The following is a 56,010-nucleotide window of genomic DNA, read 5'->3' as shown; positions in this document are numbered from 1 at the left end:
GGTGGCATTTTCGGCGCGCTGGCGCTCTTGTGGCTGGCGGCGCGCATTGTGCAGGGCCTCGCGCGCCTCGCACGGCCAATGGCGCGCGGGCGTCCCGCCCTTGGCTGGGCGCTGGCGGCGATCGCCGGACCGGGAAGCACGGCGACGCCCGCAATGCTGGCGCTGGGCCTTGGCCTGACGGTCCTTGCTGCTGTCGGTCAGATCGACGGCACTCTGCGCGGCGCAATCACCAACGATCTGCCAGACCGCGCGCCGTCGTTCTTTTTCATCGACTTGCAGGCGGATCAGATGGACGGCTTTGACGCGATGACCGACGGCGATCCGGGCGTGAGCAGGGTTCAAACTGCGCCGATGTTGCGCGGTATCATTACGGCGATCAACGGGCACGATGCCGCCGAGGTTGCAGGGGATCACTGGGTGCTGGAAGGCGACCGGGGCATCAGCTACGCCGCGCTCGCCGATGGCACCCTGACCGCCGGAGATTGGTGGCCCGAGGGGTATGACGGGCCACCACAGGTCAGCTTTGCCGCCGAGGAGGCAGCCGAGATGGGGCTGAAACTGGGCGACACGATCACGGTCAATATCCTCGGCCGTGACATTACCGCGACGCTCACCAGCCTGCGCGAAGTCGATTTTTCGACCGCCGGTATCGGCTTTATCATGGTGATGAACCCCACCGCGCTGGAGGGTGCGCCGCACAGCGTCATCGCCACTGTCTACGCCGACAAAGCCGCCGAGGCGCGTATCCTGCGCGAGGTTTCGACAGCCTATCCCAATGTCACCGGCATCGCCGTAAAGGACGCTATCGACCGCGTGGCCGCACTGCTCAAGGGCCTTGCGGCGGCGGTGTCATGGGGTGCATCGGCGACCCTGCTGACCGGGTTCCTCGTGCTGATCGGCGCGGCGGCTGCGGATCAGAACGCGCGGATCTACGAGGCGGCAGTGCTGAAAACGCTGGGCGCCTCGCGCGCGCAGATACTGCTTAGCCTTGCCTTGCGCGCGATCCTGCTGGGCGGCGCGGCGGGTGCTGTCGCCATCGGCACGGGTGCGCTGGGTGGCTGGGCCGTCAGTCATTTCGTTCTGGATGTCGAGTATCGCGTGCTTTGGCCCTCAGCGCTGATAATTGTGGCCGCAGGAATCCTGGTCACGCTTGCCACTGCGTTGATCTTCGCTCTGCGCCCCTTGGCGGCGCGCCCAGCTCAGATCCTGCGCGCAAGGGAGTGAGCGGGGCCGAGCAGATAGCGCACCGCCCCGGAAAACAGAAAAGCGGGCCATCAGCCCGCTTTCCCGTTCACTTAATCCAGCGTCAATCCTACTCTGCCGCCTCGGCATAATCCTCCATCGGCGGGCAGGTGCAGACCAGATGGCGGTCGCCATAGGCGTTGTCGACGCGGTTCACCGACGGCCAATACTTGTCCACCCGGAACGCACCGGGAGGGAAGCATCCTTGTTCGCGCGTGTAGGGACGATCCCAGTCCTTGACCAGATCTTCCATCGTGTGCGGCGCGTTCTTGAGCGGGTTGTTCTTGCCGTCGATCTTGCCGTCTTCGATGTCGCGAATTTCCTGCCGGATCGCCAGCATCGCATCGCAGAACCGGTCCAGCTCGGCCTTGGTCTCGCTCTCGGTCGGCTCGACCATCAACGTACCGGCAACCGGCCAGCTCATCGTTGGGGCGTGGAAACCGCAATCGACCAGACGCTTGGCGATGTCGTCGACCGTGACATGCGCGGATTCGTCAAAGGGGCGGGTATCAAGGATGCACTCATGCGCCACACGTCCGTTTTGCCCCTTATAGAGAACGTCATACGCGCCCTCCAGCCGCTTGGCGATATAGTTGGCATTCAGGATCGCAACACGTGTCGCCTGCGTCAGTCCCTCGCCGCCCATCATCAGGATATAGGCCCACGAGATCGGCAATAGCGACGGTGAACCAAAGGGAGCCGCCGAAACCGGCCCCTGAGTCCCGCCAGTATGCGGATGGCCCGGCAGAAACGGGATCAGGTGCGATTTGACGCCGATCGGCCCCATGCCCGGCCCGCCCCCGCCATGCGGGATGCAGAACGTCTTGTGCAGGTTCAAATGGCTCACGTCGCCGCCCAGATCGCCGGGGCGGCTTAGCCCCACCATCGCGTTCATGTTGGCGCCGTCGATATAGACCTGGCCGCCATGCTCATGCGTGATCGAGCATACGTCGATGACCGTCTCTTCGAACACACCATGCGTGCTGGGATAGGTAATCATGCAGGCAGCCAGCGTTTCGGAGTATTTTTCGGCCTTGGCGCGGAAATCATCAAGGTCGATATCGCCGCGCGCGTTGCATTTCACCGGCACCACCTTCCAGCCGACCATCTGCGCGCTGGCGGGGTTGGTGCCATGCGCGTTGGTCGGAATAAGGCAGACATTGCGCCCCTCCTGCCCCTGCTCGCGGTGATAGGCGGCGATCGACAGCAGTCCCGCATATTCGCCCTGCGCGCCTGAATTGGGCTGCATCGAGATGGCGTCATACCCGGTGATCGAACACAGTTGCTTGCTCAGATCCCCGATCAGCTCGTGATACCCCTCGGCCTGATCCTCCGGTACAAAAGGATGCATTCGCGAAAACTCGCGCCAGCTGACCGGCATCATTTCTGCAGCCGAATTCAGCTTCATTGTGCAACTTCCCAGTGGGATCATCGCACGGTCCAGCGCCAGATCGCGGTCGGCAAGGCGGCGCATATAGCGCATCATTTCCGTCTCGGCGCGGTTCATGTGGAACACGGGGTGTGTCAGGTAGTCGGACGTGCGGTGCATGTCCTTGGGCACCCGGTACTCGTGTGTGAAATCGTCATCTTCATGCACGATGCCGAAGGCACGCCAGACGCTTTCGATATTTTTGGTCCGCGTGCATTCGTCCAGAGCGATGCCGACACGCGTCTCGCCGACGCGACGCAGGTTGATGCCTTCGTCCAGTGCCGATTTCATCACGGCGGCCTGCAACGGCCCGACATCGACGGTGATCGTGTCGAAAAACGCTTGCGGGTCGACCTGGAATCCGGCCGCCTCCAGCCCCTTGGCCAGACGAACCGTCTTGCGGTGGATACGCTGGGCAATCGCCTTTAGCCCCTTGGGTCCGTGGAAAACCGCGTACATCGACGCCATGACAGCCAACAAAGCCTGCGCGGTACACACATTGCTGGTAGCCTTTTCGCGTCGGATATGCTGCTCGCGCGTCTGAAGCGCGAGGCGGTACGCACGGTTGCCATGGCTGTCGATGGAAACACCCACCAGCCGCCCCGGCATCGCGCGCTTGTACTCATCCCGGCAGGCCATGTAGGCCGCGTGCGGACCGCCATAGCCCAGAGGCACGCCAAACCGCTGCGTGCTGCCAACGGCGATATCGGCGTCCATTGCGCCCGGTTCCTTGAGCAGGGTCAGGGCCAGTGGATCGGCGCTGACGATGCCAATCGCACCCTCTGCATGCAGCTGCGCGATATGGTCGGTGAAATCACGCACATGCCCGTACGTGCCCGGATACTGAAACAGCGCGCCAAACACCTTGCTGGCGTCCATCTTGTCCGGATTCCCGACGATCACCTCGATGCCCAGAGGCGCCGCGCGTGTCTGCACCAGCGCGATGTTCTGCGGATGGCAGTCACGGTCGACGAAAAACGCCTTGGCCTTCGATTTGGCCACGCGCAGCGCCGTCGTCATCGCCTCGGCGCAGGCCGTCGACTCGTCCAGCAGCGACGCGTTGGCGATCTCGAGTCCTGTCAGGTCACTGATCATGGTCTGGAAGTTCAGCAGTGCCTCCAGCCGCCCCTGAGAAATCTCGGGCTGATAAGGCGTGTAGGCTGTGTACCATGCCGGATTCTCAAAGATATTCCGCTGGATCGCAGGTGGCGTGACCGTACCATGATACCCCTGCCCGATGAGCGAGACGAGAACCTTGTTCTTGCCCGCCACCCGGCGCATGTGATGCAGCAATTCCCGCTCGGACTTCGCTTTGCCGAAATCCAGCGGCTCCTTCTGGCGGATCGCTTTTGGCACCGTCTCGTCGATCAGCGCCGCAAGGCTATCGACCCCCAGAACCTTGAGCATTTCGTCCATTTCGTCTGGCGAAGGGCCGATATGGCGCCGGTTGGCGAAATCATAAGGCAGATAGTCGGTGGGCTCGAATGCCATGTCACACTCCATCAGGTTCGGGATGCAAGGCAGGCCGCACGCGGCGCCCTGCCCGGCTTTCACGGTTCCAAAAATACTCCCGCCGGAGGCCGTCCCCCGGCAGGCCAAAGGCGCCTAGCCGATGAATTTCTTGTAGGCGGCCTCGTCCATCATGTCGTCAAGCTGGCTCATATCGTCGGCCTTCATCTTGAACATCCAGCCTTTGCCGATTGCGTCCTCGTTGACGGCGCTGGGCGCGTCTGTCAGCGCCTCGTTCACCTCGACGATTTCGCCGTCGATAGGGGCCAAAATATCGCTGGCGGCCTTGACGCTTTCGATGACGACAATATCGTCATCCTTGACCACCTCTTTGCCAACATCGGGCAGTTCGATGAAAACGATGTCGCCCAGTTGCTCGGCGGCGTGCTCGGTGATGCCGACGACGATCACGTCATCCTCGACGCGCAGCCACTCGTGCTCTTCTGTGTATTTCATGCCTCGGATCTCCCTCTGTGTTCAGCGTTTGAAGTTTGCAGGTTTGAACGGCAGCGCCACGACCGTGGCGGGCAGACGCTTGCCGCGAACCTCAGCGTAGACTGTCGTGCCGGGCGCCGCCAGATCGCTGGGAACATAGCCCATCGACATAGGCGCCTCGATGCTCGGACCGAACGCGCCAGAGGTGATCACGCCGATGGCGGTTTCACCAGTCTCGTCGGCGAACAGCGGCGTACCTTCGCGCATCGGCGCGCGGCCACTGGGGCTAAGGCCGACGCGGCGGCGATCCGCCCCCTCCACCAGCTGCGGCAGGATCACGTCGGCGCCGGGAAATCCGCCCGCGCGTTTACCGCCCGAGCGGCGCACCTTTTGAATGGCCCAGCCCAGATTGGCCTCAACCGGGGTCGTGCCTGCGTCAATGTCGTGCCCATAAAGGCACAGCCCCGATTCCAGCCGCAAGCTGTCGCGCGCGCCAAGGCCGATGGGCTGCACAGCCTCATGCGCCAACAGAGCGCGCGCCATTTCTTCGGCCCGACCATCCTCGACGGAAATCTCGTAACCATCCTCGCCGGTGTAGCCCGAGCGCGACAGCCAGACCTCGCCATACTCCGAGGGCAGCACCGCCACGTCCATGAACCGCATGGCCGCTGCACCGGGCACCAATGCCTCCAGCACACCCTCAGCGGCCGGACCTTGCAGCGCCAGCAGGGCGCGATCGGTAATCTCGATCACCTCGCAGCCGGGCATTTTCTCGACCATGCGGGGAATATCGGTATCCTTGCAGGCGGCATTGACCACGACGAACATCTCTTCGCCGCGCCGCGCGATCATCAGATCGTCCTCGATCCCGCCAAGGTCGTTAGTAAACATCGCATAGCGTTGACGCCCATCAGCGAGGCCTATCGCATCGACTGGCACCAGTGCCTCCATCGCCGCAGCGACCTCGGCGTAGCCACCGGGCGCCCGGATGATGACCTGTCCCATATGGCTGACGTCGAAAAGGCCCGCCTCGGCGCGGCAGTGCAGATGCTCTTTCATCACGCCCATCGGGTATTGGACGGGCATGTCGTAGCCCGCAAATGGGACCATCTTGGCCCCCAACTCGCGATGCAGCGCGTTCAGCACCGTCACCTTCAGATCGCTCATTCCGGCCTCCTGCCATGGCTGCCGCGCTGATGAAAATCAACGTCGACATCGCAAAGACGCAAATACCCGCAAACAGGCCACGTCACGATGCCCCCTCTGTCCTTTTGCCTGAGATCGCTATCCCTTCGGCGCCCCAAACGGGGTCTCTCCAGAGTTCTGATGATTGAAAAGGTCCTGTCGCCTGAGAGTTTCCGGGGCGGTTGCTCCTTCGGCACCGGCTGTCGCCAGTTCTCCCGATCCAATCATGGTCGACGGTAGTATACCGCCTTTGCATCGGCAAGAGGAATTGCATGCGCCCGACGCCTTCAGCTTGATTTGTGGCGCTTTTTGCGCGAAGCCTTCTGAGGAACCAATATGAAAGCGACGCCCCCATGACTGCCCCCTCGCACGCCTATTTTTTTGGCTACGGCAGCCTTGTGAACCGCGATACGCACAGCTTCAAGGACGCGCATCCCGCGCGCCTGAACGGCTGGCGGCGCACATGGCTTCCGACGAACCTGCGCGAGGTAGCGTTTCTATCCGTGGTCGAGGATCAAGACAGCTGGATCGACGGGCTGATCGCCCCGGTGCCGGATGCGGATTGGCATGCGCTGGACATCCGAGAAGGCGCGTATGATCGCATCCCGGCGCAGCATATGGTCAGGCATCCCCTGCCTCACAGCCCGCAGATTGCCGTCTATTCCGTCCCGCGGAACTACGACGGCGCGGCGAAGGGCGGCCATCACCTGCTGCTGAGTTACATCGACGTGGTCGTGCAGGGATATCTGCGCGAATTCGGGTCGGGCGGCGCGCAACATTTCTTTGACACGACAGATGGATGGGACGCGCCGGTGCTGGACGACCGGGCCGATCCGCACTACCCGCGCGCCTGTCGCCTTTCGCGCGGCGAAAGGGATGTGGTCGACGACGGCCTCGCAAACCTGCCTGTTGAGATGCGCCGCGCCTAACCGCGCGCGCGGATCACCTGCAACAGCGGTAGCACTTGCGCCATTTCAGGCCCATGCGCCTGCCCGGTCAATGCCTTGCGCAGCGGCATGAACAGCGCCTTGCCCTTGCGCCCGGTCTCTTCCTTTACGGCGGTGGTCCAGATGCCCCAGCTATCCTGGTCCAACGGGCCTTCGGGCAGCAGCGTCATCGCGGCGGCGATGAATTCGGCATCCTCATCATCGATCACCGGCTCGGCGCCGTCGCGGAACATCGCCCACCATGCGTCCAGATCGGCCAGCACCGTGATGTTGCCGCGCGTAACCTCCCAGAATTGAGGGGCCAGATCGTCCGGCACGCCAAGGGCCGCGATGCGCGCCTTGACCTCACCGTAGTCCAGCCCTTGCAGGTAATGCGCCGTCAGCGGAAACAGATCCTGAACATCAAATTTCGTCGGTGCCGAGCCAAAGCGCGAGATGTCAAAGCCCTCAATCAGCGCGTCCAGATCAGTTCGCAACTCAACCGGATCAGCAGAGCCAAGGCGTGCCATCAGGCTCAGCAAAGCAGCGGGCTGAATACCTTGCGCGCGCAGATCGCGCAAACTGAGCGTACCGAGGCGTTTGGACAGCGATTCGCCCTGCGGGCCGGTCAGCAACGAGTGATGTGCAAAGTTCGGCACATGCCCGCCCAGCGCCTCGATGATCTGAATCTGGGTGGCGGTATTGGTCACATGATCCGACCCGCGCACGATATCGGTCACGCCCATTTCGGTATCGTCCACAACAGACGCGAGCGTATAAAGCACCTGACCATCGCCACGGATCAGAACCGGATCGCTGACCGAGGCCGCGTCGATGCTGATATCGCCCAGCACGCCGTCATTCCACTCGATCCGCTGCTGATCCAGCTTGAAGCGCCACACACCTGGCCCACGCTCGGCGCGCAGACGGTCCTTTTCAGCATCGTCCAGCGCCAGAGCGGCGCGATCATAGACCGGCGGGCGGCCCATGTTCAGCTGCTTCTTGCGCTTGAGGTCCAGTTCGGTCGGGGTCTCGAACGCCTCGTAGAAACGGCCCATTTCGCGCAGTTTATCGGCGGCATCGTGATAGCGATCCAGCCGCTCGGACTGACGCTCGACCCGGTCCCAATGTAGGCCCAGCCAGTCGAGATCCTCTTTCAGTCCGTCGACATACTCTTCCTTGCTGCGCACCGGATCGGTGTCGTCGATGCGCAAGATAAAGGTGCCACCCGCCTTGCGCGCGATGAGCCAGTTCATCAGCGCGGTGCGCAGGTTGCCGACATGGATGTAGCCGGTGGGCGATGGGGCGAAACGGGTGATGGTCATGGCACGCAGATCCTTGAGCCTCGGGGGGTCGCGCAGGATGTGTCACAGGGCGCGCTTGTTGTCCAGATTCACGCCGTCAGTCCATCCGCCTCACCATCAGCTGATTGCCCTCGCGGCGCGTTTCCAGCACCTTCATCGCAGCGATCAGATCGCTCAGCTTTTTGTGGCCGTAACTGCGGGTGTCAAAATCGGGATTGGCGGCGGTCATCTGCTGGCCAAGGCGGCCCAGCGCATACCAGTCGCTGTCCTGATCGATGCTGTCCATCGCCTTGAACAGCAGATCGCGCGCCTCGTTTATGTTCTGCCCGCTCGGCTTGGCCGGGGCATCCTCGGGCGCGCCGCCGAGGTTTTCGAGATAAATGAACCGCTTGCAGGCCTGTCGAAACGCTTCGGGCGTCTTTTTCGCGCCGATGCCGAAAACGTCCAGCCCCTGCTCGCGGATGCGGCTGGCCAGCCGCGTGAAATCGCTGTCCGAGGACACCAGAACGAACCCGTCAAAGCGACCGGAATGCATCAGATCCATAGCGTCGATCACCAGAGCGATGTCGCTAGCGTTCTTGCCTACGGTATTGGCAGGCTGGTGATGCGGCACAAGGCCGAATTCGGCCTGCACCTTGTTCCAGCCGCTCATCTGCTGGGACGAGAAATCGCCGTAACAGCGACGCACCGACGCCTCGCCAATACCGGCGATCTCGTCAAAGATGGCCTTGGTCCATCGGGGCGAAGTATTGTCGGCGTCGATGAGGACGGCCAGAAGGGGAGTGCTGTCACGCATGGGATTGCTCCTTTTGCCGCCCTTCATGCCCTATCTGCGCACGAGGGGAAAGACGCCTCCGGCGGGAGTATTTGAAGAACGATGAACGCGCGGTGGCGCCTTAGCCATCAAAGCAGCGACAAGGCGTCGTTTGTTAGCCCCCCAGCGCCTTCAGCAAGTCTTGGGTTGGAAAACCATCCGCGCTCAGCCCGGCGGATTTTTGAAAGGCACGGATCGCATCGATGGTATTGGGGCCGATGATGCCGTCAATCTTTTCCACGGCGAAACCCTTGCGCTGAAGCCGGCGCTGGATTTCCTTGCGTTGGGACGAACTGATCGCGCGGTGCTGGCGGGGCCAGACGGCCTGAATCGCCGGGCCACCCTTTAGCCGGTCGGACAGGTGCCCAACGCCGATGACATAGGCGTCAGCCTTGTTGTAACGCTCGATCACGGCGAAATTGTCAAAGATCATGAAGGCCGCGCCAGACGCGCCGGCAGGCAACAGGATCGCAGCCTTGCCGTAGTTCGGCACTGCGCGGCCCTGCACATCGCGGATCCCCTCAGCGGCCCAAGCGGCTGGGCTGCGCGTCAATGAGCGGCGAGCGCGGACAAGATCGAACCCCTTCGGCAGGCGCACTTCGACGCCCCAGGGCTGGCCCTTTTTCCAGCCGAAATGCTTGAGATAGGCGGCTGTCGAGGCCAGCGCATCCGTGGGATCGTCCGACCACAGATCACGCCGCCCGTCGCCTGTGAAATCGACCGCGTGGGTCAGGTATGAGGTCGGCATGAACTGCGTATGACCCATCGCGCCCGCCCAGCTACCGGTCATGGCGCGCGGGACCACGTCGCCGGATTGCACGATTTTCAACGCTGCAATCAGCTGCTCTTCAAAGAACGGGCCGCGCCGCCCGTCATAGGCCAGTGTCGCCAGCGATGCGATCAGGGGGTTGTTACCTCGCGCCGCGCCAAAGGCACTCTCGAGCCCCCAGATCGCGGTGACAACCGCCTTGTCGACGCCGTACCGCGTCTCGATCCGGTCCAACGTGGCGCTGTGGCGCGCCATCGCCTTGCGCCCGTTGGCGACGCGCGCGGACGAGACGGCAGTGTCAAGGTAGTCCCAAATCTGTTTGTTGAATTCCGACTGATTGCGATCCAGTTTGATCACACTGTGGTCGTATTGCACCTCTGCAAAAGCTGCATCCAGCGTATTTCTGCGAATGCCGGCTGCGACGGCGCGGCTGCGGAACCCCTTGATCCAGTTGCGAAAGCCGGGATCGGACGTTGCAACTTGCTGCACGCGCGCTTTTTGCAGCCCCTCGGGACGCAGGACAGGGCGCTGCACGGCGGGTCCGGTTGCAGCCACCCTCAAGTCATCGGGCCGCGTATCTGATTCTGGCGCATTGCCCAACTCAGCCAGCGTGACACCCGGCACCGCCAGCAGAAGCAGCGTGGCCCCTTTGCGAATCCAATGCATCATATCCTGCCCTCTTTGCCTGTTTTTTTGTTGCACAATACGCAACAATCGGCATTTGCGAAAGCGTTTGCTTGAACGCATCTGCAAGGTTTCGCCGATGGTTCGCCGATGGGCAGGCCCGCAGTCAGCCGATCAGTCGTTCGGCCGCCACGCCGGTGAGGTGACTGATGCGCCCACCTGCGACCGTGGCCACGATGCGGCGCGTGGCGCTGTCGATCACTACCAGATCGGCGCGCTGTCCGGGCGTCAGATCGCCCCGATCCGCAAGCCCCAAAACCTCCGCCGGCCCCTTTGATACCAGATGCCAAGCGCCCGCCAGATCTAGCACGCCCGCATCTGCCAGCAAGAAGGACGCGCGCCTGAGCGATGGGTAGTGGTAGTCCGATGCCAGCGCATCGACGAGGCCCATCGCCACCATGTCGGGCGCGCTGGCATTGCCATTATGCGAGCCGCCGCGCACGACGTTGGGCGCGCCCATGATGATTGCGTCGCCCCCTGTGCGTGCGGCTTCGGCGGCCTCGATCGTTTCCGGAAACTCGGTAATCGGTACGCTCAATGCACGCCATCCTGCACGCCCATCGGCGCTGCGATCATCGTGGCTGCCCATTACCACGCCAGCCGCTGCCAGATCCGCGCAAAGCCGCGCCAGCGCCTGCGGCACGCGGTGCATTCCGGCATGAAGGGCCTGCATCGCCGCCAGGTGCTTTTCGGGGTTACGCCCGATACGAAGCGCCTGCCCGGTCAGGCGCGGTGGACGCTTGCCCGCCGCTAGCGCGTCGTGGGGCAGGTGATCATTAAAGACGACATAGCCAATATCATGCGCCGCGATGAAATCGGCGACAGCTGTGTAATCGTCGACCATCGACGTCTCGAACCGAAGTTGCGCGCGAAGATCGGTCGCCACCTCACCGCGTATCCGCCCCAGCCCCTCCATCACGGCTTGGGCAAAGTCGGGCCCGCGCATGCCGCCTTCCCAGCTATAGAACTGGGCGAGAACGGCAGTGGTCACGCCATTCGCCGCCAGCTCGGCCTCGGCGGCGATCAGGCCTTCGCCGATATCCTTCATCGCACCGCGTCTGGGGGCCAGATGACGCTCGAACCCGTCACCATGGACGTCGACGATGCCGGGCAGAATGGTAAATCCGCTTAGATCAACCGCGCGTCCGCCGCCTCGGGCGATGCGCCCGCCTGCGATGCTGATCGGTGCACGCTCCAGCCCACCCGGGCGCAGTACATCAGCACCTTCAAAACATAGCTCCAGCGTCACGGACCGCTCCACCAGAACAGGTCTTTCAGGCTCATGTCATGATCGAAGGCCCCGGTTTTCAGAAACGTCTCGACCTGCGCGATGACCATGGGATTGTTCATCATAAAGGTGTGGGTCACCGGCAATTCGATATGATCCGCCATTCCGTCGACCCGCGTCGAAGCAACCGAGACTTTGCCATCGTCCGGCCCCTCCAGCAGCAGCGAGAAATAGGGGTTGAGTGAGCGTGTTCCGGCAATGACGCCCAGCTCAAAATCGACGGCTGGCAGGTTTTCGGTGAAGGTATCAGGGCCGGTGTCCAGCTGCATCCCAGCCGGGCCGTTAAACCACTCGAACAGCTCAAGCCCGTCCAGTTCGTCGACCACCTGACTGCCATGATTGGGCGGGGCCATCATCACGACGCGCCCCAGATTTTCGGGCCTGTGTGCCGGCAGCCACGCGCGCAGCAGGATGCCGCCCATGGAATGGGTGACGAAATGTACCGTATCGTCGCCGCAGGCGGCAACGGCACCCGGCAGCACCTCGTCCGCCAGCACGGAAATGCGCGCCTCGGTCGAGGGGTAGGACGGGCGTACAACCTGCATCCCTTGGGCCTTCAGCGCCTCCTCCATCACCAGAAACGACGCATCGCTGCGCGCAAGGCCATGAACCAATATTGCGCAATCGGCCAACGCCGGTGCAGGCAGCGCAAGCGCCGCTATGAAGCCCAATGTTTTCATCCTTGACGAGATATGCGCAAACTGGTCGCACGAAAAGACCCCCTTGGACCGTTATTGGTGAAAGTCCGCCCATGCCCATTCGCCTCGCCGCCCGCGCGGTCCTGATTCACGACGGCAAGCTCTTGCTGGTCAACGCCTATCCCGGTGATGCCAGTAATCTGTGGTGCGCGCCCGGCGGTGGCGCAGAAATGCATGTGGGGCTACCAGAGAACCTCGCGCGGGAGGTGTATGAAGAGACGGGGTTAAACATAACGGTCGGCGCACCCTGCCTCGTGAACGAATTTCATGCGCCGGATCGCGGCTTTCATCAGGTCGAGATATTCTTTCGCTGCACGCTGACCAGTGGCACGCTAAGCCACGATTGGCGTGACCCTGAAGGCATCGTGACCCGCAGGCGCTGGTTTCACGAGAATGAGCTAGCAAGCGTCCGACTAAAACCGGACCGCCTGCCGGATGTCGCTTTTTCAACAGGCATCGCCTATGATCCGCTGGAAAACATTGTAAGTTGAGACTGATATGAACAAGGCCTTCACCAAGGAAGACGACGGCAGCACCACGCCACAGCGGCTGGACGATCTGCCGATCTCGCCACATCCCAATCACGTCACGCCCGCGGGGCTGGCGCAGCTTCAGGCGCGCGCCGAGGTGCTGGAGGCAGATGTCGCCCGACTGCGATCTGCGCCAGACGATCCCGAGGCATCCTACCCCCTTGCCGTGGCCGAACGCGATCTGCGCTATGTCGAGGCGCGCATCAGCTCGGCCATGCTGGTAGCGCCGCCCGATGGCGACTATCCCCGCGTGCAATTCGGTGCGGTGGTCGACGTTCTGGACGAGGACGGTCGCTCTGCCACGTATACCATTGTTGGCGAAGACGAAGCAGACCCCGACGCGGGTCTGATCGGCGCCCCCTCGCCCTTGGCACGCGCGCTGCTTGAGGCGCAGATCGGCGATGTGGTCGAGTGGCCCCGCCCCAGCGGCATGATCGAGCTTGAGGTCACGGCCATCCGCAAGGCGCAATGATGCAGCGTAAATGCGCAGTCGTCCGGCACGATACACCCGGCCAGCGCGAGCGCCGAAACAACAACCGTATCAGCGGCTTCCAAACGCAGCCGGATAAATCAGGGACGTATTGTCTGTGGCCCCACCCGGCCCGGCCAGCATCACCTCGGCACCGTCTATAGATGCGGTGACGAACCCGGCACGCTCGAAAAACCCGGCAGGCCCCGTCGTCACCACATGCCGCCCGCTCAGACGCGCCCATTCGCCCAAAACGCCAATAAGCCGACGGCCATGCCCGCTGCCCTGCCAGTCAGGGTCGATAGCGACCACGGCGACGCACAGCCAATCTTCTGGCGCGCGCATCCGCGACAGCGCGTAATAACCAACGACGCCTCCCTGAAACGGCAGTACCACTTCGCCCGCGATATCACCCGCACGGCGCAGTGCCGCCACCAGCTGTGCCTCGCGCACGCCATCAAAGGCGCGGTGCAACAGCGCATCGATCGCGCCCTCTTCGCCGCGCCGCATGTCACGACTGAACTCCGGAAATCGCAATATCATGATCACGTTCTACCACGTCGAGGCGCGGGAGGCATCTGCGAAACTCGACCGCTCCCGCCGCTTCCTGCCACTTTTATCAATGGCCCCATGGAGCCAAGGCACAATTCAAAAGCCGAATTGGAAAAACGCTGGGCCGCCACCAGGCGCGGCCGCTTATCTGGACTGCGCAACTGATAGCGGCGCTGTGGTATTCTCAGATTGGCGGACAGAAGGTTGGTCAATTAGCACCGAGGGATACGATCACTCTCACAATTTGGGCTTCGAGCGACAACGTGCGCTTTTCGTAGATCCTGCGGCGGATGCCAGCACCAGTAAGAGGCATTGGCCGATGGCAGCCTCAGAATAGGGCAAACGCATCACATGCTCCCAAACAGGCATGCGACACACCTTTGCACACATCAGAGAGAGACCATAAGTTCAGCTCAGATTAAATGTCACAGGCCTTGCTCACCTCGGACTATTGCCGTCGGGGGCCAATTTCTCTTTTTGCGAGGCCGGTGGCACAATGAAAAAGGGGCCGCCCGGTAAGGCGACCCCTTCATTATTCGGCGTTTGGTTTGATGCGGTCAGTTGAATTCGCGAAGCGAAATCAACGTATCTTACATCATTCCGCCCATGCCGCCCATGTCGGGCATGCCGCCACCGCCTGCACCCTCTTTGGAGGGCTTGTCGGCAACCATGGCTTCGGTCGTGATCAGCAGACCAGCGATCGAGCCTGCGTCCTGAAGTGCGTGACGCACAACTTTGGCAGGGTCGATAACGCCGAACTTGAACATGTCGCCATATTCTTCGGTCTGAGCGTTGAAGCCGAACTTGGGATCATTGCTCTCGCGGATCTTGCCTGCAACAACCGAACCGTCGACGCCCGCGTTCTCGGCGATCTGGCGCAGTGGTGCCTCGAGGGCTTTGCGCACGATCGAGATACCGACCGTCTGGTCGTTGTTCTCGCCGGTCAGACCTTCCAGAACCTTGCCAGCCTGGATCAGAGCAACACCGCCGCCAACGACGATACCTTCCTGAACAGCAGCACGGGTCGCGTTCAGCGCGTCATCGACACGGTCCTTGCGCTCTTTGACTTCGGTTTCGGTCATGCCACCGACGCGGATAACAGCAACACCGCCAGCCAGTTTGGCCACGCGCTCTTGCAGCTTCTCTTTGTCGTAGTCGCTGGTGGTCTCTTCGATCTGGTTACGGATCTGAGCGACGCGCGCTTCGATCTCGGCCTTTTCGCCAGCGCCATCAACGATGGTGGTGGTGTCTTTGGTGATCGAAATCTTCTTGGCCGAACCCAGCATGTCCATCGTGACGGACTCCAGCTTCATGCCCAGATCTTCGGAGATGACCTGACCGCCTGTAAGGATCGCGATATCCTGCAGCATCGCCTTGCGACGATCGCCGAAACCGGGGGCCTTGACGGCTGCGATCTTGAGACCGCCGCGCAGCTTGTTGACGACCAGCGTGGCAAGTGCCTCGCCTTCGACGTCCTCAGCGATGATCAGCAGCGGCTTTTGCGACTGAATGACCTGCTCGAGCAGCGGAACCATCGGCTGAAGGCTCGACAGTTTCTTTTCGTGCAGCAGGATGATGCAGTCCTCAAGGTCGGCAATCATCTTGTCGCTGTTGGTCACGAAATAGGGGCTCAGGTAGCCGCGGTCGAACTGCATACCTTCGACAACATCGGTCTCGGTCTCGAGGCCTTTGTTCTCTTCGACGGTGATGACACCCTCGTTGCCGACCTTTTGCATCGCGTCTGCGATCTGCTGGCCGATTGCTGCTTCGCCGTTGGCGGAAATGGTGCCGACCTGCGCGACTTCTGCGCTGTCGGACACGTCACGAGCGGCTTTGCGGATCTCTTCGACGACTTTGGCGGTCGCGAGGTCGATGCCGCGCTTCAGGTCCATCGGGTTCATGCCCGCTGCAACCGATTTCATGCCTTCCTTGACGATGGCCTGTGCCAGAACCGTCGCGGTGGTGGTGCCGTCACCGGCCTCGTCATTGGTACGCTGGGCAACTTCCTTGACCATCTGCGCGCCCATGTTCTCGAACTTGTCTTCCAGTTCGATCTCTTTGGCGACAGAGACACCGTCCTTCGTGATGCGCGGTGCGCCGAACGACTTGTCGAGAACCACGTTGCGGCCCTTGGGACCCAGCGTGACCTTGACGGCATCGGCCAGGATGTTGACGCCCTTGAGCATCTTGTTGCGGGCGTCGGTGCTGAATTTGACGTCTTTAGCAGCCATATCTCAATTCCTTCGAATTAGTGTTTCAGGTCAATGCACGCCTGCCCTATGGGGCGGCGCGGCATCGCGCGATATCAGGCCATTTTGCCCAGAATATCGCTCTCCTTCATGATCAGCAGCTCTTCGCCGTCGATCGTGATTTCTGTGCCCGACCATTTGCCGAACAGGATGCGATCGCCGGCCTTCACGGCCATTTCGATCAGCTCGCCGCTATCCTTGCGGGCGCCTTCGCCGACCGAGACAATTTCGCCTTCGCTGGGCTTTTCTTTGGCGCTATCGGGAATGATCAGACCGCCCTTGGTCTTGTCTTCACCTTCGATACGGCGAACGAGGACGCGGTCGTGCAGCGGTGTAAATGCCATCTCTGAGGCTCCTTAACTCAAAATTACGTTTATACGGCCCTATGTTGGGCCGCTAGCACTCACTCTGGGCGAGTGCCAACAACCGGTAGGTAAGCAAGCCTCACGACGAAGTCAACTGGCTCATGTTGGAAATGAGCGCCGTAGATATGAACGCTCAGAGGCGCCGGATCACACGGAACGCTTAGCGCCCGATTCACCTCAGTATTGACCTTTGTTGACGAAATAACCGCCGCTGATGCGCGCTTCTCCCAAGATTGCCGCGCCCGCCTCGCTTAGCGCATAAACGCCGCGCTCCACACGAAAGAACCAGCCGTGATGATTATCGGCCATGATTCGCGTGGCGCGACCCACGCCCGTCGCGCGCGCCACCTCGGCCCCCTTTGCCATACCCGCATCCACCAGATGCGCAGCGCAGGCCAGCGCGTCCTGCCGATAGGACGTCATCACCTGCCCATTCGTGCCGCCATGCGTCGGATCGCCCACGCGCGCCTCGAATTCGCGCATCAGCCGACCGCGCTTCTTTGGCGATTTGCGCGGCTGAAACGGGCCGGGTGCGGCGTGCTGCTGAACTTCGCCTCCGGCGATCTGCACCGACAGAACGCCCAGACCCAGTCGCCGGCACAGCCCCACATTGCCCTTGAACGCGCGCCAGCCCGCCTTACCCCGCCAGCGCGGAACAGCGACATAAACCAGATCGCAGACCGCCTGCCGCGCCACAGCCTGTTGCAGCAACACCAGCGAAAATCCCAGCTTCAGCTCGACGATGGTCAACTCGCCGCCCTTTTGCGCCACGACGTCGGCCGCACCCACCTCGCCCTTGACGGTGTATCCCTGCGCGCCCAGCCACGCCTTGACGGGCGGATAGAGATCGGTTTCGGCAATTTTTTCCACAATTTTATCCATATGGGCCCAGATTGACCGCCCCCCGCCCCCGTGACAAGCCCGCATCGCGCGCATATAAGGCGCGCAAAATGCAACGCTCAGCCAAGGATCGCGCCTCATGACAACTCTCGTTTTCGGCCACACCTCCCCCGACACGGACAGCACCGGATCGCCCATCATTTGGGCCTGGTATCTGAATGAGATCAAGGGCGAGAGCGCCAAGCCGGTCCTTCTGGGCAAGCCAAATACCGAGGCGGCGTTCGTTCTGAAACGCTGGAACCTCGAGACGCCCAAGATCATCGAGGACGTCGAGTCCGATCAGTCGGTCGTCATCGTCGACACCAACAACCCGTCCGAGCTGCCCGCAAACATCAACAACGCCAATATCCTCAGCATCATCGACCATCACCGCCTCGTCGGCGGGCTGGAGACGCGCGGCCCACTGGAAATCCGGATCGAACCGCTGGCCTGCACCGCCACCCTCATGCACAAGATGATCGGCAAGGATATGGCCCGGATGCCCGAAGGTATCAAAGGCGCGATGCTGTCCTGCATCCTCAGCGACACGCTGGAATTCCGCAGCCCGACCACAACGGACGAGGATAAGGCAATCGCGCATGATCTGGCCAAGGATCTAAGCATTGATATCGGCGATTACGCCGCCCAGATGTTCGCCGCGAAATCCGACGTTTCGGCATTCTCGGACGCTGAACTGCTGCGCATGGACAGCAAGGAATTCGAGCTGCCGGGCACCAAATTCCGCGTCTCGGTTCTGGAAACGACCGCGCCCAAGGTCGTGCTGGACCGCAAGGACAGCCTGATGAAGTCGATGGAGACGGTCGCAGCCGAAGACGGCGTCGATCAGGTGTTGCTCTTTGTTGTGGATATCCTCAACGAAGAAGCGACGCTGCTGATCCCCAACGATCTGGTCAAAGGCCTGGCCGAAAAATCCTTCGGCGCCGCGCCCACAGGCGACACTGTCGTCCTGCCCGGAGTGATGAGCCGCAAAAAGCAGATCATCCCCAACCTCAAGGTCTAAACCAAGACCGGACTACCCCACCCGGTGGCGCTGGGTGGGGTAGGCTTGATCGTGAATGCGATAACCTATGCAGCCCTTTCTGCGCGACAGGCGGCAGTCGGTCGCGCGAGAGTGGCGCACCCGTGAAAAGATGCTGCTGACGCTCGCAATCTCGTCGGTGGGTGGCCGGCGGCCAAGCTGGCGCAGCAAATTCTGCGGCACAAGAAGCCCAAGCAACCCGTCGCATTTATGCTGAACCTGATCGGAATGGCATAGGGCTGGGCATCGCTACTGCTTTTGCGGCGGTGGCACTTTACACAGCGCGCTGAACGGCACCAATACTTCGCGAAAAACCTCTGCGCTCACATATCCAGCTCGATAGTCGCATGGCCGATGCCGTGCCGCGTTTCCAGTCGCTCGCGGATTGCGGCCTTGGCCGCAGCCGGATCAACACCATCCTTCAGCGCGATGGTCATTGTCACCATTGGCCGCTCTTGCGTAACCGACCACGCGTGGACATGGCTGACGTCGCGCAATCCCGGCACTTCGGCGCACAGATCCTCGACCACCTTGCGCCGATCGAATCCGTCAGGTGCGCCTTCCAGCAATATATGCCCACTTTGCGCCACCACGGCCCACGCCGAGCGTAGAATGATCAGCGCAACCAGCACCGACAGGATCGGGTCGATCGGCGTCCAGCCGGTCCAGATAATCACCAGCGCCGCGACCAGTGCCGCGACCGAGCCCAGCAGATCACCCATCACATGCAGAGCGGCGGCGCGCACATTCAGGTTTTCACCCTCACCGCCGCGTGTAAGCACGACGAAGGCAATGATATTCACCAGCAGGCCGCCCAGCGCGACCCACAGCATGACCCCGCCCAACACCTCTTGCGGCGCACTCAGTCGGTGGACCGCCTCCCACATGATCCATGCGGCAATGGCGAATAGCGACATGCCGTTGACAAAGGCTGCCAGCACCGAAAAACGATCAAAGCCATATGTACGCTTCCAATCCGCAGGACGGCGGGCCAGCCGGAACCCCAGCCAAGCCAGCATCAGCGACGCGAAATCGGTCAGCATATGCCCCGCATCCGCAATCAGCGCGAGCGAGCCCGAGATGACACCCCCAACCACCTCCGCCACCATAAAGGTGCCGGTCAGCGCGGCGGCAATGGCGATCTTGGTCTCGTTCTTGGGGATGTGGGAATGTCCCCCACCAGAATGATCGTGGCCGCTGTGGCCGTCGTGTGAATGGTCTTGCATGCTGTCCAGCCTTTTTCGTCACCCTGCCTCGCTCTGCGACGGGCTGCAACCGCACACGCCTCTGGTCTTGGCCCCATGCGCCTGCCATATCTGGCGTAATCGCCAAGCAGGAGACCGCCATGACGCAGATCATCAATTCGCTCGCCGAAATTTCCAGCCGCTACGACGCGCTGTTCGTCGATCTCTGGGGGTGCCTGCACAATGGCGTGACAGCCTATCCAGACGCAGTTCAGGCGATGCAAACCTATCGCGCGGGCGGCGGCACGGTCGTTCTGGTCACCAATTCGCCGAAACCCCGCGTGGGCGTCGCGGCACAACTGGGCCAGTTTGGTGTGCCCAAGGACGCCTATGATTCCATCGCCACCTCTGGCGATTCGGCGCGCGCGGCAATGTTTCGAGGCGCTGTGGGCGAAAAAGTCTATTTCATGGGCGAATGGGAACGTGACGAGGGGTTTTTTGCCCCGATGAACGTGATCGAAAACCCGGTCGACATCACCCGTGTCCCACTGGATGAGGCGACCGGCATCGTCTGCTGCGGCCCGTTCGATCCGATGGCCGACCCGTCGGTGAACCGCGCCGACTTCCTCTATGCCAAGCAAAAGGGAATGAAGCTGCTCTGCGCCAACCCTGATATCGTCGTCGACCGGGGCGACACGCGCGAATGGTGCGCGGGCGCGCTGGCGCGGCTTTATACCGAAATGGGCGGCGAGAGCCTTTATTTCGGCAAACCGCACCCACCGATCTACGATCTGGCACGCCGCCGCCTTGCCGCCCTTGGCAAGGATGTGGGCGAGGCCGGCATACTGGCCATCGGCGATGGCATCGGCACCGATATTGCCGGGGCGATGGGCGAGAACCTCGATTCGCTCTTTATCACCGGCGGACTTGCCGCGTCCGAGACGACCAATGGCGATCAGCCCGATCCCAAGCTGCTTGAAGCCTATTTCGAGCGGGAAATGACCAGCCCGACCTATACAATCGGCCATTTGCGCTGACCTGAGGCGCGCGGCGTTCCGGCCAAAGCCCCTCCGCTGGCAATGAAAGCCACTTTAGGGGGTTGATTTTCTGCGCCTGCAAAGTAATAAAGTTCCAATATCGGGCGCCATGGCGTCTTAATATTACCTACAGGACCACTCGGAGGGCCTTATGTTGGACAATATGCCACGCGGAACGATCTGCATCGAAGACATTGAAATGGGCATGACGCGCCATCTGCGCAAAGTCATCACCGATCGCGATATCGAACTCTTTGCCGAGGTTTCGACCGATCGCAACCCGGTGCATCTGGATGACGACTATGCGCGTGACACCATTTTCGAGGGACGTATTGCGCATGGAATGCTGACCGCCGGTCTGATTTCCGCCGTCATCGGCGAGCAGTTGCCCGGCCACGGCACCGTCTACATGGGCCAGTCGCTTAAATTTCTCGCGCCCGTGCGCCCCGGCGACATGGTCCATGCCGAGGTCGAGGTGATCGCGATCGACCATGCCAAGCGGCGCGTTCAACTGGACTGTCGCTGCATGATCAATGGCAAAAAGGTGCTGATCGGTGAGGCGACCGTCCTCGCGCCCTCGCGCAAGTTCGACTGATCGCGAAACACCTGCGTCCTTTGCGCGCATCGTCGCTTGCGAAGGGCGATGCGCCGCGCTAGGCCTCACCCATGCGTATTTTCCGCGATTACAAGGCCGTTCCGGCCTCAGCCAAAGGCGCTAGCGCCGCCATCGGTAATTTCGATGGCGTGCATCTGGGCCATCGTGCGGTGATCGATCTGGCCCGCAATAGCAGTGCTGCGCCGTTGGGCATCCTGACGTTTGAGCCGCATCCGCGTGAGTTTTTCGCGCCCGATGCCCCGCCCTTTCGCCTGATGAGTCCTGCCGCCCGTACCAGCCGCCTGGCCAAGCTGGAGGTCGATATCCTCTACGAGCTGCCCTTTAACGCTGCGATGGCCGCGCTTCCCCCCCACGAATTCGCGCAAGGTGTGATCAAGGACGGTCTCGGCCTGTCAAATGTCGTCGTCGGCAAGGATTTTCACTTTGGCGCGAAGCGAGCGGGTGACGCAGAAATGCTGGCCGAATTTGGCTCTGAAATGGGCTTTGATGTCGTCATCGCTGACCTTCTGGAAGGGCAGCGCGGTGAGGTGTCCTCGACCGCGATCCGCACAGCACTCAGCGAGGGGCGCGCACAGGACGCCGCAGCAATGCTGGGCCATTGGCACAGAATCGAAGGCACTGTCATGGGCGGCGACCAGCGCGGGCGCGACCTAGGATATCCCACGGCCAACATGTCGATCGAGGGCCTGCACCCGCCGCGTTTTGGCGTCTATGCGGTGCTGGTCGACGTGCTGAACGGGGCGCATCAGGGACACTATACCGGCGCGGCATCTTTGGGTGTGCGTCCTATGTTCAACGGTGAAATGCCCAACCTCGAAACGTTTATCTTTGATTTCTCAGGCGATCTCTACGGCGCGGACCTGTCGGTCGCCTTGGTCGAATATCTGCGCCCGGAGGCTAAATTTGACAGCCTCGAAGCGTTTATCGCCCAAATGGATGCGGATTGCGCCGAGGCGCGCCGCATACTGGAGGCGTTGTGACCACCCCGTTGCGCCCCCGCTTTTGGGAGGATACGTCCCCGTCCCGCATGACCCGCCCCGAATGGGAGGCGCTCTGCGATGGCTGCGGCAAATGCTGCATGAACAAGCTGGAGGACGAGGATACCGGCGAGGTCGTGATGACCCGCGTGGCCTGCCGCCTGTTTGACGATACCACCTGCCGCTGCGCGCAATACCCGATCCGCCACCAGTTCGTGCCGGAATGTATCGTGTTAAAGCCGACGAACATGGACGCGAACCTCTACTGGATGCCCGAAACCTGCGCCTACAAGCTGCTGTGGCAGGGCAAGAAGCTATACGACTGGCACCCGCTGATTTCCGGCGATCCGCAGAGCGTGCATGACGCGGGCGTATCAATGCAAAGCCGCACGGTCCCCGAGTTCGAGATTGACGAGGACGACTGGGAAGATCACGTGATAGAGGAGCCGACCTGATGTATTTTGCCTCCGACAATTCCGGCCCGATGCATCCTGCCGTCGCGCAGGCGATGATGGCTTCCGATACCGGGTTTCACCCCAGCTACGGCACCGATCCCATCATGGACAGCGTGCGCGCGCAGATCCACGAGATATTCGAGGCGCCCGAGGCGGCCGTTTACCTCGTCGCGACCGGCACGGCGGCCAATGCGCTGGCGCTGGCGACGTTGGCGCAACCGTGGGAGACTGTGTTTTGCACGCCGCTCGCGCATATCAACGTCGATGAATGCCATGCGCCCGAATTCTACACTGGCGGGGCCAAGCTGAGCCTTGTGGGTGACGGCGACAAGATGAGCGCCGACCAGCTACGCGCGCGAATCGAGTCGTGGACCAAAGGCGATGTGCATACGTCCCAGCGCGGCCCAGTACAGTTGACGCAGGTCACCGAAATGGGACGCATCTATTCGCTGGATGAACTGCACGCGTTGACGGGCATCGCGCGCGAATACGGCCTGCCGACCTTCATGGATGGCGCGCGCTTTGCCAATGCGCTGGTCGCGCTGGATTGCACCCCGGCCGAGATAACATGGAAGGCCGGCATCGACGCGCTTAGCCTTGGTGGCACCAAAAATGGCTGTGCGGGGGTCGAGGCGGTGATCTTCTTTGATCCGAAGCATGCGTGGGAATTCGAGTTGCGGCGCAAACGCGGCGCGCATCTGTTTTCCAAACATCGCTATCTATCGGCCCAGATGCAGGGCTATCTGGACGGCGGCATCTGGCTGGAGGCGGCGCGCGCGGCCAACGCCAACGCCGCGCGATTGGCCAGTGGCCTGCACGACGTTCCAGCGTTGGAGTTCGTGCAAGAGCCGCAGGCGAACATGATCTTTGCCACCCTGCCCCGCCACCAGCACCAGCGCCTGCGCGACGCGGGTGCGATCTATGGCCTATGGGGTGAAATCGAGGGCGACCCAGATGAGCGCCTAATGATGCGCCTCGTCTGCGACTGGTCGATTACGCACGAGATGATCGACGAATTTCTGGCTCTGGCCAAGGGTTGATACGGGCGCGAGCCGGGGCGCTTAGACGCCTTGTCTCAAACCTCTTGCAAGAACCTCAGCACCTCCGCGCTGACTTGTTCGGGGTGCGTCGCGACCGACATATGCCCCGCCCCGCCGATCACGCCGCGCTGTGCATTGGGCAGTCGCGTGGCCAGACCTTTGTTGATGGCCGGTATGATGGTCGGTGCCTCGCTGCCCTCAAGCAGCAAGGCGGGCTTATCTACGGCCTCCAACACGCCCGGCTCTAGCATCCCGCCGACATCATCGTATAGCGCCGGACCGGCCGCTGCGATCAGCGGCATCTGTTGCGCCATCCGCGCCTGAGCCTCGGGCCTGAAACTGTCCCACGGACGCCCGCCGCCCCATGCACCGATGAAGCCTCGCGCAGCCGCCTCCAGATCACCGGCCTCCAACGCAGCCCTGAAAGCGCACTGTTCCTGACGATGCTCGTCGCAGGCCTCGGGATACGCGCGCAGCGCGACGGCAAAGAAAACCGGCTCGATGATGACGATCGAACGCACCAGATCGGGCCGCTCAATCGCCAGTTTCAACGCGACGACCCCGCCAAAGCTGTGGCCGATAATGTCCATCGGGGCCGAAGCAGAAGCAAAATCCGCCGCGATACCGGTGCAGACCGCGCTCATCTCGCCGCGCGAATCCCAGTCGCCGCTGCGCCCATGACCGGGCAGGTCAAAGGCGATCATAGAGAGCGCGTCGGACAAAAACTGCGCCATGCCGCCCCAGATCCCCGCCTCGGCGAGGCTGCAATGGATCATCAGCGCCGCGCGCGGACCTTGGCCGAAAGTCGTCCAGTAGGTCGGAAATCCACCCTTGTTCCCCCGCGGCATGTCAGGCGGCGCCCGCCAAGTGCCGATCCAGATCCTCCAGCCGGTCCTGCCCCCAGAAGGCCGCGCCATCGTCGGTGATGTAGAACGGGACGCCGATCACGCCGCGCTCCGCCGCCTCTTCGTTGTTGGCGCTGTAGGTTTCTGCCCCGATCAATAGGCTGGAATCGGCCAAATCCGGATCAAAGCCAGCAGTGGTGAGGCACGCGCGGATCACATCCCCGTCGGCCATGTCGCGATCCTCGGCCCAGCAGGCACGCATGAGCGCGCGCACCAATGCGCCGGTGTCGCCGCCCGCCGCCTGCGCGCCGATGATCGCATAGGCGGCAGGTGCGGGATTGGTTGGCCAATGTGCCGGTCGCGGCGTTAGCGACACGCCCTGCCGCGCCGCAAGTCGGGCCAGATCCTGCGCCATGTAGGCAGCGCGCGCAGGATGTGCCTCGTGCATGACCGCGCCGCCCATGCGCGCCATGAGCGCTCTGAAATCAACGGGTTTGTAGGCCACACTGGCACCCCGCGCCTCGGCGATCCGTTCCAGCCCGTCGCCTGCCAGATAGGCATATGGCGACAGGACTGAGAAATAATAATCAACATGTGCCATATTTTAGGGGTCTCCGGGGCCGGGGCAGCTTTGCCAGACCCTACGCGCATGTTAAGCGGTGTCAACGCCGCGAATCTGCCTAATCAGCCACGTATGGGGACCCATCACATGTCAGTCACATCAGAACCGAAACTGATCTCGGGCAACGCCAACATGCCGCTCGCCACTGCGATCGCCCGGCGTATGTCGATGCACCGGGGCGTGACGGTCGGCCTCGTCGATGCGCGGGTCGAACGGTTCAACGACGGCGAGATATTCGTCGAGGTGTTCGAAAATGTGCGCGGCGAGGATATGTTTATCATCCAGCCCACGTCGAACCCGGCCAACGACAACCTGATGGAGTTGCTGATCATGTCCGACGCGCTGCGCCGGTCCTCGGCAGCGCGCATCACAGCCGTGATCCCCTATTTCGGCTATGCGCGGCAGGACCGCCGGTCCAAGGCGCGCACCCCCATTTCCGCCAAGCTGGTGGCGAACATGCTGGTCGAGGCAGGCATTGAGCGGGTTTTGACGATGGATCTGCACGCGGCGCAGATTCAGGGCTTTTTCGACATCCCGGTCGACAACCTCTATGCCTCGCCGGTCTTTGCGCTCGATATCATGAAGCAGTTCAAGGGCAGTCTTGACGACGTCATGATCGTCTCGCCCGACGTGGGCGGCGTGGCGCGCGCGCGCGAGTTGGCCAAGCGGATCAACGCGCCCCTCAGCATCGTGGACAAGCGCCGCGAGAAGGCGGGCGAAGTAGCCGAAATGACGATCATCGGCGATGTCGCGGGCAAGAAATGCATCATCGTGGACGATATGTGTGACACCGCCGGAACGCTCTGCAAGGCCGCCGAAGTGCTGATGGAAAACGGCGCGTCTGAGGTTCACGCATATACGACACACGGCGTCATGTCCGGCCCCGCGGTCGAGAGGATCACCAATTCGGTGCTGAAGTCCATGGTCATCACCGACACAATCGCCCCGACCGAGGCGGTCAGGGGCACGCCAAATATCCGCATCATCCCGACGGCGCCGGTTTTTGCGCAGGCGATCCTGAACATCTGGAACGGCACCAGCGTATCATCGCTGTTCGAGACGCCGACGCTGGAGCCGGTCTATGAGGGTCAGTTCGGGAATTGATCTGGGCGCCTTGCCGAACCTCCAACGGTCCGGCAAGGCGCTTTCCGGTCAATCGCGGTCTATCGCTTGGCGACCATTTCCTCGACCGCGTTTGCGGTGCGGAGCGTGTTCTGGTAAATTCCCACGCCCAGATACATGAAACCGCCCATCAGGACGACATAGATCGTGCCGACGACGAGGAAGATCAAACCGGCGAGGAACCCCCCGGATTGACCGTATGGTCCGTAGCTTCCGCCGAATGCGATTCCGAGAAATCCGACGAGGACGCCGATGATCATGAGGACGATGATGACGCCGATCAGTTTCTCAAGGGAACGAATAAAAAAGTCTCGCATATATACTCCTGCACGCCGTCGTTTCGGCAATCGTTGATGGGGTTGATTTCCCGTATTCTCGATGCCAAACCCGGTATCTCAAATCAAGATGTTGTACGATTGATCATCAGAATGCTGCAGATATGGCGCAGGTTGGTTGGCAGCATCGTCCGGACAATGGCCCGGCCCTGCGCTGTCAGTATAGTTGCCAGTCATCCTCGTTTTCCACCTCACCAATCGCCATCCAACGGACGCGGGCGCGGGCAATGCGGGTGTCGTCCCACGTGCGGAACACCACCTGAAAGCCGCCCTCGGTGATTTCCTCTGCGCTGACTTCGACACGCCCGTTGGTGGCGCTGTCGATGTCCCACATCGAAAGCGAGCAATGCACGGCGGGCGGGCTGCTAAACCGCTCGGTAAAGCGGACGAGCTGGCGGCGCATGCGATCGCCCCTGCCAGTCCACATGTCACCGCCCTGTTCATATTCCGAGAAGAGGACGGCCTCGCCCTGATCGATTCCCATGAGTTTTGTGTCGATACGTTTCATACCAGCTCAATCGTTGTCCGTGGGTTAATGCTCGCAATCCGATGCACAGCCTTACACATCAACTTTACCAAAAATACGATCTTCGACAAAAAAGGGCCTGCAAGATAGCAGGCCCCTTGTTCGTCCGTTGCGGCGCTATTCGCAATCAATAGGCGCTGAGGCCCATATGATCGCCCATGGCGACCATGTCGGCCAGCAGCTTGGCCGCATCGTCGACCGGGCCGGGCTCGTTCTTGAAGGTTTCCCTCGCCTTTTCCAAACGCTCGTTGGCATCAGCGATAAGTGTCTTGAAATGCTCTTGTGTCATGTCGGTGCGATGAATGGCCTGCTCGGCCAGAACCGAGATGCTGTCGCCGTTAATCTCGGCAAAGCCGCCGGTGACGGCGTATTCTTCCTCGCCCTTGTCCGATACGACGCGCACGATTCCGGGACGTAGCGTGGTGATCAGCGGCGAGTGGTTGGCCATCGCCGTCAGGTCGCCCTCGGCACCGGGAATCTGCACTTCGCGCGCCTGAACCGATGTCAGAAGGCGCTCGGGCGATACCAGATCGAATTGCACTGTGTCAGCCATGGATGGCCTCCTTCATTGAGCGGGCGTTTGTGTTCCGAATGCCGGACCGCGCGGGGCGGTCCGGCAGGATCATTATGCGGCGTCGGCTGCCATACGCTCGGCCTTGGCCTTCACGTCCTCAATGCCGCCAACCATGTAAAAGGCGCCCTCGGGGAGGTGATCGTATTCGCCAGCGACAACGGCCTTGAAGGACGAGATCGTTTCCTCCAGCGGCACCTGAACACCGTCCGAGCCGGTAAAGACCTTGGCAACGTCAAACGGCTGCGACAGGAAGCGCTGGATTTTCCGGGCGCGGGCCACGGTCAGCTTGTCCTCCTCGGACAGTTCGTCCATCCCGAGGATCGCAATGATATCCTGAAGCGACTTGTAGCGCTGCAAGATACCCTGCACGTCACGCGCCACCTGATAATGCTCTTCGCCGACAACGGACGGGTCCATCAGGCGCGAGGTCGAGTCGAGCGGGTCAACGGCGGGGTAGATGCCCAGCTCGGAGATGGCGCGCGACAGAACGGTCGTGGCATCAAGGTGGGCGAAGGTCGCGGCAGGCGCCGGGTCGGTAAGGTCGTCCGCAGGAACGTAGACGGCCTGCACGGACGTGATCGAGCCTTTGTTGGTCGATGTAATCCGCTCCTGCATCTGGCCCATGTCGGTGGCCAGCGTCGGCTGGTAGCCCACAGCAGACGGGATACGGCCCAAGAGGGCGGACACTTCGGAGCCGGCCTGCGTGAAGCGGAAGATGTTGTCGACAAAGAACAGAACGTCCGTGCCCGATTGGTCGCGGAACTGCTCGGCCAGTGTCAGGCCGGTCAGTGCCACGCGCATACGCGCACCCGGAGGCTCGTTCATCTGGCCATAAACCAGCGCCACTTTGGATTCGGTCAGGTTATCGGGGACGATAACACCGGATTCGATCATCTCGTGGTAAAGGTCGTTACCTTCGCGCGTCCGCTCGCCAACACCGGCAAAAACCGAGAAGCCCGAGTGCACTTTGGCGATGTTGTTGATCAGTTCCATGATCAAAACCGTCTTGCCCACGCCGGCACCGCCAAAGAGGCCAATCTTGCCGCCTTTGGCATAAGGCGCCAGCAGGTCGACGACCTTGATGCCGGTGACCAGAACAATCGACTCGGTCGACTGATCGGCAAAGGGGGGCGCATCGGCATGGATCGAGCGCTCTTCCTCGCGCGACACGGGGCCGCCTTCGTCGACAGGCTCGCCCACGACGTTCAGGATGCGGCCCAGCGTGGGTGTGCCCACTGGAACGGTGATCGGCCCGTCTGTGTCGACCACTTCCTGACCGCGAACCAGACCTTCGGTCGCGTCCATCGCGATGGTGCGCACGGTGTTCTCACCAAGGTGCTGCGCAACCTCTAGGACTAGCTTCTTGCCGTTATTTTCAGTGTTCAGCGCGTTCAGAATTTCGGGCAGGTGGTCGCCGAATTGAACGTCAACCACGGCGCCGATCACCTGAGTGATTTTGCCTTTTGCGTTTGCCATGTATCGTCTCCGGTTCGTGTTCTAGAGCGCTTCCGCGCCCGAAATAATTTCAATCAGCTCGTTGGTGATCACAGCCTGACGCGAGCGGTTGTACTGGATGGTCAGTTTGTCGATCATCTCGCCAGCGTTGCGGGTGGCATTGTCCATCGCGGACATCCGCGCGCCCTGTTCGGACGCCCCGTTTTCCAGCAGAGCGGCAAAGATTGCCGTGGCCACGCCGCGCGGCAGAAGGTCGGCCAGAATGGCGGCCTCGTCCGGCTCGTAGTCGTAGAAGGCATCGACACCGTCATCCTCAGGCGCGTCGAAATCGGCCGGGATGATCTGCTGTGCTGTCGGAATCTGCGTAACCACGTTCTCGAACTCCGAGAAGTAGATCTTGGCCACGTCGAACTCACCCGCATCAAAGCGGTTCAGCACTTCGGTCGCCACGCCCTGCGCATCACCGTAACCGATGCGCTTGACGTCGGAAAAGTCGACGTGATGCACGAAATACTTGCCGTATTCACGGCGCAGTGAATCGCGACCCTTCTTGCCGACGGTCATGATTTTGACCGTCTTGCCCTCTGCGATCAGCTTGGACGCGTCCTGTTTCGCCAGCTTGGCGATGTTCGCGTTAAAGCCGCCACAAAGACCGCGCTCGGAGGTCATCACAATCAGCAGATAGGTCTGGTCCTGACCCGTGCCGCTTAGCAGGCGGGGTGCACCTTCGGACTTGCCGACCGATGCCGCAAGACGCCCCATAACGGCATTGAAACGCTCGGTATAGGGCCGCGCGGCCTCGGCAGCCTCTTGCGCACGGCGCAGCTTTGCTGCGGCGACCATTTGCATGGCCTTGGTGATCTTGCGCGTCGATTTGACCGACGCGATCCGTGTCTTAAGGTCCTTAAGGTTTGGCATATGCCTGCATCCTTTCCCTTAAAGCGTTTCGAATTAGAGTTGAGGCACAACTTGGGTTCGAAACGCGCGCAACATCAAAACGTGATGGGCGTTTCAACATATTGCCGTGACCGAGCAATGTGTTGAAACGCTTTGATCAAGCGAAATCAGTGGCGAATTCGTCGATCGCTGCCTTGAGCTTGTCCTCGGCGTCCCCTTTGATCTTGGGGTCCTCCTTGGTGATCCAGTCCAGCACGTCCTTCTTGTTGGTCCGCAAATGCTTGAGCAAACCCGCCTCGAAACGACCGACGTCCTTGACGGCGATCTTGTCGAGGTAACCTTTGGTGCCCGCATAGATGACGCAGACGATCTCGGCGTTGGTCAACGGCGAATACTGCGGCTGTTTCATCAGCTCGGTCAGGCGCGCACCACGGTTCAGCAACTGCTGAGTGGCGGCATCCAGATCGGAACCGAACTGGGCGAAGGCCGCCATTTCGCGGTACTGCGCCAGTTCCAGCTTGACCGGGCCGGCGACGGATTTCATCGCATTGGTCTGGGCCGAGGAGCCCACGCGGCTGACCGACAGACCAGTATTCACGGCGGGGCGGATACCCTGATAGAACAGTTCCGTTTCCAGAAATATCTGGCCGTCGGTGATCGAAATCACGTTGGTCGGAATAAACGCCGACACGTCGCCACCTTGGGTTTCGATAATCGGCAAGGCCGTCAAGGAGCCGGAACCGTTATCCTCGTTCAGCTTTGCAGACCGCTCCAGCAAACGAGAGTGAAGATAGAACACGTCACCGGGATAGGCCTCACGACCGGGCGGGCGACGCAGAAGCAAGGACATTTGGCGATAGGCCACGGCCTGCTTGGAAAGGTCATCGTAAACGATCAGCGCATGACGGCCATTGTCGCGGAAATGCTCGGCCATCGCGGTGGCGGAATAGGGTGCGAGGAACTGCATCGGCGCGGGGTCGGATGCGGTCGCGGCCACGACGATGGAATATTCCATCGCGCCAGTCTCTTCGAGCTTTTTCACCAGCTGCGCGACGGTCGACCGCTTTTGGCCGATTGCGACATAGACGCAATACAGCTTCTTGCCTTCATCGTCGCCGGCGGCATCGTTGATGGACTTCTGGTTCAGGATCGTATCCAGCGCGATTGCGGTCTTGCCAGTCTGACGGTCACCGATGATCAGCTCGCGCTGGCCACGGCCAACGGGGATCATGCTGTCGATGGCCTTCATGCCAGTCGCCATCGGCTCGTGAACCGATTTACGCGGGATGATGCCCGGCGCCTTGACGTCGGCAATGCCGCGCTTGGTCGTGTTGAGCGGGCCTTTGCCGTCCAGCGGGTTGCCAAGACCGTCAACGACGCGGCCCAGAAGTTCGTCACCGATTGGCACGTCCACGATGGACTTGGTGCGCTTGACGGTGTCGCCTTCCTTGATGTCGCGGTCGGAGCCGAAGATCACGATACCGACGTTGTCGGCTTCGAGGTTCAGAGCCATGCCCATGATGCCGCCGGGGAATTCCACCAGTTCGCCGGCCTGCACGTTGTCCAGACCATGGACGCGCGCAATACCGTCACCGACGGACAGAACGCGGCCAACCTCGGCCACTTCGGCCTCTTGGCCAAAGTTCTTGATCTGATCCTTCAGGATTGCAGAAATTTCTGCAGCTTGGATACCCATTTATCCGACCTCTTTCATTGAATTCTGGAGGGAGGCAAGCTTGGAGCGGATCGACGTGTCGATCATCTTCGAGCCTACTTTGACGATAAGACCGCCGATGATGCTTTCATCAACGGTCGCATTGATCTTGACGTCCTTGCCGATATTGGCCTTGAGCGTCTTGATGAGTTTGTCCGACTGCGTCTTGGTCAGTGCCTTGGCGCTGGTGACGTCGGCCCGAACCTCGCCCTTATTGTCGGCAATCAGCGCGCGCAGCTGCGCGATCAACTGAGGCACGGCAAAGAGGCGGCGTTTCTGTGCCATCAGGCCAAGGCCGCGCGACAGTTCCGGAGTCAGCTTTAGATGATCCGAGATGGCCGACATGGCGCTAGCCTGTTCGGCGCGGCTGATAATGGGGCTGGCGATCATGGCGCGCAGGTCGTCGCTGACATCCAGCGCCTCGGCCAGTGAATCTACGCCGGCCTCCAGCTTGGGCAGGCGTTTGCTTTCTTGGGCAATCTCAAAGATCGCGGTCGCATAGCGTTCGGCGATACCCGAGGAGATCGAAGCTGGTTCGGACACGTCCACCCTTTCGACAATTAGGCCCCTGCGACAGACGCGGCTGCATCTGAGGGGCGTTGGCGAGCATTCAGTTACTCTTATCACTGTAATCCGGCGTGGGTCTAGCAGAGCAATCGGTATCCGGCAAGTTGCTATGCGCCGCGCGAATGGCTGAGAAATGGCTTTGTTTTCAAACCTGTAATCAGGGTGAGGCGCATTGTGCAGCATTTTGAGGCGAAAAAATATGCGCGCCGTGGGTCGGTTGGCGATTCTGGCACCGGGGCACTCTGGCGATGTTTGCGCTAAACCTAGGCCTCGCACGTCCCGCTCTGCACCTGCCATGCACCCCAGCCCCTTACGGCAAATGTTGAAATAATTGGTTCTGTTGGCCGCACTGTGGCCAACATTCCTTTCCAGACAAGACACTTGACGCATTCTCAGAGGGAGAGATCAGGTGAGTTTTGTCTCGAAAATATCTTCGACAGAAAATCCGCCTCTGGAGCGGAGGTGTCCCGAAGCCTTCGGGGGGCTCGACCTAAACTTTTGCCGCAACCCCGCGTGCGGCAGCTTCGGTGTGCATCCGGACCCGTTCAAAAGGCCAGGTGGAGAACCACCGGCACCGCCGGACGTCCTGCGAGGCGAGGTCAAAGGCACGAAGCACGAAGCACGAAGCACGAAGCACGAAGCACGAAGCACGAAGCACGAAGAGTTCTTTCAATGCCCAACCTGCAACAAGTCCTCGCGGATCAAGAATAACTGCGCGATTACCGAAGAAAACCAACGCCTCAAGCATTTGCAAGAGCACGATCCAACCGTGCCTTCCTGCAAGACGCCGGGATGCTTCGCGCAGGGGATGGCGCCCGAGGCGCATCCCGAGTTCTACCGGCGGTTCAGCAAGACGGCGAATGGCGATCCGCGCTTCCAGTGCCGTCTGTGCTCGAAGACCTTCTTGATCGGCCAGCCGGCGCGCCGGCATCTGCGAAGCGACAAGAACCGGGTGATCTTCCAGATGCTGTGCAACGAGGTGTCGTTGTCGAAGATCTGCAAAATTACCGACACCTCCTACCGCGATCTCTACGGCAAGATCGACTTCTTCCACGACCAGATCCAGGGATTCATCGCCCAGCGTGAGGATTTCTCTCGGGTTGATTTCCGGGAGGTCGGCTCACGGTTCGCCACGGACAGCCAGACGCTGATGCTGAACTGGCCGACAAAGCGCAAGCGGACACCGGTGGCGGTCCAACATCTCTGCACGGCACATCACCGCTCCGGGTTCATCATGGAGGCAGCGTTCCAGTTCGACCCCACGATGACGATGGATCAAGCCGAGGAGCAGGCCCTCGCGGCCAACGAGGAGAGCCTCTCGGTCGCGTTCCGCCAACATGCGCGCATCTGGACGAAGACCGAGTTCCAAGACTACCTCGTGCGCCTCAAGAAACGGCAGAAGGTGCAGGAGATCGAACTCTACCAGCTGCCCCACCAGGGCGTCCTGGTGCGCTATGACATCCTCCAGTATGCCCACGCTCTTCGGGTCCAGCAGATGCTTTCCGGGGCCGATGTGCCGCTCCTGATGGTGATGGATGACGACCGCGGCTTGCAGCAGGCGTTTCAGGCGGCATTTGTCGAAGAGATATGTCAGCGCAAAGCCGAGATCGCGGTTGTCAGCTTCGATAAGGAGATGACCAACGATATGCGCAACTACACCGTCGCGGCAGGGCAGGCACTGCTATCGGGGGTCTCCGGGATGCTCATAAACCAGATCCGGCAGCTATCCGACAAAGACTATGCCCGGCTGTCGATTTCGCGCTGTCAATCCAGGTGATGGGATGGCCGCTGAATCTCGGCGCCCGTTTTCCGTTCTCGAGGAAATCCGAGCCGAACAAGGTGGTGAAGGTGCCGACCTGGCGGCCTGGACGCGATGCGATGTCGGCAGCACGCCTGATCCGTCGCGCGACCCTGCGGAGCGTGGGTTCCTACTTCCACAAGTTCCGTTCCAATGTCCGCTTCGCCTCTCGACCGTCCATTTCCAGCGGGAATGTCGGCCGCACTTGGGACAAGCAGTATCTCTATAAGCCGGAGGTGATGGCCAAGATGGTGCAGATATACCGATTCTACCACAACTGGTGCGATCCGGGCGATGACAAGAAAACGCCCGCGATGCGGATCGGGCTCGCACGCGGGCGGGTTTATGAGCGGGATTTCATGTAGATTTGGGCACTTGGGCCTAAAGCTTGATGTAGTGCTTTTGCAGAACCTTCAGCGCCGATTTATCGGTCTCGTGGAATGCCACATGCTTTCTGTCGCGCAGCCGGATCAGGTAGATCGCATGATGCCGCCTGCGCCCCCGATGGCTGCTCCGGCGAGTAATCCAAGACCACCGGTCAAGACGCCGCCAGCAATCGCCCAGCCGGCCGCACCGCCGGCAGAGCGATAGGTTTCTTCATCCATCTGCCGCATCGTCTCGATGTCATCCGGGAAATACTTGGTGGAACGGAAGCCTTTCCCACACACGATGACGAAGCCCTTTCTCCACGAAGGGTCGATGCGAACTCGCGAGATGCCATCCGATGCGCCAAGGAGCTTTGCCATCCGTTTCTTCTCCTATCGACTGGGATGCTTGGCAGATAGGGAAATGGAAGAGCGAAAAGAAAAGCTCGCAGCGTAAAGGCTGCGAGCTTCAACATTTGCCGTAAGGCGCTGGGCCATGCACCCGGCTTTTCTATGCTTGACCCGCCACAGGTTTGGGCGTGGGGCTAAGCGCCTCCAGCGGCTTGCGCACCGCGTTGCGCAGGCCCGGTCCGCGCGGCGCCTGAATGCGCTTGGTTGCCTCGACAATCAGCACGCCGCCCGAGGCGATCATCGACAGGTTGCCTCCCAAACGCTCCCACATGCCGGCGGTCTGGCGCCAGAAACGCCGTGTGCTGGGCGGCTGATAGAGCGTGGTCATATGGCGCTCGGGCAGGAAGCTGTGCGATTTCAGCAGCGCCTCAAGCTGGGTCTGCGAATAGGGCCGCCCCGACCCGAAAGGCGTGCGATCGCTGCGCGACCACAGCCCCGCGCGGTTCGGCACGACGAACAGCGCCGATCCCCCCGGCCCCAGCACTCGCCAGCATTCATTCAGCAGCGCGGCGGGCCGTTCGCTTGCCTCCAGACCGTGCATGACCAGCAATTTGTCGACATAGCCGGTTTCCAGCGGCCATTTGGTTTCCTCGCACAGAACCGAGATGTTCGGCATTTTCTGCGGCCACGCGATGACCCCCTGAGGCCCCGGCATCAGGGCGATGACGCGCCGCGCGTCCGCCAGATAGGGACGCAGGAATGGCACGGCAAAGCCGAAGCCGACCACCGTCTGCCCCTTGGCTTCTGGCCAAGCCTCAGCGATCTCATTGCGCACGGTTTTTTGCACAGCCCGGCCCAGCGTGCTGCGATAGTAGAAATTCCGTAACTCCTGCACATCGAGATGCATTGCAGTGGCGCCCTTGATCCGTCAGGCTGGACTCTAGCTTATGAGGCGGGCTGGGAAAACACCCAAGCGCCTGATCCAGCACTATAGGAGGCCCGCAGATGTCATTCGAGATCGTAACCATACCCTGTTTGACCGACAATTACGCGTTTCTCGCGCATGACGCGGCCAGCGGCGCGACCCTTTGCGTCGATGTGCCCGAGACAGAACCGATCATCGACGCGCTGGCACAAAAGGGTTGGACGCTCACTCATGTGTTGCTGACGCACCACCATGCAGACCACTCGCAAGGGCTGGCCGACCTGCTGGCCGTTCACCCCGCAAAGGTCATCGGCGCGAAAGCAGACGCACACCGCCTGCCATCGCTGGATGCCACCGTAGAAGAGGGCGACAGCATCATCATTGGCGACCAGATCGGTGAGGTGATCGACGTCAGCGGACATACAATCGGCCACATCGCCGTGCATTTCCCGGCCAGTCACGCAGTCTTTACGGCCGACAGCCTGATGGCGCTGGGGTGTGGGCGCCTGTTCGAGGGCACGCCAGCGCAGATGTGGACATCACTTAGCAAACTCATGGGCTTGCCGCCCGAAACAATCGTCTATTCCGGCCACGAATACGCCAGCGCCAATGCGAAATTCGCGCTAACCGTTGACCCCGGCAATTCCGCGCTTATATCCCGTTCAGACGCAATCAACGCGGCCCGCAATCAGGGCCGCGCCACCGTTCCCTCAACGTTGGCCGATGAATTGGCCACCAATCCGTTCCTGCGCGCCGCAGATCCCGCCATCAGGGCACATCTGGGTATGCAGGACGCATCCGACGCCGCAGTCTTTGCCGAAATCCGTGCGCGCAAGGACCGCTTTTGAGGCGTTATTTTGCAGTGGCTGCCGGTCCCACTTACAAGAAAGTGTAGGGCTGGCACGAAAAAAGCCTTGAAGCCGCGCCGTTATCGACCAAACTTTAAGGTTATCAGGCCAAGGTAACCGGCATACCGCCGCACCAGACAGGAAGGAGCACCAGCCGTGCCCTCATTCTCGACCACACTGGAACAGGCAATTCACGCCGCTTTGGCGCTGGCAAACGCACGCCAGCACGAATTCGCCACACTCGAACATCTGCTCCTCGCCCTCGTGGACGAGCCTGACGCGAACCGCGTGCTGAACGCGTGCAATGTCGAAACCGAGGAGTTGCGCACAACTCTCGTTGAGTTCATCGACGATGAGCTCTCGAACCTCGTCACCGACATCGAAGGCTCCGAGGCGGTTCCGACCGCCGCGTTCCAGCGCGTGATCCAGCGCGCCGCGATCCATGTGCAATCGTCGGGACGCACCGAAGTGACCGGCGCCAACGTGCTGGTCGCCATCTTTGCCGAGCGCGAGAGTAACGCCGCCTATTTCCTGCAAGAGCAGGACATGACGCGCTACGACGCGGTCAATTACATCGCTCATGGTGTGGCCAAGGATCCCGCCTTTGGCGAGGCGCGCCCTGTTCAGGGTGCCGAGGAAGACACCCAAAGCGTCGGTCAGGAACCGGGCGCGGTCGAGCCGGGTGAATCCGCTCTGGCCAAATATTGCGTCGACCTGAACGAGAAATCGCGCACCGGCGATGTCGATCCGCTGATCGGGCGCGCCGACGAGGTCGAGCGTTGCATCCAGGTGCTGTGCCGCCGTCGCAAGAACAACCCACTGCTCGTGGGCGATCCCGGCGTTGGCAAGACCGCCATCGCCGAAGGACTGGCGTTCAAGATCGTGCAGGGTCAGACCCCCGAGATCCTGTCGAAAACGACGATCTTCTCGCTCGACATGGGCGCGTTGCTGGCCGGAACACGCTATCGCGGCGATTTTGAAGAGCGCCTGAAGGCCGTCGTGACCGAACTGGAAAACCACCCCGACGCGGTTCTCTTTATCGACGAAATCCATACCGTGATCGGCGCCGGGGCCACCTCGGGCGGGGCGATGGATGCATCAAACCTGCTGAAGCCCGCACTTCAGGGCGGCAAACTGCGCTGCATGGGTAGCACCACTTACAAAGAGTTCCGCCAGCATTTCGAAAAGGACCGCGCGCTGGCCCGCCGGTTCCAGAAAATCGACGTGGCCGAGCCGTCGGTCGAGGATACGGTCAAGATCCTCAAGGGCCTCAAGCCTTACTTCGAGGAGCATCACAGCGTCAAATACACCAACGACGCGATCAAAACCGCCGTCGATCTGGCCTCGCGTTATATTAACGACCGCAAGCTGCCGGACAAGGCCATCGACGTAATCGACGAGGCGGGTGCGGCCCAGCATCTGGTCATCGCCTCTAAGCGCCGCAAGAGCATCGGCGTCAAGGAAATCGAGGCCGTCGTGGCCAAGATCGCCCGTATCCCACCCAAGAGCGTATCCAAGGATGACGCGGCGGTGCTGCGCGATCTGGAAAAATCGCTCAAGCGGGTGGTGTTCGGTCAGGATGCCGCCATCGACGCGCTGAGTTCCGCGATCAAGCTGGCCCGCGCAGGTCTGCGCGAACCTGAAAAACCGATCGGCAACTACCTCTTTGCCGGCCCCACTGGCGTGGGCAAAACCGAGGTGGCAAAACAGCTGGCCGACACATTGGGCGTCGAGCTGATCCGCTTTGACATGTCCGAGTACATGGAGAAACATGCGATCTCCCGCCTCATCGGCGCACCTCCGGGTTATGTCGGCTTTGATCAGGGCGGGCTGCTCACCGACGGCGTCGATCAGCATCCCCACTGCGTATTGCTGCTGGATGAGATTGAAAAGGCGCACCCTGATGTGTTCAACATCCTGCTTCAGGTGATGGACCACGGCACGTTGACCGATCACAATGGTCGCGCGGTCGATTTCCGCAACGTGGTGCTGATCATGACCTCAAACGCGGGTGCATCCGAACTGGCGAAATCTGCCATCGGCTTTGGCCGCGACCGCCGCGATGGAGAGGATATCGCAGCCATCGAGCGGGCGTTCACGCCCGAATTCCGCAACCGCCTCGATGCCGTCATTTCTTTCGGCGCGCTGCCCAAGGAGGTGATCATGCAGGTGGTTGAGAAGTTCGTGCTGCAGTTGGAAGCGCAGTTGATGGACCGCAATGTCACCATCGAACTGACGGAGCCTGCCGCCGAATGGCTGGCCAACAAGGGCTACGACGACAAGATGGGCGCGCGCCCGCTCGCCCGCGTCATTCAGGAGTATATCAAGAAGCCGCTGGCCGAAGAGCTTCTCTTTGGCAAGCTGACCAAGGGCGGCGTCGTCAAGGTGGGCGTCAAGGACGGCAAGATCGACTTGCAGATATCGGGCCCTGATGCACCTCGTCTGAGTGGCGGCAAACCACCGCTACTGACGGCTGGCTGACGCGCATCACACCCCTAGCGGCGCTGGCCATCTTGGCTGGCGCCGCAACGGTGGACCGGCCCGCTGCGTAGGATCGCACGTGCATGGCGCTTAGCTATGTCAGGCTCAAAAGGCACCGGTTTTGCCCTACCCTCTCGCGCAGCGTGCGATTTGATCGACAGCACCGCGTAGCGGATGATTGCAAACTGATCGCCCGCCCGTGTGCCGACAAAATTCGCCGAATTTTCTGGTCCCACTACTTTTCGGTAAATTTCAACTCGATCCGGCGATTTTGGGCCCGCGCCTCGGCGCTGCTTCCGGGGGCGATGGGCTGATACTGTCCAAACCCGTTTGCCGCCAGTCTGTCCGGCGGCAGGCCCAGAAAGTCGATCATGTAGCGCACGACAGACAGCGCACGCGCCTGACTAAGCTCCCAGTTGTCAGCGAAATCGGCCCCGCCCCTGATCGGCACGTTATCCGTATGCCCGTCGACGCGGATGATCCACTCGATCCCCTCGGGGATGTCGCTTGCTACATTTCGCAGGATCTCGGCCACCTTGGCGATCTCGTTCTTGCCGGAGTTCGACAGTGTCGCCTGCCCCACCGCGAACAGCACCTCGGAGGAGAATACGAAACGATCGCCCTCGATCCGAATTCCTTCCTGATTGCCCAGCACGTCGCGCAGACGGCCAAAGAACTCCGAGCGGTATTTCTCTAAATCCTGCTTTTCCGCCTCCAACAGCTTGCGCTTTTCCTCTTCGGCCTCGCGGCGGCGCTTTTCCTCAGATGCGACGCGGGCGAGCGCCGCGTTCAAGTCCTGGCCCAGTGACTGGACTTGCACATCGCTCGCCGCCTCGCGCACCTTTGAGTCGTCCAAAAGCGCCTGCAATTGCCCCAGTTGATCACGTAGCGCCGCGACCTGCTGGTTCAGCAGTTCCTGTTCGCGCTCGGCCTTTTCGGTCTTGGCCTTTTGCGTGGTCAGGGTCTTTCGCGCTTCACTCAGAAGGGCCGCGCGCTCTTCGGCGGCGCTCATCTGGGTGCCGGCCTCCTCTTCGGCGGCCAGCTGGGCAGCGAGGGCAGCGGCGAGTTTCGCGCGCACGTCCTCTTGGGAAAGCTGCTGATCGGCCTTCAGCGCGGCCAACTCGGCCTCCAATGCCGCCACACGCGCGTTGGCCGCCTGCGCAGCATCGGCGCGCTCTGCCACCTCCGCGCGCAGTGCCTCCAGCCGCGCATCGCCCGCCAGCCCGTCTGCAGCCAACTGCGCCTCCAGCTCGGCTGTGCGGGTGCGCGCAGCATCTAGGTCAGCGGACAGCGAGGCGACCTCTGCTCCCTCGTCGCGGCGCGCGGCGAGGGCGGCGGCCAGTTCGGCTTCCAAGTCTGTGCTACCCTTGCGGGCGGCGGCCAGCAGGGTCAGCGTCTCTTCGGCGCGGCGGCGCTGTTCTTCCAGCGCGAGGGTCATGGCGGTCAGTTCGGCCTGCGAGTTCTTTAGCTTGTCGCGCAATGCCTTGGCGGCGGCAGCCTGAGCGAGGCGCGCAGCCTCGGCGTCACTCAGCTGCGTTTCTGTCTCGCCCGCCTCGGCGCGCAGATCGGCGGCCAGCGCCTCCAACGCGTCGCGCTGCGCGGCGGCGAGGCGGGCTGCTTCGGCCTCGGCGTTGACCTCATCGCGCAGACTTGCGATGGCCAATTGCAACGCTTCCTTGTCGGATACCAGCGTATCACGGGCGGCCTCTAGGTCGTCGACCTGCCCCAACGCGGTGTCTCGTTGCGCCAGAAGGCCTGCGACCTGCTGTTCAAAACTGGCGATGCGGGCATCTGCCGCCTCGTTGCGTGCGGTCAGCGACGCGATCAGGGCTGTCTGCTCCTCCTGGCGTTGGCGGGCATCCCCCAAGGTGGTGGTCAGCGCACCGACCCGTTCCCCCAATGTGGCGCTGCGGTCCTGCTCAAGACCCAGCGCACGCGACAGCGCGGCCACCTCGGCGGATAGCGTATCCAGCTCGGTTGCCTGACCGGTGATCGTCTCGCGCAGGGCGAATTGCACAACCATGAATATCGTCAGCACGAACATCAGCACCAGCAAAAGGCCGGTCATCGCGTCTACGAAACCCGGCCAGATCGAGGCCTGAAAACGTTGCCCGGTGCGGCGCGACAGGGCCATGATCTAGCCCTCCTGCTCCGGGGGATCGCCGAAGCCCGAACTGATGCCGGGCGCATCGCGATAGCTGCGCCGGGCCGTACTCGTGCCTTGCAACGCCGCGCGCAGCCCGGCCAGATCGGTGCGCAACTCGCTCATGCTTTCTTGTCTGCCGGCGCTGATTTCCTCGAGGATGCGCAACATCTGGACGTCGATCGAGCGCAGACGCATGCGGCTTTCGGCGTCAAGGACCGTCTCTTGCGATGGTGTCTCGCGCGCGCTCAACGCTTCGATCAAGCGCTCTTGTCCGTCGGCAACCCGGCCTAGCGCCGCGTGAGTACCAGCGTCATCCGTGCCATCGGCAAGGCGAGCGACGGCAGCGGCCAGCCCTGCCACCTGCTCATCTGATGCGGCGCGGGTGATGTCCGATTGCGTTAGCATCAACTGCAGCGATTCCATCTGCTCGCTCATCTGGTCAATGATGCCAGTCAGCAGCGCCTGCTCGGCGCTACCCTCGCTATCGGTTCCAGCGAACCCGACGCGCGTGATGGTCGACATCCATTCCTCAAGCTCGCGATAGAACCGGTTCTGTCCGTGCCCCGCGAACAGTTCGAGCAGGCCGACGATCAGCGATCCAGCAAGGCCCAACAGAGACGAGGCAAAAGCGACGCCCATCCCGCCCAACTGCGATTGCAGGCCCGTCATCAGACGGGTGAACACCTCGACGCCAGCTTCGCCCTCTCGCGGGGCGAGACCGCGAATGGTCTCGACCAGTGCCGGAACGGTCGTGGCAAGGCCATAAAATGTGCCGAGAAGGCCGAGAAATATCAACACGTTGACGATATAGCGCGTGATCTCGCGCGCTTCGTCGATGCGCTGCGCGACCATATCCTGCATTGAGCGGGCCGAGGATTGCGAGATTTGCATCCGCTTGCCCCGCTGGCGCAGCAGCGTCGCAAGAGGTGCCAGCAGCAGCGGCGGCTTGGTCATCTCGTGGCCCGGCACGTCGCCTGCAAAACTCTCAAGCCAGCGCACCGATCCGATCAGCTGGAACACCTGCCAAAAGCAGGCAACGACGCCGATCAGGAAAACAAACCCGATAAATCCATTCAGATAGGGATTGGCCTCGAACACCGGTAGCACGCGCGGCAGCGCCATGAACGCGCCCAACGCCGCCAGCACCAGCACCAGAAACATGATGACGATCTGGCGCCAAGGTTCAGAAAAATTCGGCTCGACCTCGCGGTCCGGCTGGTCCATGCGGACGCTCCCGACACTGGTTTTACTTGGGCGCACCCTACGCGGATCGCGCCCTCAAGCCAAGCCGTTAAGCGCACAGCCCCCGCACACGCGCCGCTAGCCATTCAAGGTCGGAATCTGCGATGCCAAGGTCGGTCAGGTGCGACGCGGTGTTGTAGAGATATTCGGTGTTCGCCCCCCGGTCGCCGACGGCGCGGGCAATGATGCGCGCCTGTTCCTCAAGGGGCAGTGCGCCGCAATATTGCACGTGATAAGGGTCGATCACATAGGTCACGGCGCGCACAACGCGGCCATCCTCAAGACGCAGATCCAGATCCCGTTCGAGGTAAGCCGACGATATCAGCTCGCGTGCGCGCAGATACTCCAGCGTCTCAGCCTCCTGCCCCTCGCCGACGGCCAGCGCGACGCCTTGGCACTGCGCGCCGTGCGCCTCGTCAAGGGCCAGCACCAGCCCCGGCTCTTTTTCGGTGCCGCGATGGTGGATCGAGCGCATGCAAAAGCTGCGCGCATAGTCCGGCAGTGTCGCGATCTGCTGGCTCGCCACCTCAAAGCCGGGATTCCACACCAGCGATCCATAGCCGAACACCCACATCGTCATTTCGCCGTTCCCCTCCCGATTTCGCCCAAAGCGTTTCTGAACTTCCCTAGCACTTGGGCATTCAGAAACACTGCGTAATATATGCCCGTCGCGCTACATTTTGAGAAGACGCCGCCATGGGCTTCTTCTCGAAACACTCTATAAACACGAATGCACGGGCGCGCAAAAGGGGGCCATTTATGCGGATACTGCTGGCAATCGTCATCACGGCGGCGGTGGCTTGGGCCGGATACTGGTTCATCGGGTCCAGCGCGTTGAAATCCGGCATTGCCACATGGTTCGATGCGCGCCGCACCGAGGGGTGGGTGGCCGACTATTCGGAGCTATCGGTGCAGGGCTTTCCCAATCGGTTCGATACCACGCTCACTGATCTGCAACTGGCCGATCCGGCGTCAGGGATGGGCTGGCAGGCGCCGTTCCTTCAGCTGATGACGCTCAGCTATATGCCGAACCACGTGATCGCGGTCTGGCCACATGAGCAGCGCATCGTTACCCCCAGCGGCGCCTATGTGCTGAGCAGCACCGACATGCGCGCATCCCTTGTGGTCGAGGCCAGCACCGCACTGGCCCCCAAGCGATCAACGCTGACCGCTGAGGGGCTGACGCTGACGCCCGAGGCTGGCACGGGCGCGTTCTCGGCCACGTCGCTCAGGCTGGCTGCAGAGCGTGGCGAGGATGCACCCGACACCGACGATCCACGCTACCATCTGGGCCTCGCCGCCGAGGGGGCAGCCCCGCCTGCGCCGCTGCTGGCGCAACTCGACGTCGCGAGCACTCTGCCGCGCGTGATCGACACGCTCAGCGCGGATATCACCGTCGATTTTACCGCGCCGTGGGATCGCTACGCCATCGAAGAGGCCCGCCCCCAACCGACGCGCGTGGACGTCACGCGCATGGCGGCCAATTGGGGGACCATGACGCTGGAGGCGTCGGGTATTCTGGACGTGGACGCATTCGGCACTCCCGATGGGGCCATAACGATCAAGGCGCGAAACTGGCGCGACATTCTACAGCTTGCTGAGGGCGCAGGCGCGCTGACGCCGGACGCAGCGGCAGCAGCCGAGAGGGCACTATCGCTGCTGGCAAATGCATCGGACAGCGACAAGACTGTGGAGATAACGCTGGAACTCGAGGGCGGGCGCGTCTGGCTGGGCCCATTGCCCATCGCCGCCGCGCCGGTGATGCGCCTGCGCTGAGCCTTACCTGCAATAACTGCCGCTGCGATAGCGCGCGGTATCAAAGTGGAAATGATCTTGGTGAAACTTGTCGGAATTCGGTCCCAAAACCGTGCCGAACGGTCCACAAGCTGACCGATGCATCTGGTCAAGAATGCGCCCTTTTTGCCCCCCGCCCCAATCCGAGAGAACCGTGATAGTGCGCCCATCGCGCAATTGAAATCCGGCTATGTCGATGGCGTGGCCCTTTCCGTGTTCGGAAATCTTGGCGCCCTTCTGGTTATTGCGGCTACGGCAGGCGTAATGCGCGGCCACCCGTAGCTGCGCAACACCGCCGCCATATCCACCGACGGCGGGCTTCATCCCCTTGGCAATCCATGACTTTATCGCGCCGGCCGTGCGGCAGTCCATGACCGCATGCTGGCTCAGCGACACGCCGTTTATGCTGCGCACCTTGACCGCGCCGTCCACGCCGCAGCCCTTGATCCGACCCGGCACGCGACCGATGGCCTCGCCCTGGATGGCCGGATCGCCGCAGACGGCACCGCGGGCGCGCATTTCCTTGCGCTTGGCGGCCTCGCGCCGCACGCCCAAGGGGCGCAAGAGCGGGCGCAGCGAGGCTAGAATGCCGCCGCGCTCCTGCTTAATAGTCTTTGGGGCGGGCGTTTGGATACGTTCGGGACGGTCGCCCAAGCGGTCGCGACCCGACGGGCTGAACCTTTCGGCGACGGGGCGGTCCTGCATCTTAACGGGCGACTCTTCCCGGCGCGGCAGGCCCGCTGGACGCGAGACGGGGCGCGTCATTTGGGCCGGTTCGCTGACGGTCTGCTGAATTGCGGTGGGCGTCTGGACTGCGGTGGGCGTCTGAGCAGTGTCTGGCCGTGCAACCGGGCGCATCGAGGTTTCGGGCGCGCCTGCGACTGCGGCGCTCGCGGCGGCGACGAGAGCAGCCATGATCACGGCCCGCCTCATCTGCCTCGCGCCCTGCCGAAATCGGGCGCGTCGGTGTCCTGCCCCGCCTCAATGATGCCGCGCCGAATCGCGCGGGTGCGCGTGAAATATTCGTGCAGATGATCGCCGTCACCGGTGCGTATTGCCCGTTGCAGCGCAAACAACTCTTCGGTGAAGCGCCCCAGAATTTCCAGCGTCGCCTCGCGATTGTTCAGGAAAACGTCGCGCCACATGGTCGGATCGCTGGCGGCGATGCGGGTAAAGTCGCGGAAACCAGCGGCGGAGTATTTGATGACTTCGCTATCGGTCACGCGGCGCAGATCGTCGGCAACGCCCACCATCGTGTAGGCAATGAGGTGCGGCGTGTGGCTGGTCACAGCCAGCACCAGATCGTGATGGTCCGCATCCATCTCATCGGTCAGCGCACCCATCCCCTGCCAAAGCGCCTCCAACCGCTCGACGGCGGCGCGATCTGCACCCTCCGGCGGCACGATCAGGCACCAGCGATTGTCGAACAATTCGGCAAAGCCAGAGCGCGGTCCCGAATGTTCGGTGCCCGCGAGTGGATGCGCGGGGACGAAATGCACATTTTCAGGCAGATGTGGCGCAACCGCTTCGATCACCGCACGCTTGACCGAGCCGACATCGCTGACCGTCGCGCCGGGCTTGAGGCCGGGTGCGATTTCCTCTGCGACAGCGCCCATGACGCCGACCGGCACGCACAGAACGACCAGATCGGCGCCCTCCACCGCCTCGGCGGCACTGTCGCAGATGCGATCGCACAGCCCGATCTCACGCGCGATATCCCGCGTCTCGGCTGAGCGCGCATATCCCACGACCTCGCCCGCAAGGCCCGCACGGCGGATCGCCAGAGACATTGACCCAGCAATCAGTCCAAGGCCAATCAACGCGACGCGATCATAGATCACGCTCATCGGGCCGTTGCCATGAATTGACCCACTGCATGCGCGACGCGGCGGCAGCTGGCCTCATCCCCGACAGTAATGCGCAGGCAATTGGGCAGGTTGTAGCCCGCCACGCGACGTACGATCAGGCCCTCGGATTTCAGATGATTGTCGCAGGCCTCGGCCTCGGCCTGAGAGGCAAAGCGCGCGAGGATAAAATTGGCCAGCGACGTATCGGACGGCACGCCATGCTCGGCCAGCGCCTCGGCCATCCAGGCGCGCCACCGGGTGTTGCCCTGGCGGCATTTCGTGGCCCATTCGGTGTCACGCACCGCAGCTTCGGCGGCGGCAAGTGCGGCAGAGCTAAGATTGAAGGGGCCGCGCACACGGGCGAGCACGTTCATCACGTGTTCGGGGCCATAGCCCCAGCCGACGCGCAGACCGCCCAGCCCGTATAGTTTGGAAAAGGTGCGCGTCATCACGACATTCTGGCGCGCCTCGACCAATGCGGCGCCGCCATCATAACCCTCGACATACTCGGCATAGGCGCCGTCCAGCACCAGCAACACATGACCCGGCAGACCAGCGGCGAGGCGCGCGATCTCGCCCTCGCCGATCATCGTGCCGGTGGGATTGTTCGGATTGGCGATAAAGACCAGCTTCGTCGCCGCGTTGCAGGCGGCGAGGATCGCATCGACATCCGTCACGCGCTCGCGCTCGCGCACTTCGACGGGGGTCGCACCATTGGCCAGCGTGCTGATGCGATACATGCCAAATCCGTGCTCGGTATGGATCACCTCGTCGCCGGGCCCCGCGTAAGCTTGACACAGAAAGGCAATGATTTCATCGCTGCCCGCGCCGCATATGACACGCTCAGCGTCAAGCCCGTGAACCTCGGCGATAGCATAGCGCAGCGATGCGTGGTCCGAGGACGGATAGCGGTGCAGATGATAGGATGCCTTGCGAAACGCCTCCTTGGCAGCGTCGCTGGGACCAAAGGGATTCTCGTTCGAGCTAAGCTTGACCGCGTTGGCGACACCCGGCACATGCGCGTCCCCGCCCTGATAGAGCGTGATGTCCAGAATACCCGGCTGCGGTGTGATATTGCTCATGCGGCCCCCTCCAACATTGCCCGTTTTATCCACGGTGCCGGGTCTTGACCAGCGCGAATGGAAAAGGCCGCCCCGGTTTCCCGACGCGGCCCCTACCCTGTGGCATATGTGCAGAACGTAGCTTTAGTTCTGCGCGTAGAATTCGATGACCAAGTTCGGCTCCATCACGACGGCATAAGGCACGTCGCTGAGGCCGGGTGTGCGCACGAAGGTCGCGGTCATTTTCGAGTGATCGGCGTCGATGTAGTCAGGTACGTCACGTTCGGCCAGTTGAACGGCCTCGAGAAGGACGGCCAACTGCTTGGACTGGTCGCGGACCTCGATCACGTCACCCTCTTTCACGCGGTAGGAGGGGATGTTGACGCGCTTGCCGTTCACCTTGACGTGGCCATGGTTCACGAACTGGCGGGCGGCGAATACGGTCGGCACGAACTTGGCACGGTAAACGACGGCATCAAGGCGACGCTCGAGCAGGCCGATCAGGTTCTCGCCGGTGTCACCCTTGACGCGGGCGGCCTCGATGTAGACGCGCTTGAACTGCTTTTCGGTCAGGTCGCCGTAATAGCCCTTGAGCTTCTGCTTGGCGCGCAGCTGCAGACCAAAGTCAGAAATCTTGGCCTTGCGGCGCTGACCGTGCTGGCCGGGGCCGTATTCACGGCGATTGACGGGTGATTTGGGGCGACCCCAAATGTTTTCGCCCATGCGGCGGTCTAGTTTGTACTTGGCAGACGTGCGTTTGGTCACGGCTGATCTCCTTCTTAGAGTGCGAAGGGCGTTGTCCTTTGGATTGCTCCCGACAGGCATCCCCTTGCGGGGGCCACCAACACCAATGAAGCCGCGCTTATATCCGGGTCTGGGGCAGAGTCAACTACGGCAGCAAGGCTATTCGGACACCTTCTTGACGAACTGGGATTTCAGGCCCATCTGGCCGATCCCCGGCACCTTGCAGTCGATATCGTGATCGCCGTCGACCAGCCGGATACCGCGAACCTTGGTCCCGACCTTGACCACCGACGACGATCCCTTGACCTTCAGATCCTTGATCACCGTCACCGTATCGCCGTCTGCCAGAACGTTGCCCACACTGTCGCGCACCTCGGCGGCATCGTCGGACTGCGCATCCGGTGACCATTCATGAGCGCATTCAGGACAGATCAGCAGCGCGTCGACCTGATAGGTGTAGGCAGACGCACATTCGGGGCATGGAGGCAGGGTGTCATTCATGCCGGGGTCTATATCCGTGTGCCGCCACGATGACCAGAAGCGGATCGGCTGCGGCGACATTCACAGCAAGAAGAAAGCGAGCGCCTCGCGCCTTTGGCTGGACTTGGGCGCGGGGCGTGATTAGATCGCCTCTATGGCAAAAACTGATGAGAACAAGAATTACAAGGTGGTCGCCGAAAACCGGCGCGCGCGGTATGATTATGCCATCGAGGACGATATCGAATGCGGTATCATCCTTGAGGGGTCCGAGGTGAAATCGCTACGCGAAGGCGGCGCGAATATCGCCGAGAGCTATGCAAGCGTCGAGGATGGTGAGCTGTTTCTGGTGAACAGCTACATCGCCCCCTACAAGCAGGCCAAGACATTCGGCCATGATGAAAAGCGTCGACGCAAGCTGCTGGTGTCGCGCCGCGAGATGGCGCGGCTGTGGTCCGATACGCAGCGCAAGGGCATGACGCTGGTCCCGCTGGTCCTCTATTTTAACCATCGCGGTTTGGCCAAGCTGAAGATCGGCATCGCCAAGGGCAAGAAGAACCACGACAAGCGCGAAAGCGAAGCCAAGCGCGACTGGGGCCGTCAAAAGCAGCGCTTGTTAAAGGACAACCGCTGATGGAGCTGCTTGTCGCCATGTTTTCGGGCGCGGTGGGGGCGGTCTGCGCACGCAGGGCGATGCGGCGGCGCGCGCCCGGCATTTGGATCACAACGCTGTTGGGTATCCTTGGCGGTGCGGGCGCGTGGTGGGTGCTGGCGATGATAGGTCCGGGCGAACAGGCCGGGCCACTGTTGCTGTGGCACCTGGCGGCAGGCGCGATTGGCGGCGGCGCTCTGGTGTCGGTTGCGATCATGCTCTGGGCGCGCCTGGTGCGCTAAGGCACCCTTGCCGCCGCCCTTGCCACCGGGCCGGGGCGGTTATAATCAGAATGAGTAGCGAGATAGGGGGCGAAAATGGCTGAGGACGATCCGAGAATTCTGGTCTCGACTGAGTGGCTTGGCGCGCATCTGAAAGATCCGGACCTGCGCATTCTGGACGCAACCACCTTCTTGCCCGGCACCGGGCGCGATGCGCGCGCGGAATACGAGATGACGCATATCCCCGGCGCGCGGTTCTTTGACATCGACGATATCAGCGATCACCGCTCGGACTTGCCGCATATGGCGCCCACGACCGAGAAATTCATGTCGCGCTTGCGCGCCATGGGCGTCGGCGACGGGCATCAGGTGGTGGTTTACGACACGCATGGCCTGTTTTCCGCCGCGCGCGTCTGGTGGCTGTTCCGCCTGATGGGCCAAGGCGATATCGCCGTGCTGGATGGTGGCCTGCCGAAATGGCAGGAAGAGGGCCGCCCGATTGAGGATATGCCCCCCATCGTGCGCGACCGCCACATGACGGTGCGGCGCCAGAACCATATGGTCAAGGACGTCACTCAAGTCTCGGCCGCGTCCAAGCTGGGCGATCACACCATTCTGGACGCCCGCGCTGCAGAGCGGTTTCGCGGCGAGGCCCCCGAGCCGCGCGAGGGGCTGCGCGCAGGCCATATCCCCGGCGCGCACAATGTGCCTTATACCGATCTGCTAAACGCGGACGGCACGATGAAGGGTACCGAAGCGCTGCGCGCTGTGTTCGATTCTGCGGGGGCCGACCTTACAAAGCCGGTCATCACCACCTGCGGTTCCGGCATCACGGCGGCGGTCATCAATCTGGCGCTGGCGCGTATCGGTCATATGGACAATGCGCTTTATGACGGCTCGTGGGCCGAGTGGGGCGCGTTTCCCACCGTTCCGGTGGCCACTGGCGAGGCTTGATATGCTGGGCCACCTGCCTGCCCAATCCCCCGACGCTATCCTGCAACTAAGCGAGCAGTTGCGCGTCGATCCGCGCCCGAACAAGATTGACCTCGGCGTTGGTGTCTACAAGGACGCCAGCGGCGCGACCCCAATCATGCGGGCCGTGAAACAGGCCGAGCAGACGCTGTGGAACGCCGAGACGACCAAAACCTACACCTCCCTGCCCGGCGATCCCGACTTTCTGGCAGCGATGCGCCAGCTTGTGCTGGGGGACGATTTTCCCGGTAATCGTGTCGCCTCAATCGCCACGCCCGGCGGCACCGGGGCGGTGCGGCTGGGGTTTGATCTGGTGCGCATGGCGCGCCCAGACGCGCGTGTGTTCGTGACAGGCCCGACATGGGGCAACCATCTGAGCATCCTCAGCTATCTGGGGATGGAGGCCGTGCCGTTTCGCTATTTCAACGCCGCCACGCATGGTGTCGATACCGCTGGCATGCTCGCCGATCTCGCGCAGCTGCGCGAGGGCGACGTCGTGCTGCTGCATGGATGCTGTCATAACCCCACTGGTGCCGATCTCGGGGCAGATGACTGGCGCGCGCTGATCGACGTGATTAACGCCGCCGGGGCCGTGCCGATGGTTGATCTGGCTTACCTTGGCTTCGGCGAAGGGCTGGACGCCGACGCTGCGGCGACCCGCGCTATCTGCGCCGCCTGCCCCGAAGTGCTGATCGCCGTCAGTTGCTCCAAGAATTTCGGCATCTACCGCGAGCGGACCGGCATCCTGATGGCCGTGATGCAGGACACAGGCGCGCATACCCTCGCCCAAGGCGCGCTGACGCATTTGAACCGGCAGACATATTCGTTCCCGCCCGATCATGGCGCGCGGTTGGTCGCCATGGTGCTACGCGACGCTGAATTGCGCGCCGATTGGCAGGCCGAGCTGGACGATATGCGCGCCACCATGCTGTCGCTTCGTGGCGCGCTGGTACAGGAGTTGCGCGCGCGGTCGAACTCGGACCGCTTCGATTTTATCGCGCAGCATCGCGGCATGTTCTCGATGATCGGGGCCAGCCTGGCGCAGGTCATGCAGATGCGCGACGCGCACGCAATCTACATGGCGCGTGACAGCCGTATCAACATCGCGGGGCTGAACATGCACGATGTGCCAATCCTCGCCGCTGCGATGCTTGAGGCCGGTCTCTGAGCCTTGCACGTGATGCGCGCTTGTCGTTATCTGGCGATATGTCCAACGCACGCACCACACCGCTGATTCAGTCGCTGCCCGCCACCGTCCCCTTTGTGGGCCCGGAGGTGCAGGAGAGGTTGCGCGGCGCGCAATACACCGCTCGCCTTGGCGCAAACGAGAATGTCTTTGGCCCCTCACCGCACGCCATCACCGCAATGCAAAAGGCGGCAAGCGAGATCTGGCAATATGGCGACTCGTCCAGTTACGATCTGCGCTGCACGCTGGCAGCGCAACACAATGCCACGCCCGAAAACATCGTCATCGGCGAGGGGATCGACGGTCTCTTGGGGTATCTGGTGCGTATGATGATCGCGCCGGGCGATGCGGTGGTCACGTCTGATGGCGCCTATCCGACGTTCAACTACCATGTCACCGGCTATGGCGGCACGCTGCACAAGGTGGCGTATCGCGCCGATCAAGAAGACCTGCCCGCGCTGATGGCACGCGCGGCGCAGGTGGATGCCAAGCTGGTCTATTTCGCAAATCCCGACAATCCAATGGGCACTTGGGCCAAGGGCGCGGATGTAGCCGCTGCGCTGGACAGCCTGCCCGAGGGCTGCCTGCTGGTCCTCGACGAGGCCTATGTCGAATTCGCGCCCCATGGCACCGCCGCGCCGGTTGATGTCAACGATCCTCGCGTGATCCGGATGCGCACCTTTTCCAAGGCTTATGGCATGGCGGGCGCGCGTGTGGGCTATGCGATGGGCGCCACGTCGCTGATCGCCGAGTTCGAAAGAATCCGCAATCATTTCGGCATGAACCGCGCCGCGCAGGCGGGCGCGTTGGCGGCCATTCAGGACACCGATTGGTTGACCCATATCCGGCGCGAGGTCGCGACGGCGCGGGATCAGATCACGCGCATCGCCGCCGATAACGGCCTGACGGCCGTGCCTTCGGCCACCAATTTCGTCGCCGTGGATTGCGGCAAAGGCGGCGATTTCGCGCGCGCCGTTCTGGCCGGGCTGATCGCGCGGGATATCTTTGTGCGGATGCCGTTCGTCGCGCCGCAGGATCGCTGCATCCGCGTCAGTTGCGGGCGCCCCGAAGATCTGGAAAAACTCGCCGCAGCCCTGCCCGGCGCATTGCAGGACGCGCGCGGCTAACCTTTGGCGATCACCTGCGCGGCGGCACCTACTGCGCCCTCGCCGCGTGGAATATCCAGCGCCGCCATACCGGCCTCAATACTGCCCAGAACGCCCAGCACCATCTGCGCATTCACATGCCCCATATGCCCGATACGAAAAAACCCGTGCCACGCCGGATCATTCGCCTCGGCCATCCCCAGACCAACGCCCAGCGTGACGCCCGCATTGGCCTCCAGCCAGGTACGCAGATCGCTGGCACCCGGCGCTGGCAGCGATAACGCGGTGACCGCTCGGCTGCGATGCGCGGGATCGCCCATATTTATCCGCAGCGCGCCGCCTGTCGCCCAAACCTCGCACGCCGCCCAGATGGCGCGGGCAAGGCGGTCATGGCGCGCCCAAACAGCCTCGAGCCCCTCATCCTGAATCATGTCCAGCGCGGCGCGCAGTCCATATAGGTGATGCGTCGGCGCGGTGCCGAAAAAGTGTTGGTAAAACTCACCCGGCGCGGCGCGCAGCGTCCAGTCCCAATAGGGGCTGACACGGGCAAGCCTGCGCCGTGCCTCAGCCGCCTTTTCGCTGAAAAAGACAAAGCCCAGACCAGGCGGCATCATTAGCCCCTTCTGGCTGCCGGTCACGGCGACATCGACGCCCCACGCGTCCATCTCGAACCGGTCACAGCCCAGAGAGGCAATGCAATCGGCCATCAACAGCGCAGGATGTCCCGCCGCGTCGATGGCCGCGCGGATGGCCTCCATATCGCTTAGCGCTGAGCTGGACGTGTCAACATGCGTGGCCAGCACGGCCTTGATCCGGTGCGATGTGTCCGCGCGCAAAGCCTCTTCAACGCGGTTGGGATCGATGGGCGACGCGCGCCCGAAATCCAGCATCTGAACGTCGATGCCCATCGCGCGCGCCATTTCCGACCAGCCATGGCCGAAGCGGCCCGTGACCAGCGCCAGCACCGTGTCGTCCGGTGCCAGTGTATTGCTCAGCGCGGCTTCCCACGCGCCATGGCCATTAGCGATGTAGATGGCGACGTGATGCTGGGTGCGTGCCACGCGTTTGAGGTCCGGGATCAGCGTTTGGACCATGTCGATCAGCGCACCGGCATAGATGTTCGGCGACGCGCGGTGCATCGCGTTCAGCACCCGGTCAGGCACGACCGACGGGCCGGGAATGGCCAGATAGGATCGCCCGCCAGACAATGCGCCTTGGGTGTCGGAAACGCTCATCTCCAGCCTCACTTTTGCAATATCGCACGCACCCTTACGCCCATCGCTGCCCGCGTCAATCCACCCGCGCGCTTGCCATGCGCGGCGCACGCGATTAGACGGAGCGTTCTTGCCGCAGCGCAGAGGCCCTCATGCCCCTTTTTAAACGACTGGCCACGTGGGAACGCAACCTGCGCCAATCCTACAACACCGACCTTTCGACGCCCGAAAACCGCCGCCGCGCGCATATCTACAACCTCTGGTTCGACCATGCCATCCTGCGCGGTATCTGGACCAACCAGTTCGAGGTTGCGCCGGGCGTCTACCGCTCGAACCATCCGACGCATAAACGCTTTGCCCAGATGAAAGAAATGGGGATCAAGAGCATCCTCAATCTGCGCGGTTCCGGCGGAGCGGCGCACTATCTGACCGAAAAGGAAAGCTGCCAAGAGCTGGGTCTGACCCTGGTCGACGTCACGCTACACGCCCGCTTTGCTGCCCCGCGCAAGGATATCGCGGCGCTGCTCGCCGCCTTTCGCAGTATCGAAAAGCCGTTTGTCATGCATTGCAAATCAGGGGCCGACCGCGCCGGCTTTGCTTCGGCTATTTATCTGATGGTGATGGAGGGGCGACCCGTGGCCGAGGCCCGTAAAATGCTGGGTCTCAGATTTTTGCACGTCAAACGCTCGCGCACTGGTGTGCTGGACTACATCCTCGATCTCTATGAGGCGCGTCACGCGCAGACCGGCATCGGGTTTGAGGAATGGGTGCTGACCGAATATGACAACGTTCAAGTGCAGGCCGATTTCGAAGCAAATTTCAAACCTTGGTTCTAGAGCCTTTCAATGCTGTGGGCGTTTTGCATCAAATCTATACCTCAGATTAGACGCAGAACACTTTAACGCGTGCCAATGCGCACCGCCATATCCAGCATCCGGCAGGAAAAGCCCCACTCGTTGTCATACCAGCCGAACACACGCAGCAACCCGCCCCCCGATACGGATGTCTCGCGCCCACTCATAATGACGGACTCGGGCCGCGCGCGCAGGTCCGACGACACCAGAGGCCGCTCAGTCCAGCCAAAGACGTCCGCATAGGGACCCGCCTCTGACGCACTGCGCAGAACCTCGTTCACCTCGCCCACCGTTACCGCCCGCCCGGTCTGCACCGTCAGATCGATGCACGACACGCTTGCAGTCGGCACGCGGATCGCACGCGCCTCGATCCTGCCGGCGAGGGTGGGCAGCACCAGATCCATCTGGCTGCGCGCACTGGTTGTGGTCGGCACCATCGACAGGGCGGCTGCGCGACTACGCTCAAGGTTGCCGCGCGGCTTGTCTACCGTGGGCTGACTGCCGGTATAGCAATGCACCGTCGTCATCTGCGCCGACACGATGCCGAATGCCTCGTCCAGAAGCCGCGCCAGCGGGGCCAGTGCGTTGGTCGTGCAGGACGCATTGGAAATGATGCGCTGATCCGCGAGCGCGGCATCATTCGCGCCCAGCACCAGCGTCACATCGGCCTCGGCCGCAGGGCCCGACACCAGAACGGCGCGCGCGCCCGCTTCCAACCCGCGCTCGGCCATGGCGCGCTTGCCCGCCATGCCGGTGCATTCAAGCACCAGATCGACACCGCTCAGATCCAACTGCCGCAGATCCGGCACTGAATGAAACGGCACGTGCCGCCCGTCGACGATCAGCGCGCCCGGACCGGTAGCCACCTCGCCCGGCCATGTGCCATAGATGCTATCGTACTCGAACAGATACGCGCAGGTTTCAAGCGGCTCGATCTCGTTGATCAGGGCCAGTTCCACATCTGCACGCCCGGCCAGAACGATACGCAAAATCGCGCGACCGATCCGACCAAAGCCGTTGATGGCAATCCTGACTGGCGGCTGAGACATGGCGCGGTCTTTCCCTTAAGCGACGCATAATCGCTAGCGTATCAGGCTGCTTCCCGCCACCCCCTTAGCCATCCATTCATCTACTGGCCGCCTGATATCCTCGCTCAAGAGGCATCCAGCACCCCCCACGCGCACACGCGCCTACGATGGCGCGCCAAGCCGTTGCCGCCCCCCATAATCCCATGCTAGTCTGTGCCAAAAAAGGCAGGGCAAAGGCAACTATGACCGCACTTCGCGAATACCAGCGGCTTGAGGCGCCGGGCCTCTGGCGTGCCGCGCCCAGCGACCAGCGTAGCGAAGTTGTAGTTTCAATGGGCAATGCGACGCTGGTCATCACCGATATGC

Annotated in this window: 57 protein-coding genes and 1 riboswitch (2 of these 58 only partly in view); of the genes, 23 read left to right on the top strand and 34 right to left on the bottom strand. The window is 62.0% G+C overall.

All coding sequences use genetic code 11. The features are described 5' to 3' along the window. Positions 1-1,224, top strand: partial view of an ABC transporter permease gene (locus U3654_RS01100; RefSeq protein ID WP_324753529.1) — the final stretch only. Its footprint begins 1,287 nt before the window's first position; the window shows 1,224 of its 2,511 coding nt (coding positions 1,288-2,511); its start codon lies beyond the left edge, outside the window; its stop codon occupies positions 1,222-1,224. A gap of 88 nt (positions 1,225-1,312) precedes the next feature. Here the strand turns inward: U3654_RS01100 and gcvP are convergent, their stop codons facing one another. From gcvP to gcvT, 3 genes are all read right to left on the bottom strand, one after another. Continuing rightward, positions 1,313-4,162, bottom strand: a complete 2,850-nt coding sequence (gcvP, locus tag U3654_RS01095) for an aminomethyl-transferring glycine dehydrogenase (RefSeq protein WP_324753528.1) — start codon at positions 4,160-4,162, stop codon at positions 1,313-1,315. 114 nt (positions 4,163-4,276) lie between these two features. After that, on the bottom strand, positions 4,277-4,636 hold the full coding sequence (gene gcvH, locus U3654_RS01090; RefSeq protein ID WP_324753527.1) for a glycine cleavage system protein GcvH: 360 nt from the start codon (positions 4,634-4,636) through the stop codon (positions 4,277-4,279). 21 nt (positions 4,637-4,657) lie between these two features. Further along, the gene (gcvT, locus tag U3654_RS01085; RefSeq protein ID WP_324753526.1) at positions 4,658-5,782 is read right to left on the bottom strand and encodes a glycine cleavage system aminomethyltransferase GcvT; all 1,125 of its coding nucleotides are present in this window, start codon (positions 5,780-5,782) and stop codon (positions 4,658-4,660) included. Positions 5,783-5,941: 159 nt separating this feature from the next. After that, positions 5,942-6,028, bottom strand: a riboswitch (glycine riboswitch). A gap of 125 nt (positions 6,029-6,153) precedes the next feature. Between gcvT and U3654_RS01080 the strand changes: the two genes are divergently transcribed. Then, positions 6,154-6,729: a gamma-glutamylcyclotransferase family protein gene (locus tag U3654_RS01080; RefSeq protein WP_324753525.1), complete on the top strand. Its 576-nt coding sequence runs from the start codon at positions 6,154-6,156 to the stop codon at positions 6,727-6,729. On the opposite strand, the gene gltX is transcribed toward U3654_RS01080, so the two are convergent. The 5 genes from gltX to U3654_RS01055 all read right to left on the bottom strand — a co-directional run bounded on the left by gltX (position 6,726) and on the right by U3654_RS01055 (position 12,265). Beyond that, positions 6,726-8,051, bottom strand: coding sequence for a glutamate--tRNA ligase (gltX, locus tag U3654_RS01075; protein WP_324753524.1), 1,326 nt, complete (start codon positions 8,049-8,051; stop codon positions 6,726-6,728). The two genes, U3654_RS01080 and gltX, sit on opposite strands and share 4 nt — an antisense overlap. Positions 8,052-8,127: 76 nt before the next feature. Beyond that, positions 8,128-8,826, bottom strand: a complete 699-nt coding sequence (locus U3654_RS01070) for an NYN domain-containing protein (protein WP_324753523.1) — start codon at positions 8,824-8,826, stop codon at positions 8,128-8,130. A gap of 133 nt (positions 8,827-8,959) precedes the next feature. Further along, complete coding sequence (locus U3654_RS01065) at positions 8,960-10,282, bottom strand: lytic murein transglycosylase (RefSeq protein WP_324753522.1); 1,323 nt, start codon at positions 10,280-10,282, stop codon at positions 8,960-8,962. A 121-nt stretch (positions 10,283-10,403) separates the two neighbouring features. Continuing rightward, on the bottom strand, positions 10,404-11,558 hold the full coding sequence (locus U3654_RS01060) for an alpha-D-ribose 1-methylphosphonate 5-triphosphate diphosphatase (RefSeq protein ID WP_324753521.1): 1,155 nt from the start codon (positions 11,556-11,558) through the stop codon (positions 10,404-10,406). After that, on the bottom strand, positions 11,543-12,265 hold the full coding sequence (locus tag U3654_RS01055) for an alpha/beta fold hydrolase (RefSeq protein ID WP_324753520.1): 723 nt from the start codon (positions 12,263-12,265) through the stop codon (positions 11,543-11,545). Before U3654_RS01055 ends, U3654_RS01060 begins: the two co-directional genes overlap by 16 nt. A 71-nt stretch (positions 12,266-12,336) precedes the next feature. Here U3654_RS01055 and U3654_RS01050 point away from each other — a divergent pair, with 71 nt between their 5' ends. After that, positions 12,337-12,774 (top strand): NUDIX domain-containing protein, encoded by a 438-nt coding sequence (locus U3654_RS01050; protein WP_324753519.1) that lies wholly within the window; start codon positions 12,337-12,339, stop codon positions 12,772-12,774. 7 nt (positions 12,775-12,781) lie between these two features. Beyond that, complete coding sequence (locus U3654_RS01045) at positions 12,782-13,285, top strand: GreA/GreB family elongation factor (RefSeq protein ID WP_324753518.1); 504 nt, start codon at positions 12,782-12,784, stop codon at positions 13,283-13,285. A 69-nt stretch (positions 13,286-13,354) separates the two neighbouring features. On the opposite strand, the gene U3654_RS01040 is transcribed toward U3654_RS01045, so the two are convergent. From U3654_RS01040 to U3654_RS01025, 4 genes are all read right to left on the bottom strand, one after another. Next, the gene (locus U3654_RS01040; RefSeq protein WP_324753517.1) at positions 13,355-13,825 is read right to left on the bottom strand and encodes a GNAT family N-acetyltransferase; all 471 of its coding nucleotides are present in this window, start codon (positions 13,823-13,825) and stop codon (positions 13,355-13,357) included. Between the two features lie 599 nt (positions 13,826-14,424). Then, positions 14,425-16,065, bottom strand: coding sequence for a chaperonin GroEL (gene groL, locus U3654_RS01035; protein WP_324753516.1), 1,641 nt, complete (start codon positions 16,063-16,065; stop codon positions 14,425-14,427). A 74-nt stretch (positions 16,066-16,139) separates the two neighbouring features. Beyond that, a complete protein-coding gene (locus U3654_RS01030) occupies positions 16,140-16,427 on the bottom strand; it encodes a co-chaperone GroES (RefSeq protein ID WP_324753515.1) in 288 nt (95 codons plus the stop codon). A gap of 198 nt (positions 16,428-16,625) precedes the next feature. Next, positions 16,626-17,318, bottom strand: coding sequence for a DUF2161 domain-containing phosphodiesterase (locus U3654_RS01025; RefSeq protein WP_324753514.1), 693 nt, complete (start codon positions 17,316-17,318; stop codon positions 16,626-16,628). 109 nt (positions 17,319-17,427) lie between these two features. On the opposite strand from U3654_RS01025, the gene U3654_RS01020 reads away from it, so the two are divergent. After that, positions 17,428-18,348, top strand: a complete 921-nt coding sequence (locus tag U3654_RS01020; RefSeq protein ID WP_324753513.1) for a manganese-dependent inorganic pyrophosphatase — start codon at positions 17,428-17,430, stop codon at positions 18,346-18,348. 341 nt (positions 18,349-18,689) lie between these two features. On the opposite strand, the gene U3654_RS01015 is transcribed toward U3654_RS01020, so the two are convergent. Next, on the bottom strand, positions 18,690-19,592 hold the full coding sequence (locus U3654_RS01015; protein ID WP_324753512.1) for a cation diffusion facilitator family transporter: 903 nt from the start codon (positions 19,590-19,592) through the stop codon (positions 18,690-18,692). A 119-nt stretch (positions 19,593-19,711) separates the two neighbouring features. Here U3654_RS01015 and U3654_RS01010 point away from each other — a divergent pair, with 119 nt between their 5' ends. From U3654_RS01010 to U3654_RS00990, 5 genes are all read left to right on the top strand, one after another. After that, positions 19,712-20,587 carry a TIGR01459 family HAD-type hydrolase gene (locus U3654_RS01010; RefSeq protein ID WP_324753511.1) on the top strand — a complete coding sequence of 292 codons (876 nt, stop codon included), beginning with the start codon at positions 19,712-19,714 and terminating at the stop codon, positions 20,585-20,587. A 151-nt stretch (positions 20,588-20,738) separates the two neighbouring features. Further along, positions 20,739-21,182, top strand: coding sequence for a MaoC family dehydratase (locus tag U3654_RS01005; RefSeq protein WP_324753510.1), 444 nt, complete (start codon positions 20,739-20,741; stop codon positions 21,180-21,182). A gap of 71 nt (positions 21,183-21,253) precedes the next feature. Next, a complete protein-coding gene (locus U3654_RS01000; RefSeq protein WP_324753509.1) occupies positions 21,254-22,183 on the top strand; it encodes a bifunctional riboflavin kinase/FAD synthetase in 930 nt (309 codons plus the stop codon). Continuing rightward, a complete protein-coding gene (locus U3654_RS00995; RefSeq protein WP_416384541.1) occupies positions 22,180-22,635 on the top strand; it encodes a YcgN family cysteine cluster protein in 456 nt (151 codons plus the stop codon). The genes U3654_RS01000 and U3654_RS00995 overlap by 4 nt, the downstream gene beginning before the upstream one ends. Continuing rightward, positions 22,635-23,675 (top strand): threonine aldolase family protein, encoded by a 1,041-nt coding sequence (locus U3654_RS00990; RefSeq protein ID WP_324753508.1) that lies wholly within the window; start codon positions 22,635-22,637, stop codon positions 23,673-23,675. Before U3654_RS00995 ends, U3654_RS00990 begins: the two co-directional genes overlap by 1 nt. Before the next feature lie 35 nt (positions 23,676-23,710). Here U3654_RS00990 and U3654_RS00985 read toward each other — a convergent pair whose 3' ends face one another. Then, positions 23,711-24,523, bottom strand: a complete 813-nt coding sequence (locus tag U3654_RS00985; protein ID WP_324753507.1) for an alpha/beta hydrolase — start codon at positions 24,521-24,523, stop codon at positions 23,711-23,713. A 1-nt stretch (position 24,524) separates the two neighbouring features. After that, positions 24,525-25,121, bottom strand: coding sequence for a 2-hydroxychromene-2-carboxylate isomerase (locus U3654_RS00980; protein WP_324753506.1), 597 nt, complete (start codon positions 25,119-25,121; stop codon positions 24,525-24,527). Between the two features lie 108 nt (positions 25,122-25,229). Here U3654_RS00980 and U3654_RS00975 point away from each other — a divergent pair, with 108 nt between their 5' ends. Continuing rightward, positions 25,230-26,246, top strand: a complete 1,017-nt coding sequence (locus U3654_RS00975) for a ribose-phosphate pyrophosphokinase (protein ID WP_324753505.1) — start codon at positions 25,230-25,232, stop codon at positions 26,244-26,246. 59 nt (positions 26,247-26,305) lie between these two features. Here the strand turns inward: U3654_RS00975 and U3654_RS00970 are convergent, their stop codons facing one another. The 7 genes from U3654_RS00970 to U3654_RS00940 form a co-directional block, all read right to left on the bottom strand. Continuing rightward, positions 26,306-26,581, bottom strand: a complete 276-nt coding sequence (locus U3654_RS00970; RefSeq protein WP_324753504.1) for a hypothetical protein — start codon at positions 26,579-26,581, stop codon at positions 26,306-26,308. A gap of 175 nt (positions 26,582-26,756) precedes the next feature. After that, a complete protein-coding gene (locus U3654_RS00965; RefSeq protein ID WP_324753503.1) occupies positions 26,757-27,107 on the bottom strand; it encodes an H-type lectin domain-containing protein in 351 nt (116 codons plus the stop codon). A 145-nt stretch (positions 27,108-27,252) separates the two neighbouring features. Beyond that, entirely contained in the window at positions 27,253-27,678 is a 426-nt protein-coding gene (locus tag U3654_RS00960) for a F0F1 ATP synthase subunit epsilon (RefSeq protein WP_324753502.1), read from the bottom strand. A gap of 72 nt (positions 27,679-27,750) precedes the next feature. After that, on the bottom strand, positions 27,751-29,175 hold the full coding sequence (gene atpD / locus U3654_RS00955) for a F0F1 ATP synthase subunit beta (RefSeq protein ID WP_324753501.1): 1,425 nt from the start codon (positions 29,173-29,175) through the stop codon (positions 27,751-27,753). Positions 29,176-29,196: 21 nt separating this feature from the next. Beyond that, complete coding sequence (locus U3654_RS00950) at positions 29,197-30,072, bottom strand: F0F1 ATP synthase subunit gamma (protein ID WP_324753500.1); 876 nt, start codon at positions 30,070-30,072, stop codon at positions 29,197-29,199. Positions 30,073-30,208: 136 nt separating this feature from the next. Continuing rightward, positions 30,209-31,747, bottom strand: a complete 1,539-nt coding sequence (atpA, locus tag U3654_RS00945; RefSeq protein WP_324753499.1) for a F0F1 ATP synthase subunit alpha — start codon at positions 31,745-31,747, stop codon at positions 30,209-30,211. Continuing rightward, a complete protein-coding gene (locus U3654_RS00940; protein ID WP_324753498.1) occupies positions 31,748-32,314 on the bottom strand; it encodes a F0F1 ATP synthase subunit delta in 567 nt (188 codons plus the stop codon). 427 nt (positions 32,315-32,741) lie between these two features. Between U3654_RS00940 and U3654_RS00935 the strand changes: the two genes are divergently transcribed. After that, positions 32,742-34,109 (top strand): hypothetical protein, encoded by a 1,368-nt coding sequence (locus tag U3654_RS00935; RefSeq protein ID WP_324753497.1) that lies wholly within the window; start codon positions 32,742-32,744, stop codon positions 34,107-34,109. Continuing rightward, positions 34,109-34,495 carry a hypothetical protein gene (locus U3654_RS00930; protein WP_324751473.1) on the top strand — a complete coding sequence of 129 codons (387 nt, stop codon included), beginning with the start codon at positions 34,109-34,111 and terminating at the stop codon, positions 34,493-34,495. Before U3654_RS00935 ends, U3654_RS00930 begins: the two co-directional genes overlap by 1 nt. A gap of 105 nt (positions 34,496-34,600) precedes the next feature. On the opposite strand, the gene U3654_RS00925 is transcribed toward U3654_RS00930, so the two are convergent. Together U3654_RS00925 and U3654_RS00920 are read right to left on the bottom strand one after the other, a co-directional pair. After that, positions 34,601-34,876, bottom strand: coding sequence for a hypothetical protein (locus U3654_RS00925; protein WP_324751474.1), 276 nt, complete (start codon positions 34,874-34,876; stop codon positions 34,601-34,603). Between the two features lie 130 nt (positions 34,877-35,006). Continuing rightward, on the bottom strand, positions 35,007-35,753 hold the full coding sequence (locus tag U3654_RS00920; RefSeq protein WP_324753496.1) for a class I SAM-dependent methyltransferase: 747 nt from the start codon (positions 35,751-35,753) through the stop codon (positions 35,007-35,009). Between the two features lie 98 nt (positions 35,754-35,851). Here U3654_RS00920 and gloB point away from each other — a divergent pair, with 98 nt between their 5' ends. Then, positions 35,852-36,619 (top strand): hydroxyacylglutathione hydrolase, encoded by a 768-nt coding sequence (gloB, locus tag U3654_RS00915; RefSeq protein ID WP_324753495.1) that lies wholly within the window; start codon positions 35,852-35,854, stop codon positions 36,617-36,619. A gap of 156 nt (positions 36,620-36,775) precedes the next feature. Next, complete coding sequence (gene clpA / locus U3654_RS00910; RefSeq protein ID WP_324753494.1) at positions 36,776-39,100, top strand: ATP-dependent Clp protease ATP-binding subunit ClpA; 2,325 nt, start codon at positions 36,776-36,778, stop codon at positions 39,098-39,100. A gap of 235 nt (positions 39,101-39,335) precedes the next feature. Here the strand turns inward: clpA and U3654_RS00905 are convergent, their stop codons facing one another. The 3 genes from U3654_RS00905 to U3654_RS00895 form a co-directional block, all read right to left on the bottom strand. After that, complete coding sequence (locus U3654_RS00905) at positions 39,336-41,234, bottom strand: peptidoglycan -binding protein (RefSeq protein WP_324753493.1); 1,899 nt, start codon at positions 41,232-41,234, stop codon at positions 39,336-39,338. Between the two features lie 3 nt (positions 41,235-41,237). Beyond that, positions 41,238-42,470, bottom strand: a complete 1,233-nt coding sequence (locus U3654_RS00900; protein ID WP_324753492.1) for a biopolymer transporter ExbB — start codon at positions 42,468-42,470, stop codon at positions 41,238-41,240. Between the two features lie 67 nt (positions 42,471-42,537). Further along, the gene (locus tag U3654_RS00895) at positions 42,538-43,068 is read right to left on the bottom strand and encodes a gamma-glutamylcyclotransferase (RefSeq protein WP_324753491.1); all 531 of its coding nucleotides are present in this window, start codon (positions 43,066-43,068) and stop codon (positions 42,538-42,540) included. A 179-nt stretch (positions 43,069-43,247) separates the two neighbouring features. Between U3654_RS00895 and U3654_RS00890 the strand changes: the two genes are divergently transcribed. Beyond that, positions 43,248-44,264, top strand: a complete 1,017-nt coding sequence (locus tag U3654_RS00890) for a DUF2125 domain-containing protein (RefSeq protein ID WP_324753490.1) — start codon at positions 43,248-43,250, stop codon at positions 44,262-44,264. Positions 44,265-44,267: 3 nt separating this feature from the next. Here U3654_RS00890 and U3654_RS00885 read toward each other — a convergent pair whose 3' ends face one another. The 5 genes from U3654_RS00885 to U3654_RS00865 all read right to left on the bottom strand — a co-directional run bounded on the left by U3654_RS00885 (position 44,268) and on the right by U3654_RS00865 (position 48,435). Further along, on the bottom strand, positions 44,268-45,197 hold the full coding sequence (locus tag U3654_RS00885; protein ID WP_324753489.1) for an extensin family protein: 930 nt from the start codon (positions 45,195-45,197) through the stop codon (positions 44,268-44,270). Between the two features lie 14 nt (positions 45,198-45,211). After that, positions 45,212-46,129: a prephenate/arogenate dehydrogenase family protein gene (locus U3654_RS00880; RefSeq protein ID WP_324753488.1), complete on the bottom strand. Its 918-nt coding sequence runs from the start codon at positions 46,127-46,129 to the stop codon at positions 45,212-45,214. After that, on the bottom strand, positions 46,126-47,211 hold the full coding sequence (gene hisC, locus U3654_RS00875) for a histidinol-phosphate transaminase (protein ID WP_324753487.1): 1,086 nt from the start codon (positions 47,209-47,211) through the stop codon (positions 46,126-46,128). Before hisC ends, U3654_RS00880 begins: the two co-directional genes overlap by 4 nt. A 123-nt stretch (positions 47,212-47,334) precedes the next feature. After that, complete coding sequence (gene rpsD, locus U3654_RS00870; RefSeq protein WP_324753486.1) at positions 47,335-47,955, bottom strand: 30S ribosomal protein S4; 621 nt, start codon at positions 47,953-47,955, stop codon at positions 47,335-47,337. 138 nt (positions 47,956-48,093) lie between these two features. After that, positions 48,094-48,435, bottom strand: a complete 342-nt coding sequence (locus U3654_RS00865; RefSeq protein ID WP_324753485.1) for a zinc ribbon domain-containing protein YjdM — start codon at positions 48,433-48,435, stop codon at positions 48,094-48,096. A 133-nt stretch (positions 48,436-48,568) separates the two neighbouring features. Between U3654_RS00865 and smpB the strand changes: the two genes are divergently transcribed. The 5 genes from smpB to U3654_RS00840 all read left to right on the top strand — a co-directional run bounded on the left by smpB (position 48,569) and on the right by U3654_RS00840 (position 52,569). Then, a complete protein-coding gene (gene smpB / locus U3654_RS00860) occupies positions 48,569-49,045 on the top strand; it encodes an SsrA-binding protein SmpB (RefSeq protein ID WP_324753484.1) in 477 nt (158 codons plus the stop codon). Further along, entirely contained in the window at positions 49,045-49,305 is a 261-nt protein-coding gene (locus tag U3654_RS00855) for a hypothetical protein (protein WP_324753483.1), read from the top strand. Before smpB ends, U3654_RS00855 begins: the two co-directional genes overlap by 1 nt. Positions 49,306-49,380: 75 nt before the next feature. Next, positions 49,381-50,238, top strand: coding sequence for a 3-mercaptopyruvate sulfurtransferase (gene sseA / locus U3654_RS00850; protein ID WP_324753482.1), 858 nt, complete (start codon positions 49,381-49,383; stop codon positions 50,236-50,238). Between the two features lies 1 nt (position 50,239). Beyond that, on the top strand, positions 50,240-51,424 hold the full coding sequence (locus U3654_RS00845) for an amino acid aminotransferase (protein ID WP_324753481.1): 1,185 nt from the start codon (positions 50,240-50,242) through the stop codon (positions 51,422-51,424). 38 nt (positions 51,425-51,462) lie between these two features. Next, positions 51,463-52,569 (top strand): pyridoxal phosphate-dependent aminotransferase, encoded by a 1,107-nt coding sequence (locus tag U3654_RS00840; RefSeq protein ID WP_324753480.1) that lies wholly within the window; start codon positions 51,463-51,465, stop codon positions 52,567-52,569. Here the strand turns inward: U3654_RS00840 and U3654_RS00835 are convergent. Beyond that, positions 52,566-53,783: a pyridoxal-phosphate-dependent aminotransferase family protein gene (locus tag U3654_RS00835; protein WP_324753479.1), complete on the bottom strand. Its 1,218-nt coding sequence runs from the start codon at positions 53,781-53,783 to the stop codon at positions 52,566-52,568. The two genes, U3654_RS00840 and U3654_RS00835, sit on opposite strands and share 4 nt — an antisense overlap. Before the next feature lie 131 nt (positions 53,784-53,914). Here U3654_RS00835 and U3654_RS00830 point away from each other — a divergent pair, with 131 nt between their 5' ends. Next, entirely contained in the window at positions 53,915-54,598 is a 684-nt protein-coding gene (locus U3654_RS00830) for a tyrosine-protein phosphatase (RefSeq protein ID WP_324753478.1), read from the top strand. 62 nt (positions 54,599-54,660) lie between these two features. On the opposite strand, the gene U3654_RS00825 is transcribed toward U3654_RS00830, so the two are convergent. After that, positions 54,661-55,665, bottom strand: a complete 1,005-nt coding sequence (locus U3654_RS00825; RefSeq protein WP_324753477.1) for a type I glyceraldehyde-3-phosphate dehydrogenase — start codon at positions 55,663-55,665, stop codon at positions 54,661-54,663. Positions 55,666-55,886: 221 nt separating this feature from the next. On the opposite strand from U3654_RS00825, the gene U3654_RS00820 reads away from it, so the two are divergent. After that, positions 55,887-56,010 carry the start of a hypothetical protein gene (locus tag U3654_RS00820; RefSeq protein ID WP_324753476.1) on the top strand. It continues 905 nt past the right edge of the window, so the window shows 124 of its 1,029 coding nt (coding positions 1-124); its start codon is at positions 55,887-55,889; its stop codon lies off the right edge, out of view.

The organism is Roseovarius sp. Pro17, assembly GCF_035599575.1.
Taxonomy (GTDB): Bacteria; Pseudomonadota; Alphaproteobacteria; order Rhodobacterales; family Rhodobacteraceae; genus Roseovarius.
The sequence above is the reverse complement of the archived record's forward strand: the minus strand, read 5'-3'. Positions and strand labels throughout refer to the sequence as shown.

Bases quoted from the DNA above. Each gene is read 5' to 3' on its own strand.
- gcvP (WP_324753528.1), bottom strand. From the start codon at position 4,162: ATGGCATTCGAGCCCACCGACTATCTGCCTTATGATTTCGCCAACCGG.
- gcvH (WP_324753527.1), bottom strand. From the start codon at position 4,636: ATGAAATACACAGAAGAGCACGAGTGGCTGCGCGTCGAGGATGACGTG.
- gcvT (WP_324753526.1), bottom strand. From the start codon at position 5,782: ATGAGCGATCTGAAGGTGACGGTGCTGAACGCGCTGCATCGCGAGTTG.
- U3654_RS01080 (WP_324753525.1), top strand. From the start codon at position 6,154: ATGACTGCCCCCTCGCACGCCTATTTTTTTGGCTACGGCAGCCTTGTG.
- gltX (WP_324753524.1), bottom strand. From the start codon at position 8,051: ATGACCATCACCCGTTTCGCCCCATCGCCCACCGGCTACATCCATGTC.
- U3654_RS01070 (WP_324753523.1), bottom strand. From the start codon at position 8,826: ATGCGTGACAGCACTCCCCTTCTGGCCGTCCTCATCGACGCCGACAAT.
- U3654_RS01065 (WP_324753522.1), bottom strand. From the start codon at position 10,282: ATGATGCATTGGATTCGCAAAGGGGCCACGCTGCTTCTGCTGGCGGTG.
- U3654_RS01055 (WP_324753520.1), bottom strand. From the start codon at position 12,265: ATGAAAACATTGGGCTTCATAGCGGCGCTTGCGCTGCCTGCACCGGCG.
- U3654_RS01050 (WP_324753519.1), top strand. From the start codon at position 12,337: ATGCCCATTCGCCTCGCCGCCCGCGCGGTCCTGATTCACGACGGCAAG.
- U3654_RS01045 (WP_324753518.1), top strand. From the start codon at position 12,782: ATGAACAAGGCCTTCACCAAGGAAGACGACGGCAGCACCACGCCACAG.
- U3654_RS01040 (WP_324753517.1), bottom strand. From the start codon at position 13,825: ATGATATTGCGATTTCCGGAGTTCAGTCGTGACATGCGGCGCGGCGAA.
- groL (WP_324753516.1), bottom strand. From the start codon at position 16,065: ATGGCTGCTAAAGACGTCAAATTCAGCACCGACGCCCGCAACAAGATG.
- U3654_RS01030 (WP_324753515.1), bottom strand. From the start codon at position 16,427: ATGGCATTTACACCGCTGCACGACCGCGTCCTCGTTCGCCGTATCGAA.
- U3654_RS01020 (WP_324753513.1), top strand. From the start codon at position 17,428: ATGACAACTCTCGTTTTCGGCCACACCTCCCCCGACACGGACAGCACC.
- U3654_RS01015 (WP_324753512.1), bottom strand. From the start codon at position 19,592: ATGCAAGACCATTCACACGACGGCCACAGCGGCCACGATCATTCTGGT.
- U3654_RS01010 (WP_324753511.1), top strand. From the start codon at position 19,712: ATGACGCAGATCATCAATTCGCTCGCCGAAATTTCCAGCCGCTACGAC.
- U3654_RS01005 (WP_324753510.1), top strand. From the start codon at position 20,739: ATGTTGGACAATATGCCACGCGGAACGATCTGCATCGAAGACATTGAA.
- U3654_RS01000 (WP_324753509.1), top strand. From the start codon at position 21,254: ATGCGTATTTTCCGCGATTACAAGGCCGTTCCGGCCTCAGCCAAAGGC.
- U3654_RS00990 (WP_324753508.1), top strand. From the start codon at position 22,635: ATGTATTTTGCCTCCGACAATTCCGGCCCGATGCATCCTGCCGTCGCG.
- U3654_RS00985 (WP_324753507.1), bottom strand. From the start codon at position 24,523: ATGCCGCGGGGGAACAAGGGTGGATTTCCGACCTACTGGACGACTTTC.
- U3654_RS00980 (WP_324753506.1), bottom strand. From the start codon at position 25,121: ATGGCACATGTTGATTATTATTTCTCAGTCCTGTCGCCATATGCCTAT.
- U3654_RS00975 (WP_324753505.1), top strand. From the start codon at position 25,230: ATGTCAGTCACATCAGAACCGAAACTGATCTCGGGCAACGCCAACATG.
- U3654_RS00970 (WP_324753504.1), bottom strand. From the start codon at position 26,581: ATGCGAGACTTTTTTATTCGTTCCCTTGAGAAACTGATCGGCGTCATC.
- U3654_RS00965 (WP_324753503.1), bottom strand. From the start codon at position 27,107: ATGAAACGTATCGACACAAAACTCATGGGAATCGATCAGGGCGAGGCC.
- U3654_RS00960 (WP_324753502.1), bottom strand. From the start codon at position 27,678: ATGGCTGACACAGTGCAATTCGATCTGGTATCGCCCGAGCGCCTTCTG.
- atpD (WP_324753501.1), bottom strand. From the start codon at position 29,175: ATGGCAAACGCAAAAGGCAAAATCACTCAGGTGATCGGCGCCGTGGTT.
- U3654_RS00950 (WP_324753500.1), bottom strand. From the start codon at position 30,072: ATGCCAAACCTTAAGGACCTTAAGACACGGATCGCGTCGGTCAAATCG.
- atpA (WP_324753499.1), bottom strand. From the start codon at position 31,747: ATGGGTATCCAAGCTGCAGAAATTTCTGCAATCCTGAAGGATCAGATC.
- U3654_RS00930 (WP_324751473.1), top strand. From the start codon at position 34,109: ATGGGATGGCCGCTGAATCTCGGCGCCCGTTTTCCGTTCTCGAGGAAA.
- U3654_RS00925 (WP_324751474.1), bottom strand. From the start codon at position 34,876: ATGGCAAAGCTCCTTGGCGCATCGGATGGCATCTCGCGAGTTCGCATC.
- U3654_RS00920 (WP_324753496.1), bottom strand. From the start codon at position 35,753: ATGCATCTCGATGTGCAGGAGTTACGGAATTTCTACTATCGCAGCACG.
- gloB (WP_324753495.1), top strand. From the start codon at position 35,852: ATGTCATTCGAGATCGTAACCATACCCTGTTTGACCGACAATTACGCG.
- U3654_RS00905 (WP_324753493.1), bottom strand. From the start codon at position 41,234: ATGGCCCTGTCGCGCCGCACCGGGCAACGTTTTCAGGCCTCGATCTGG.
- U3654_RS00900 (WP_324753492.1), bottom strand. From the start codon at position 42,470: ATGGACCAGCCGGACCGCGAGGTCGAGCCGAATTTTTCTGAACCTTGG.
- U3654_RS00895 (WP_324753491.1), bottom strand. From the start codon at position 43,068: ATGACGATGTGGGTGTTCGGCTATGGATCGCTGGTGTGGAATCCCGGC.
- U3654_RS00890 (WP_324753490.1), top strand. From the start codon at position 43,248: ATGCGGATACTGCTGGCAATCGTCATCACGGCGGCGGTGGCTTGGGCC.
- U3654_RS00885 (WP_324753489.1), bottom strand. From the start codon at position 45,197: ATGGCTGCTCTCGTCGCCGCCGCGAGCGCCGCAGTCGCAGGCGCGCCC.
- U3654_RS00880 (WP_324753488.1), bottom strand. From the start codon at position 46,129: ATGAGCGTGATCTATGATCGCGTCGCGTTGATTGGCCTTGGACTGATT.
- hisC (WP_324753487.1), bottom strand. From the start codon at position 47,211: ATGAGCAATATCACACCGCAGCCGGGTATTCTGGACATCACGCTCTAT.
- U3654_RS00865 (WP_324753485.1), bottom strand. From the start codon at position 48,435: ATGAATGACACCCTGCCTCCATGCCCCGAATGTGCGTCTGCCTACACC.
- smpB (WP_324753484.1), top strand. From the start codon at position 48,569: ATGGCAAAAACTGATGAGAACAAGAATTACAAGGTGGTCGCCGAAAAC.
- U3654_RS00855 (WP_324753483.1), top strand. From the start codon at position 49,045: ATGGAGCTGCTTGTCGCCATGTTTTCGGGCGCGGTGGGGGCGGTCTGC.
- sseA (WP_324753482.1), top strand. From the start codon at position 49,381: ATGGCTGAGGACGATCCGAGAATTCTGGTCTCGACTGAGTGGCTTGGC.
- U3654_RS00845 (WP_324753481.1), top strand. From the start codon at position 50,240: ATGCTGGGCCACCTGCCTGCCCAATCCCCCGACGCTATCCTGCAACTA.
- U3654_RS00840 (WP_324753480.1), top strand. From the start codon at position 51,463: ATGTCCAACGCACGCACCACACCGCTGATTCAGTCGCTGCCCGCCACC.
- U3654_RS00835 (WP_324753479.1), bottom strand. From the start codon at position 53,783: ATGAGCGTTTCCGACACCCAAGGCGCATTGTCTGGCGGGCGATCCTAT.
- U3654_RS00830 (WP_324753478.1), top strand. From the start codon at position 53,915: ATGCCCCTTTTTAAACGACTGGCCACGTGGGAACGCAACCTGCGCCAA.
- U3654_RS00825 (WP_324753477.1), bottom strand. From the start codon at position 55,665: ATGTCTCAGCCGCCAGTCAGGATTGCCATCAACGGCTTTGGTCGGATC.